The organism is Apibacter sp., assembly GCF_025291155.1.
GTDB lineage: Bacteria > Bacteroidota > Bacteroidia > Flavobacteriales > Weeksellaceae > Apibacter.
In genome coordinates this window covers 1-57671 of sequence record NZ_JAMBJZ010000001.1, presented here as the reverse complement: position 1 = coordinate 57671, position 57671 = coordinate 1, and the positions used below count along the sequence as shown (strand labels likewise).

Annotated in this window: 51 protein-coding genes, 1 pseudogene and 1 riboswitch; of the genes and pseudogenes, 14 read left to right on the top strand and 38 right to left on the bottom strand. The window is 29.5% G+C overall.

What is annotated here, in order from left to right; genetic code table 11:
* Positions 1 to 75: 75 nt before the first annotated feature.
* A riboswitch (cobalamin riboswitch) is annotated at positions 76 to 263 on the bottom strand.
* A 120-nt stretch (positions 264 to 383) separates the two neighbouring features.
* From M3Z80_RS00260 to tpx, 4 genes are all read right to left on the bottom strand, one after another.
* On the bottom strand, positions 384 to 1487 hold the full coding sequence (locus tag M3Z80_RS00260; RefSeq protein ID WP_293916392.1) for an NADH:flavin oxidoreductase: 1104 nt from the start codon (positions 1485 to 1487) through the stop codon (positions 384 to 386).
* A gap of 3 nt (positions 1488 to 1490) precedes the next feature.
* A complete protein-coding gene (locus M3Z80_RS00255; RefSeq protein WP_293916390.1) occupies positions 1491 to 2222 on the bottom strand; it encodes an SIMPL domain-containing protein in 732 nt (243 codons plus the stop codon).
* Between the two features lie 79 nt (positions 2223 to 2301).
* The gene (gene fbaA, locus M3Z80_RS00250; protein WP_293916388.1) at positions 2302 to 3369 is read right to left on the bottom strand and encodes a class II fructose-bisphosphate aldolase; all 1068 of its coding nucleotides are present in this window, start codon (positions 3367 to 3369) and stop codon (positions 2302 to 2304) included.
* A 512-nt stretch (positions 3370 to 3881) separates the two neighbouring features.
* A complete protein-coding gene (tpx, locus tag M3Z80_RS00245; RefSeq protein WP_293916386.1) occupies positions 3882 to 4379 on the bottom strand; it encodes a thiol peroxidase in 498 nt (165 codons plus the stop codon).
* Between the two features lie 232 nt (positions 4380 to 4611).
* Between tpx and M3Z80_RS00240 the strand changes: the two genes are divergently transcribed.
* The 3 genes from M3Z80_RS00240 (at position 4612) to M3Z80_RS00230 (ending at position 8005) form a co-directional block, all read left to right on the top strand.
* On the top strand, positions 4612 to 5127 hold the full coding sequence (locus tag M3Z80_RS00240; RefSeq protein ID WP_293916384.1) for an NUDIX domain-containing protein: 516 nt from the start codon (positions 4612 to 4614) through the stop codon (positions 5125 to 5127).
* A gap of 632 nt (positions 5128 to 5759) precedes the next feature.
* A complete protein-coding gene (locus tag M3Z80_RS00235; protein WP_293916382.1) occupies positions 5760 to 6083 on the top strand; it encodes an MGMT family protein in 324 nt (107 codons plus the stop codon).
* 62 nt (positions 6084 to 6145) lie between these two features.
* A complete protein-coding gene (locus tag M3Z80_RS00230; RefSeq protein WP_293916380.1) occupies positions 6146 to 8005 on the top strand; it encodes an Nramp family divalent metal transporter in 1860 nt (619 codons plus the stop codon).
* A 1006-nt stretch (positions 8006 to 9011) separates the two neighbouring features.
* On the opposite strand, the gene M3Z80_RS00225 is transcribed toward M3Z80_RS00230, so the two are convergent.
* Positions 9012 to 9173, bottom strand: a complete 162-nt coding sequence (locus tag M3Z80_RS00225) for a hypothetical protein (protein ID WP_293916378.1) — start codon at positions 9171 to 9173, stop codon at positions 9012 to 9014.
* A 390-nt stretch (positions 9174 to 9563) separates the two neighbouring features.
* On the opposite strand from M3Z80_RS00225, the gene M3Z80_RS00220 reads away from it, so the two are divergent.
* The gene (locus M3Z80_RS00220; RefSeq protein WP_293916376.1) at positions 9564 to 10106 is read left to right on the top strand and encodes a Pr6Pr family membrane protein; all 543 of its coding nucleotides are present in this window, start codon (positions 9564 to 9566) and stop codon (positions 10104 to 10106) included.
* Between the two features lie 106 nt (positions 10107 to 10212).
* Here the strand turns inward: M3Z80_RS00220 and tsf are convergent, their stop codons facing one another.
* From tsf to rplM, 4 genes and pseudogenes are all read right to left on the bottom strand, one after another.
* Positions 10213 to 11031, bottom strand: coding sequence for a translation elongation factor Ts (tsf, locus tag M3Z80_RS00215; RefSeq protein ID WP_293916374.1), 819 nt, complete (start codon positions 11029 to 11031; stop codon positions 10213 to 10215).
* 28 nt (positions 11032 to 11059) lie between these two features.
* Positions 11060 to 11835: pseudogene (gene rpsB / locus M3Z80_RS00210) on the bottom strand (30S ribosomal protein S2).
* A 177-nt stretch (positions 11836 to 12012) separates the two neighbouring features.
* Positions 12013 to 12399: a 30S ribosomal protein S9 gene (gene rpsI, locus M3Z80_RS00205; protein WP_293916372.1), complete on the bottom strand. Its 387-nt coding sequence runs from the start codon at positions 12397 to 12399 to the stop codon at positions 12013 to 12015.
* 5 nt (positions 12400 to 12404) lie between these two features.
* Positions 12405 to 12860, bottom strand: a complete 456-nt coding sequence (rplM, locus tag M3Z80_RS00200; protein WP_293916370.1) for a 50S ribosomal protein L13 — start codon at positions 12858 to 12860, stop codon at positions 12405 to 12407.
* A 645-nt stretch (positions 12861 to 13505) separates the two neighbouring features.
* Between rplM and porZ the strand changes: the two genes are divergently transcribed.
* Together porZ and recO are read left to right on the top strand one after the other, a co-directional pair.
* Complete coding sequence (gene porZ, locus M3Z80_RS00195) at positions 13506 to 15752, top strand: type IX secretion system anionic LPS delivery protein PorZ (RefSeq protein ID WP_293916368.1); 2247 nt, start codon at positions 13506 to 13508, stop codon at positions 15750 to 15752.
* Between the two features lie 9 nt (positions 15753 to 15761).
* Entirely contained in the window at positions 15762 to 16472 is a 711-nt protein-coding gene (recO, locus tag M3Z80_RS00190) for a DNA repair protein RecO (protein WP_293916366.1), read from the top strand.
* Between the two features lie 12 nt (positions 16473 to 16484).
* Here recO and mnmA read toward each other — a convergent pair whose 3' ends face one another.
* The 10 genes from mnmA to M3Z80_RS00140 form a co-directional block, all read right to left on the bottom strand.
* Positions 16485 to 17669 (bottom strand): tRNA 2-thiouridine(34) synthase MnmA, encoded by a 1185-nt coding sequence (gene mnmA / locus M3Z80_RS00185; RefSeq protein WP_293916364.1) that lies wholly within the window; start codon positions 17667 to 17669, stop codon positions 16485 to 16487.
* A 68-nt stretch (positions 17670 to 17737) separates the two neighbouring features.
* The gene (gene yajC / locus M3Z80_RS00180; RefSeq protein WP_293916362.1) at positions 17738 to 18064 is read right to left on the bottom strand and encodes a preprotein translocase subunit YajC; all 327 of its coding nucleotides are present in this window, start codon (positions 18062 to 18064) and stop codon (positions 17738 to 17740) included.
* A gap of 13 nt (positions 18065 to 18077) precedes the next feature.
* Positions 18078 to 18530 carry a DUF1573 domain-containing protein gene (locus M3Z80_RS00175; RefSeq protein ID WP_293916360.1) on the bottom strand — a complete coding sequence of 151 codons (453 nt, stop codon included), beginning with the start codon at positions 18528 to 18530 and terminating at the stop codon, positions 18078 to 18080.
* A 13-nt stretch (positions 18531 to 18543) separates the two neighbouring features.
* The gene (gene nusB / locus M3Z80_RS00170) at positions 18544 to 19449 is read right to left on the bottom strand and encodes a transcription antitermination factor NusB (protein ID WP_293916358.1); all 906 of its coding nucleotides are present in this window, start codon (positions 19447 to 19449) and stop codon (positions 18544 to 18546) included.
* Between the two features lie 64 nt (positions 19450 to 19513).
* Complete coding sequence (gene secG / locus M3Z80_RS00165; protein WP_293916356.1) at positions 19514 to 19840, bottom strand: preprotein translocase subunit SecG; 327 nt, start codon at positions 19838 to 19840, stop codon at positions 19514 to 19516.
* Between the two features lies 1 nt (position 19841).
* Positions 19842 to 21029 carry a hypothetical protein gene (locus M3Z80_RS00160; RefSeq protein WP_293916354.1) on the bottom strand — a complete coding sequence of 396 codons (1188 nt, stop codon included), beginning with the start codon at positions 21027 to 21029 and terminating at the stop codon, positions 19842 to 19844.
* 3 nt (positions 21030 to 21032) lie between these two features.
* Positions 21033 to 21542 (bottom strand): LptE family protein, encoded by a 510-nt coding sequence (locus M3Z80_RS00155; protein ID WP_293916352.1) that lies wholly within the window; start codon positions 21540 to 21542, stop codon positions 21033 to 21035.
* Positions 21526 to 22803 (bottom strand): sigma-54 interaction domain-containing protein, encoded by a 1278-nt coding sequence (locus M3Z80_RS00150; RefSeq protein WP_293916350.1) that lies wholly within the window; start codon positions 22801 to 22803, stop codon positions 21526 to 21528. Before M3Z80_RS00150 ends, M3Z80_RS00155 begins: the two co-directional genes overlap by 17 nt.
* An 8-nt stretch (positions 22804 to 22811) precedes the next feature.
* Positions 22812 to 24242, bottom strand: coding sequence for a tRNA (N6-isopentenyl adenosine(37)-C2)-methylthiotransferase MiaB (miaB, locus tag M3Z80_RS00145; RefSeq protein ID WP_293916348.1), 1431 nt, complete (start codon positions 24240 to 24242; stop codon positions 22812 to 22814).
* 129 nt (positions 24243 to 24371) lie between these two features.
* On the bottom strand, positions 24372 to 25862 hold the full coding sequence (locus M3Z80_RS00140; RefSeq protein WP_293916346.1) for an SLC13 family permease: 1491 nt from the start codon (positions 25860 to 25862) through the stop codon (positions 24372 to 24374).
* Positions 25863 to 26043: 181 nt separating this feature from the next.
* Here M3Z80_RS00140 and M3Z80_RS00135 point away from each other — a divergent pair, with 181 nt between their 5' ends.
* Positions 26044 to 26514, top strand: a complete 471-nt coding sequence (locus tag M3Z80_RS00135) for a hypothetical protein (protein WP_293916344.1) — start codon at positions 26044 to 26046, stop codon at positions 26512 to 26514.
* A 339-nt stretch (positions 26515 to 26853) separates the two neighbouring features.
* Positions 26854 to 29508 (top strand): reprolysin-like metallopeptidase, encoded by a 2655-nt coding sequence (locus M3Z80_RS00130; protein ID WP_293916342.1) that lies wholly within the window; start codon positions 26854 to 26856, stop codon positions 29506 to 29508.
* 65 nt (positions 29509 to 29573) lie between these two features.
* Here M3Z80_RS00130 and M3Z80_RS00125 read toward each other — a convergent pair whose 3' ends face one another.
* The 6 genes from M3Z80_RS00125 to smpB all read right to left on the bottom strand — a co-directional run bounded on the left by M3Z80_RS00125 (position 29574) and on the right by smpB (position 35891).
* Entirely contained in the window at positions 29574 to 30236 is a 663-nt protein-coding gene (locus M3Z80_RS00125; protein WP_293916340.1) for a LolA-like protein, read from the bottom strand.
* A gap of 145 nt (positions 30237 to 30381) precedes the next feature.
* Positions 30382 to 31455, bottom strand: a complete 1074-nt coding sequence (locus M3Z80_RS00120) for an iron-containing alcohol dehydrogenase family protein (RefSeq protein WP_293916338.1) — start codon at positions 31453 to 31455, stop codon at positions 30382 to 30384.
* A complete protein-coding gene (kdsB, locus tag M3Z80_RS00115; RefSeq protein ID WP_293916336.1) occupies positions 31445 to 32209 on the bottom strand; it encodes a 3-deoxy-manno-octulosonate cytidylyltransferase in 765 nt (254 codons plus the stop codon). Before kdsB ends, M3Z80_RS00120 begins: the two co-directional genes overlap by 11 nt.
* 208 nt (positions 32210 to 32417) lie before the next feature.
* The gene (locus M3Z80_RS00110; protein WP_293916334.1) at positions 32418 to 33845 is read right to left on the bottom strand and encodes an OmpA family protein; all 1428 of its coding nucleotides are present in this window, start codon (positions 33843 to 33845) and stop codon (positions 32418 to 32420) included.
* 105 nt (positions 33846 to 33950) lie between these two features.
* Complete coding sequence (locus tag M3Z80_RS00105) at positions 33951 to 35369, bottom strand: OmpA family protein (RefSeq protein WP_293916332.1); 1419 nt, start codon at positions 35367 to 35369, stop codon at positions 33951 to 33953.
* Between the two features lie 63 nt (positions 35370 to 35432).
* Positions 35433 to 35891: an SsrA-binding protein SmpB gene (smpB, locus tag M3Z80_RS00100; RefSeq protein ID WP_293916330.1), complete on the bottom strand. Its 459-nt coding sequence runs from the start codon at positions 35889 to 35891 to the stop codon at positions 35433 to 35435.
* A gap of 45 nt (positions 35892 to 35936) precedes the next feature.
* On the opposite strand from smpB, the gene M3Z80_RS00095 reads away from it, so the two are divergent.
* Positions 35937 to 37559 carry an ABC-F family ATP-binding cassette domain-containing protein gene (locus tag M3Z80_RS00095; protein ID WP_293916328.1) on the top strand — a complete coding sequence of 541 codons (1623 nt, stop codon included), beginning with the start codon at positions 35937 to 35939 and terminating at the stop codon, positions 37557 to 37559.
* A gap of 126 nt (positions 37560 to 37685) precedes the next feature.
* Here the strand turns inward: M3Z80_RS00095 and M3Z80_RS00090 are convergent, their stop codons facing one another.
* The 5 genes from M3Z80_RS00090 to M3Z80_RS00070 all read right to left on the bottom strand — a co-directional run bounded on the left by M3Z80_RS00090 (position 37686) and on the right by M3Z80_RS00070 (position 41653).
* Positions 37686 to 38330 carry a C40 family peptidase gene (locus M3Z80_RS00090; RefSeq protein ID WP_293916326.1) on the bottom strand — a complete coding sequence of 215 codons (645 nt, stop codon included), beginning with the start codon at positions 38328 to 38330 and terminating at the stop codon, positions 37686 to 37688.
* A gap of 88 nt (positions 38331 to 38418) precedes the next feature.
* The gene (rnhA, locus tag M3Z80_RS00085; RefSeq protein ID WP_293916324.1) at positions 38419 to 38898 is read right to left on the bottom strand and encodes a ribonuclease HI; all 480 of its coding nucleotides are present in this window, start codon (positions 38896 to 38898) and stop codon (positions 38419 to 38421) included.
* Positions 38899 to 38900: 2 nt separating this feature from the next.
* On the bottom strand, positions 38901 to 39608 hold the full coding sequence (locus M3Z80_RS00080; RefSeq protein ID WP_293916322.1) for an HAD family hydrolase: 708 nt from the start codon (positions 39606 to 39608) through the stop codon (positions 38901 to 38903).
* 12 nt (positions 39609 to 39620) lie between these two features.
* Positions 39621 to 40544 (bottom strand): 1,4-dihydroxy-2-naphthoate octaprenyltransferase, encoded by a 924-nt coding sequence (gene menA / locus M3Z80_RS00075; protein WP_293916320.1) that lies wholly within the window; start codon positions 40542 to 40544, stop codon positions 39621 to 39623.
* 110 nt (positions 40545 to 40654) lie between these two features.
* Positions 40655 to 41653, bottom strand: a complete 999-nt coding sequence (locus tag M3Z80_RS00070; protein ID WP_293916318.1) for a lipoate--protein ligase — start codon at positions 41651 to 41653, stop codon at positions 40655 to 40657.
* A gap of 220 nt (positions 41654 to 41873) precedes the next feature.
* Here M3Z80_RS00070 and tyrS point away from each other — a divergent pair, with 220 nt between their 5' ends.
* From tyrS to M3Z80_RS00055, 3 genes are all read left to right on the top strand, one after another.
* Positions 41874 to 43169, top strand: a complete 1296-nt coding sequence (gene tyrS, locus M3Z80_RS00065) for a tyrosine--tRNA ligase (RefSeq protein WP_293916316.1) — start codon at positions 41874 to 41876, stop codon at positions 43167 to 43169.
* Between the two features lie 77 nt (positions 43170 to 43246).
* Positions 43247 to 43741, top strand: a complete 495-nt coding sequence (locus tag M3Z80_RS00060) for a hypothetical protein (RefSeq protein WP_293916314.1) — start codon at positions 43247 to 43249, stop codon at positions 43739 to 43741.
* Between the two features lie 18 nt (positions 43742 to 43759).
* The gene (locus M3Z80_RS00055) at positions 43760 to 44185 is read left to right on the top strand and encodes a DUF6646 family protein (protein ID WP_293916312.1); all 426 of its coding nucleotides are present in this window, start codon (positions 43760 to 43762) and stop codon (positions 44183 to 44185) included.
* Positions 44186 to 44238: 53 nt separating this feature from the next.
* Here M3Z80_RS00055 and M3Z80_RS00050 read toward each other — a convergent pair whose 3' ends face one another.
* From M3Z80_RS00050 to M3Z80_RS00020, 7 genes are all read right to left on the bottom strand, one after another.
* The gene (locus tag M3Z80_RS00050; RefSeq protein ID WP_293916310.1) at positions 44239 to 44829 is read right to left on the bottom strand and encodes an HAD-IB family hydrolase; all 591 of its coding nucleotides are present in this window, start codon (positions 44827 to 44829) and stop codon (positions 44239 to 44241) included.
* Between the two features lie 51 nt (positions 44830 to 44880).
* Positions 44881 to 45609 (bottom strand): SDR family NAD(P)-dependent oxidoreductase, encoded by a 729-nt coding sequence (locus M3Z80_RS00045; protein ID WP_293916308.1) that lies wholly within the window; start codon positions 45607 to 45609, stop codon positions 44881 to 44883.
* A 340-nt stretch (positions 45610 to 45949) separates the two neighbouring features.
* Positions 45950 to 47269, bottom strand: a complete 1320-nt coding sequence (locus tag M3Z80_RS00040) for an FAD-binding oxidoreductase (protein ID WP_293916306.1) — start codon at positions 47267 to 47269, stop codon at positions 45950 to 45952.
* Between the two features lie 5 nt (positions 47270 to 47274).
* Positions 47275 to 48159 (bottom strand): UbiA prenyltransferase family protein, encoded by an 885-nt coding sequence (locus M3Z80_RS00035; RefSeq protein ID WP_293916304.1) that lies wholly within the window; start codon positions 48157 to 48159, stop codon positions 47275 to 47277.
* A 64-nt stretch (positions 48160 to 48223) separates the two neighbouring features.
* Complete coding sequence (locus M3Z80_RS00030; RefSeq protein WP_293916302.1) at positions 48224 to 48820, bottom strand: ribonuclease HII; 597 nt, start codon at positions 48818 to 48820, stop codon at positions 48224 to 48226.
* Positions 48821 to 49591, bottom strand: coding sequence for a C40 family peptidase (locus M3Z80_RS00025; RefSeq protein WP_293916300.1), 771 nt, complete (start codon positions 49589 to 49591; stop codon positions 48821 to 48823).
* A 10-nt stretch (positions 49592 to 49601) separates the two neighbouring features.
* Positions 49602 to 50234, bottom strand: a complete 633-nt coding sequence (locus M3Z80_RS00020; protein ID WP_293916298.1) for an O-methyltransferase — start codon at positions 50232 to 50234, stop codon at positions 49602 to 49604.
* Positions 50235 to 50811: 577 nt separating this feature from the next.
* Between M3Z80_RS00020 and M3Z80_RS00015 the strand changes: the two genes are divergently transcribed.
* Together M3Z80_RS00015 and uvrA are read left to right on the top strand one after the other, a co-directional pair.
* A complete protein-coding gene (locus M3Z80_RS00015; RefSeq protein WP_293916296.1) occupies positions 50812 to 51141 on the top strand; it encodes a YegP family protein in 330 nt (109 codons plus the stop codon).
* A 155-nt stretch (positions 51142 to 51296) separates the two neighbouring features.
* Positions 51297 to 54101, top strand: coding sequence for an excinuclease ABC subunit UvrA (gene uvrA / locus M3Z80_RS00010; protein ID WP_293916294.1), 2805 nt, complete (start codon positions 51297 to 51299; stop codon positions 54099 to 54101).
* A gap of 147 nt (positions 54102 to 54248) precedes the next feature.
* Here uvrA and M3Z80_RS00005 read toward each other — a convergent pair whose 3' ends face one another.
* On the bottom strand, positions 54249 to 56519 hold the full coding sequence (locus M3Z80_RS00005) for an aconitate hydratase (RefSeq protein ID WP_293916292.1): 2271 nt from the start codon (positions 56517 to 56519) through the stop codon (positions 54249 to 54251).
* Positions 56520 to 57671: the final 1152 nt, after the last annotated feature.

Here is a 57671-nt window from a genome sequence, read left to right as displayed (position 1 = left end):
TTCTCTAAAAATAACGAAAGGAGAATTTTATTATCATTCTTTATACTCTGTGATCTTGCTCTTATTCGCGAAAGCATTGTCAATTAAGAATAGGCAGGTCTCCTGGCTTATAACATTTTATCTGCCTTCTCACCTTTTACATGGCAATGGCTTATTTTGATAAAACTATTTTACGTTATTTACAGTTGCGCGTCAGCTCACGATTTACACATGATTCCCTATTAAGCTGTTATTACACAGCACCTTATTCCTTGTTGATAAAGAAATTAAGTAAAGAACTTATTTATACAAAGATAAAAACCTTTTCTTTTATTTCTTTATTTATATAAATAAAATTTTAAACCTATATTCAATTTCTAAATTATAACTAATTTATGTTTTATTTAAAACAATTTTTTTAATCGATCTTTGGAAAAACCTTTAAGCTCTGATAAGTTACCTTTTTTAATTTTTAACACCCATTCAGGGTCTTCTAATAATGCACGTCCCACAGCTATTAAATTAAACTCATCTTGATCCATTCTTCGGTCTAGTTCATCCAGAAAACTACTATTTACATCAAAGCTCTCTCCTCTGAATGCTCCTAAAAAATCTCCGTTTAGTGCAACTGAACCCACACTTATTGATGGCTTACCAGTAATTTTTTTCGCCCATCCTGCAAAATTTAAATTTGAATTTTCAAACTCAGGCTCCCAAAACCTTCTTTGAGAACAATGAAAAATATCTACTCCTGCCTCTGATAATGGCAGTAACCATTCTTTCATTTCTTCCGGAGACTTAGCAATCTTTGCTGAATAATCCTGTTGTTTCCATTGAGATAATCGTAATATTATAGGAAACTCTGCTCCTACTGCACTTCGTACGGCTTTGACGATTTCAATAGCAAAACGGCTTCGTTGGGAAATCGTTGAACCTCCCCATTTATCTTTGCGCCTATTAAGTTTATCCCAAAAGAATTGATCAATAAGATATCCATGTGCCCCATGCAATTCGAGTGAATCAAATCCTATTTTTTTTGCTTGATAGGCAGCGTCTGCAAACGCATCTATCGTTTCTTTTATGTCATCTTCACTCATTTGTTTTCCTCCTTCGGTATCTGGATTTAGCAGACCGGAAGGACCTTCAAAAGGCTTGTGAGGTCTCCAATTTCTTTTGGGCGGGATAATTCCCATATGCCAAATTTGTGGGGCTATTTTTCCATCCTTAGCATGAACTGCATCAACTACTCTTTTCCATCCTTCTAAAGCTTCATCGCCATAAAATTTCGGAATATTCAGATCATTAGAAGAGGAAGATCTATCAACGACTGTCCCTTCTGTTATAATGAGACCGACTTCCGATTGGGCTCTTCTTTCATAATACTCCGCTATTTCTTTAGTGGGAATTCCATTATAAGCAAAAGACCTTGTCATTGGTGCCATCACTATCCTATTTTTCAAGAACAGATTTTTATAGTTAAATGGCTCAAATAATTTATATATTTTCATGGTTTATTCTACTTCGTATACTAAGCGAACCGTAATATTTGCTGTTTTGTACTTAGAGGTTACGTTAAAAGCTCCTCCCCATGAATAATCATCTTCAGAAGAATTTTGTGCAGTAATTTGAAAGACTCCCTGATTTGCACTTTTCACATTCTTCAATTTACATCCGGTACTTAAAGCTATTTCTTCTGCTCTTCTTTTTGCATCCTTGGTTGCATCTGATATCATTTTTATTTTTAAATCAGATAATTTTGTATAGTAATATAATGGGGATCTAGAATATAGCTCAACTCCATTATTAATTAATTCTGTAATCTGACGTGAGAGATCTTCAACTTTTAGAACATCTTTAGATTCAATGGTAATGGTTTGATTTAATTCGTATCCGGTAAAAAATTTTTGAGATTCATTTGCTGTATATTTATAATCATATTGTTTGGAAATATCAACAGCTGAAAAAACCATTTCTTTTTCAGTAAACCCTTTGGAGATAAGATACTCTGTTATCGTTTGCCTATCTGATTCTAATTCTGCATAGGCTTGTTTTAAATCTAAGCTCTTTTTTGAAAAGTCAGCTTTCCACACTATAAAATCCGCAACAAAATCTTTGGTTCCTAAACCCTTAACAGCTATGGTGTTAGATTGATATTTCTTTTTATATGAACTTCCTATAAAAAAAGCAGCTACAACAATTGATACGGACGCAATTAGCGATGAAATGACAATATAATTCTTCATAATATTTTTTTTCAAATATACAAAAAAAGCACCTCAAGATAAGGTGCTCTTTTTTATATATTAAAATTTATATTTTTTGCTATAATGTATTAATATTATTTAAATCCTCAAAAGCTTTTTCTAATCTTTTAGAAAATTCTTCTTCACATTTTCTCACCCATACTCTTGGATCGTAAAATTTCTTATTAGGAGCTTCATCTCCAGTAGGATTTCCAACTTGAGTTCTTAAGTAATCAATATTTTTTTCCACATAATCTCTAGCCCCTTCAGTATAAGCAAATTGTAAATCTGTATCTATATTCATTTTAACAACTCCATAACTTATTGCTTCTCTAATATCTAATAATGAAGATCCTGATCCTCCATGGAAAACAAAATTAATAGGTTTTGATGGTCCTCCTACTTGTTTTTGAACATATTCTTGAGAATTATGTAAAATTTTCGGTTCTAATTTCACATTACCTGGTTTGTAAACTCCGTGTACATTACCAAATGCTGCAGCAATAGTAAAATTTGGACTTATTGCACTTAGTGATTTATATGTTTTATAAACATCTTCCGGTTGGGTATATAGTTTTGAACTTTCTATGTCTGAATTATCTACTCCGTCTTCTTCTCCTCCTGTAATTCCAATTTCAACTTCTAATGTCATTCCTAATTTTGCCATTCTTTCAAAGTATTTTGAAGAAATTGATAAATTTTCATCTAGTGGTTCTTCTGATAGGTCTAACATATGTGAAGAATAAAGAGTTTTTCCTTCCTTTTTATGAAATTCCTCGCATGCATCCAATAAACCATCAACCCATGGCAATAGTTTCTTAGCACAATGGTCTGTGTGTAAAATAACTGTAGCACCATAAGCTTCTGCTAATGTATGGACATGCTTTGCTCCAGCTATAGCCCCTAAAACATCTGCTCTAAGAGATTGGTTTTTAAATCCTTTACCTGCATTAAATTGAGATCCTCCGTTTGAAAATTGAATAATTATAGGTGCATTTACTTTGACCGCTGTTTCTAAAGCCGCATTGATATTGCTTGAACCTATAACATTACATGCCGGTAATGCAAACTGTTTTTCTTTAGCATAATCGAATATCTCTTTAACTAAAGATCCGGTTGCCACACCTGCTGGAAATTTTCTACTCATGATATTATATTTTTTTTTGTTATACTTTTTAATTGTAAATGTAAAAACAATTTATATCGCATAGCGTTATTTTATATTGAAATTTCTCATGTTTTTATTTTTTTTAACAAAAAGTTATGACTTTAGTTATCTCATTATTTTAAATTTTAATCAGCCATTTAAGATTTAACATATGTTATATATATTCTTTCATTTGTCAAACAATTCTCTTACTCTTCTAGATTTTGTAATTATTCTTAATATTAGCTTTACATAATATTAAACAACATTTGTTAATTAAATCAATTATCATACTATTTTTTTTTCAATCTAAATTACTTGAGAAAATGTATCTTTTGATAACTAATTTTTGAGTTTTATACAAATTATTCTTATCCTATTCTAAAATAGGAAAGTTGGAAACTATAAATTTAGCTTAATTTAATGCATTTTAAGATTTCTACATGTACGCGATTAATAAAAAAATAAATGCCTTATATAAAATATAAGGCATTTTTTAATCTGAAGATTTTTTATTTTAAAATTGCGGTAACATTTTCATAATTGGGTTCATGAGTAGTTTCTGTAACTTGTTCATCATATATAACTTCACCTGATTCATTTAGTACTATAACAGATCTACTAAATAATCCCTTTAAAGGACCATCTACAAATTCTAATCTATAGTCTTTACCAAAATCTGATCGAAATGCTGATAAAGGAATCACATTATCCAATCCTTCTGCTGCGCAAAAGCGTTTTTGCGCAAATGGAAGATCTTTTGATATACATAATACTACTGTGTTATTCATTTCTGAAACTTTTTCATTAAATTCCCTTACGGACATAGCACATGTATCTGTATCTACGCTTGGAAATATATTTAAAATAACTCTTTTTCCTTTATAGTCTGATAATTTTTTTTCTGATAAATCCGAATCTACTAATATAAAGTCCGGTGCTTTATTTCCTACTTCAGGAAGATTTCCCAAAGTATGCACTTCATTACCTCTTAATGTAATTGTCGCCATTGTATTAATCTTATTTACTTTTATGTATATTTTTTATAAGACTAAAGTATGAAATAATATTTATCAGATTATTTTTATATATTAATTTATATAATTATTTAATCAATTATTTCTATATAGGATTATATTTATTGTTTAAATATGCTGAAATAGCATTTCATATAAAATATGTATTAATTAGCTATTTTTTTAAAAATACTTGATTAAATTTGGATAATAAAACTTGTGTAAAATGCAACCAATTTTTAAATTCTGCCCAAATTGTAAAGGTGATCATCTTGAATATCCACATGGATCTAAAATTGTATGCCCAGATTGTAAATTTGAATATTATCATAATACAGCCGGAGCCACAGCTGTTATTATTCAAAAAAAAGATGAAATTTTATTTACTATTAGGAATAAAGAACCCCAAAAAGGCTACTTGGATCTTCCGGGTGGTTTTATAGATGCTAATGAGACTGCAGAATATGGTAGTTTTAGAGAATTGCAGGAAGAATTAAATATATCTATTGATAAGTCTAAACTTCAATATATTGATTCATACCCTAATACCTATTTATATAAAGACATTTTATATAATACTATTGATTTATTCTTTTTCTATAAAGATGATAATTTATCTATTATCGATTTTGATCCTGATGAATTAAAGGGGGTTGTTTGGAAAAAATTATCAGAAATTGATTTTGATGAAATTGCTTTTGAAAGCCATAAAAAGACCTTGAAAAAACTAATGAAAATTTAATATTATCTCATTTTTTAATTGTTAATTATGCTGCTTCTTAACCTTCATTAATTACAAAGCATTCCTAGTAATCAAATTCTAAATAATATAGACATTTTTCTATTAAAAAAATAATAAATGATAATAATAAGATCGACATGATAATTAACATATCGACTATTCCTTAGATTAAAATTTAACTATTTAATATTTTAATTATACTCAATTAAGGATAGAGTGTTTAAAAATATATATTGAATAATATCTTTTTTGAATTTTAAATTAAGCATAAAACTCAAAAAGAAATGATTCTAATAAATTAGAATCATTTCTTTATTTTACTTCCAAATTAATAAAAAACAAAAACTATTTCTAGAAAGTAAAAATTAATATTTCTCATTTTTTATGATGTGTTTGAAGCCTAAACTTCCTCTTTTGCTAATGTAATAAAATATATCTTATTTATAAAATAATTTAAAAAAAATAATTTGATTTTTTATTGCAAAAAGAACCTGTAACTCATTATATATTAATAATATCAGATTTACCTAAACATTTTTTTAATCTATTGTTAAAGATGTTAACATTAATTAAATTTTTTAACTTTATACTTTTCTTATAAATAATATTAATTTTATTTACTTTATTTATATATGAAAAATTTGAATTTTTATGAAAAAGTATATCAAATTGTGAGAAAGATTCCTTATGGTAAGGTAACTACCTATGGCCATATTGCAGCACATTTAGGTATAAAAAGCTCATCTAGAATGGTTGGATACGCTATGAATTCATCTCATACATTAGCTGATTTACCTGCTCACAGAGTAGTAAATCGTAAAGGTATATTAACGGGAAAATTTCATTTTCCTACTCCCACATTGATGGAAGAATTATTAGAGAATGAAGGGATCCGAATCAAAAATGATAAGATTATTAATCTTAAAGATTATTTATGGATACCTGAAAATGATTAATATTTTATTTTATCAATGTAAAAATTTTATTTAAATTTGCAAATATTAGAAAAGCCTAACAATTGAGTAAGAAGTCTCTACAAGAAGTTCATGCTACTATAAGCACCGAAAATCCTAAAAAATGGAAAAAAATTCTTTCTTTTTTTGGTCCGGCATATCTCGTTGCCGTAGGTTATCTTGATCCTGGAAATTGGGCTACAGATATAGCAGGTGGGAGCAAGTTTGGATATGCATTAATATGGGTTTTATTAATGAGTAATATTATGGCTCTTCTTCTTCAAGCCCTGAGTGCTCGACTAGGTATTGTAAGAGGTTTAGATTTAGCCCAAACTAATAGGGAATATTATCCTAAATGGATGAACTATATTTTATATAGCTTCGCAGAAATAGCTATTGCAGCTACTGATTTGGCTGAGGTTTTAGGAATGGCAATCGGACTACAGCTTCTATTCGGTCTTGATCTTATTTGGGGAGTTTGGCTTGCTGCATTAGACACGTTAATTTTGCTGGTTTTACAAAGATTTGGCATGAGGAAAATGGAAGCCTTTATTATTTCATTAGTTGCTATTATAGGAGGTTGTTTCCTTATGGAAATGTTTTTAGCTAAGCCTGATTTAATTGAAGTTTCAAAGGGCTTTAAACCTACTCTACCCAATACTGAAGCTTTATATATAGCTATTGGGATTATTGGAGCAACGGTAATGCCACATAACTTATATCTACATTCTGCTTTAGTTCAAACCAGAAAAATTAAACGAGATCATGCATCAATTAAACGAGCTATCAAATATAATTTTTATGATAGCCTTATTGCTTTAAATATGGCATTTTTCGTAAATGCCGCTATATTGGTCCTAGCAGCATCAACTTTTTATAAAGCAGGCTTGCATGATGTTTCAGGCTTGCATGATGCCTACAAAATGCTATCAGATTTGCTCGGACCATTATCTCCATTTCTTTTTGCCGTAGCTTTAATTGCCGCAGGACAAAGTTCAACTGTTACCGGAACACTTGCCGGACAAATTGTAATGGAAGGTTATCTTCATTTTAGAATGAATCCTGCATTACGGAGGTTATTAACACGAATGCTTGCAATAATACCGGCCGTTGTTGTAATAAGCATATTAGGAGAAAATTCTGTTGATGAAATGCTCATTTTTAGTCAAGTTCTCTTAAGTATGCAATTAGGCTTCGCAATAATCCCACTTATTCATTTTGTTAGTGATAAAGAAAAGATGGGTACATTTGCCATTAAATTACCTGTTAAAATTATATCTTGGATCATTTGTATCATCATAATAATATTAAATATAAAATTAATTTATGATGAAGAAATTAATGTATATGCTAATGAAAATGTCTCTTTGGCTGTAAAAATACTCTTAGGCACAGTATCCTTAAGTTTATTATTATTTTTAATTAGCATTGTCTTATATCCATGGATTAAAAAAACTAAAAAATTAAATTTTAATATTCATCATTTACCTCCTCAAAAAAGTATTAAACAAATACATTCTTTCAAAGTTATTGGAATAGCTTTAGATTTTAGTACAGGAGACCAACGGGTTCTTGATTATTTACCAATTTTTGCTGGTACAAATTCATTGATTTTATTGTTTCATGTTACAGAAAGTGCTTCAGCTAATTATAATGGAAAAATGGCGGATGACTTTGAAGTAAAATTCGATCAAAATAAGCTTGATGAATATAAAAATTTTCTTATAAAGGAAGGATATACAAATGTTGAGACAAAATTGGGATTTGGAAATCCTGCAGTTTCACTTCCCCAATTAATTACCGAAAATAAAATTGATGTCTTATTAATGGCTAAACATGAATATAAAGGAATTGCTGATTTTACTTTTGGAGTTATGACAAACAGATTGAGCAACAAAACTAATGTTCCTATTTTGGTTGTATAGCTTACTTTCTAAAAAAGTATTTTTTTTATTTTAGTTCTTATTGTTTAAATACAATTTAATTTTTCTTTATTTATATGATATTTTACGTTTTTTCTAACTATATATAATTTATATAAGCCATTTATATTCCTAAATTTTTAAAAATGTATTAGCATTTTTTTGATTCATATAGATATAATATTACCTCTAAATGCTAATAGTACTCAAATAAAAAAGCAAAAAGAGACTGGAAATATGATATATAAAAGATTGTAAGAAAAAAAATGCTTTTTATAATATAAAACAAAATTAGTATTTGCTTGTATCTAATGGTAATTTTACACCTGATAAATACACCTTTTAAATGATTATCCTTCTCCTATAAACCTACAAAACACGATTAAATAGCTTTACAAACGTCTTTTTATTTAAGAAAACAAGTTTACCTCTGGAATAAAATATCTATTTTTTATCTAACCTTTTAACTAATCCAAAAACATATATTTTGTTATGGACTAACATTTGGAGTAACAAAAAATATGTGAATTTTATTAAACTTATATGTTAACTTTATAAGTATAAGTTTTGTAATAAAAACATAAACTCATATCCCTATTACAAACAAAATAAGTGAAAATTAAGCAAAATATTGATTGTTAATGATTAAGTATTTACTTTTAAAATATTGATGCGTGTGTATCAAATTCTAAAATTTCTTTGTATTTGAATTACATTAAATAATTGAGCAATATCTTCTAGAAATAATTCTTTATCTTCATAATAATGTTTAATGAATGAATTGATATAATTTTACCTTTCCTACATCATGTTTTATAATCTTTTTAACAATTATACCTTCTGTTTTATGAACGATTACATAGTTCCATTTATTAATATGTAATTTATATTTCTAATATTCTTTTTTGACTTCTCTACTTAGTAACAAGTCTCCTTCTTAAAATCTTTCTTAGCTATAATTATTCATACTGTCTATTCCCTTTTACTTTAAACATAACATAATGATCTTTTAATTCTCTATCAATATATTGGCTATGTTGATAGAATCTATATATTTGGAATCATCAAAACCGCCAAGATAACCCACATAAGCATATTGAAAAATAATAGGAACTTCTATAATGTTAGAATTAACCAAAATAGCTTCTTCTTTTCTGTTATTTTTCAACATTTATCCTTTCCTAGTTAATAACCAACCTGTATTTAATTCAGGGCAATGTAATAGCAATTCTCATTATTTTATCGGGTTGAATAGATACTTATATTTATATAATCAAAAGGCACTTCTATCGTAGTTTCAAAACTTCTTATAGATATTTTTTTTAAGTCTTTATTTAACAAACAATTTAATATAAAATAATATTTACTTGCTAAATAATAAAAATATTTTTATTTCTTTTAAACGTTTTGAAAATTACTTTTTTTGTTCCATAATTTAACATATTTTTGATTCCTATTATTTTATATTTATTATTTCATGAGAACTTTTCTTAACTTACTTATTATAATTTTAGTGCTATTTAGTATTTGTTTTGAAACCTATAATTTTGTTTACGTGGATATGCATCCATTTATTTTAAATGAACAATCCCATATCACTCGTTATATATATTATTATAGCTATTTTACTGTACAATCAAATTTGGCAGTAGGAATAAGTTCCTTAATTTTACTTATTAATCCTACTTACTCTAGTAATTGGTTTCGCTTATTACGAATAGATAGCATTATTTGTATTGTTATAACCTGTATAGTATATAATGTAATGCTGCGTGATGATGATCATAATCTTAAGGGAATTGCAATGTTTACAAATGAAGCATTACATGTAATCATTCCTTTTTTAGCAGTACTAAATTGGCTAGTATTTGGTCCTAGAAAAATACCAAACAAGAAAATTATGATTACTGCTATTATTCCTCCCCTTATTTATGTTATCTATATTTTCATAAGAGGTTATATTACAGATTTATATCCTTATCCTTTTCTTGACGCAAGTAAAATAGGGTTAACACAAGCTTTATTAAATACAGGTGTGGTTGTTTTGTTATTTTTATTTTTAGAAATTATCCTACTATATATAGATAAAAAATTAGCTAATTAGTTTATAATATATATTGTAAATAAAATATTCTTTCAATAAGTTTTATGAAAAATAAAAAAGACTGTAATTATACAGTCTTTTTTATTTTATTATAGATTTCTATGAATTATAATCTTATAAATCCAGTAATTTTAACTTCAGAATCAACAGATTTTACATAATCTTCTACTGAGATTTTTTCACCCATAATATAATCCTGCTTTAACAAGGTATTATCTTTAAAAAACTTGTTAAGTTTTCCTTTAGCAATATTTTCTAACATTGCCTCCGGTTTACCTTCTTGACGTAATTGATCTTTAGCTATTTCAAGTTCTTTTTCAATGACACTTGAATCTACTTGAGATTCGTCTAATGCAATTGGATTCATTGCTGCAACTTGCATAGATATATTTTTAGCTACTTCTGCGGCACTATCGAAAGATTTTGATAAACCTACAGCAGAAGCTATTTTATTCCCGGCATGTATATAAGAACCTACAAATGGCGCTTCTAATGTTTTAAATCCGGATATTTCTATTTTTTCTCCTATTACCCCTGTTTGCTCAATAAGTTTTTCGCTTACAGAAATACCATTGAAATCAGCAGCCAATAGCTCTTCTTTTGTATTGAAATTTAATGCTAAATTGGCAAATTCCTTAGCTAATTTAACAAAATCCTCATTTTTCGCTACGAAATCGGTTTCACAGTTTAATTTAATTATTACTGCTTTAGTATTTTCTCCGTTTACTGCTGCAATAACAGCTCCTTCATGATTTTCTCTATCTGCTCTGTTTGCTGCAACTTTTTGTCCTTTTTTTCTTAATAAATCAACCGCTTTATCGAAATCTCCTTCGGCTTCAACTAAAGCTTTTTTTGAGTCCATCATTCCTGCTCCTGTAGCATTTCTTAGTTTTGCTACATCTGCTGCTTTTGGTGAATATGACATCTTTATTTTTTATTTAAGTTTAACTTTATTATGCGTTATTTTCTTCTTTACTATCAGAAGCCTCTGTATCATTAGTATCTTGTACCAAAACATCTTCTTCTTCAGCAACGCCTTCTTCTTTAGCCTTAGCTTTTTCTGCTTTTCTTACACTTAATCCCTCTTTAATAGAATTGGTAACTGTTTCTAATATTAGGTCGATAGATTTTGAAGCATCGTCGTTACCCGGAATAGGAAAATCTACTAATTGAGGATCCGAATTGGTATCGACAATTGCGAAAACAGGTATACCTAATTTTTTTGCTTCCGTTACTGCAATATGTTCTCTTAAAATATCTACTACAAAAAGAGCTGAAGGTAAACGAGTCATATCAGCGATAGATCCTAAGTTTTTTTCTAGTTTTGCTCTTTGACGATCTACTTGTAGCTTTTCTTTTTTAGATAGAGTTTCAAAAGTACCATCTTTTTTCATTCTATCAATAGAATTCATTTTTTTAACGGCTTTTCGGATTGTAACAAAGTTCGTTAGCATTCCTCCTGGCCATCTCTCTGTTATATAAGGCATATTAACAGATTCTGCATGTTTTGCTACAATATCTTTTGCTTGTTTTTTCTTCCTGATGTTGCAATTTTCCCTAAAGCATTTGATGCCTCATCTAATTTTACAGATGTTTTGTGTAAATCAATAATATGGATTCCATTCTTCTCCATAAAAATATACGGAGCCATGTGTGGATTCCATTTTCGGGTAAGATGACCGAAATGCACTCCTGCATTTAAAAGGTCTTTTACGTCTACTTTTGCCATAATTTTTTTAGTTTACGTTCCGCAGTTTTTGCAATCAACTTAAAATAAATTTAGTTTGGATGCTAAGCTAAACGGCAAATTTAAATTATTTATTAAATTGTTATTTTTTTATATAAAATAACCACTAGAAAAAAATAGTGGTTATAAATATTTTAGATAGTTTCTTCAATAGTCGGATTAACGTTTAGAGAATTGGAATCTCTTACGTGCTTTTTTCTGACCGAATTTCTTTCTTTCTACCATTCTAGGATCTCTAGTTAAAAGTCCTTCTGGTTTTAAAACTGCTCTGTTTTCTTCATTTAATGATACTAAAGCTCTTGAAATTGCTAATCTGATGGCTTCAGCCTGTCCAGTTACTCCTCCTCCATATACATTTACTTTAATATCATATTGACCTAAAGTTTCAGTTAATTGAAAAGGTTGAGCTATTTTATATTGTAATACTTCTGTCGGAAAGTAAACTTTATAATCTTTACCATTTATAGTGAACTCTCCTTGTCCTTCAGAAAGATATACTCTTGCAACAGATGTTTTTCTTCTTCCTATTTTATGTGTAACTGCCATTATTTTTAGATGAAAGCGTTAATATCAAATGATTTAGGTTGTTGAGCTACTTGTTCATGCTCTGCCCCTTCATATAAGTATAAATTTTTAAGTACTTTTCTTCCTAATTTATTTTTAGGAAGCATTCCTTTTACTGCATACTCTAACAATCTTCTAGGATCTTTTACCTTAATTTCGGCAACACTTGAAAATTTTTGCCCACCGGGATACCCTGTATGTCTTACATATTCTTTCTGTTCTGTTTTATCCCCTGATAAAACAACTTTTCCAGCATTGATAACAACAATATTATCTCCACAGTCTGCATGTGGGGTGAAATTTGTTTTATGTTTTCCTCGCAAAATTTTAGCTATTTTAGAAGCTAAACGACCTAATTTTTGTCCATCTGCATCAATAAGTAACCACTCTTTATTTGCAGTCTCTTTGTTTGCTGATATGGTTTTGTAACTTAGTGTATTCACTTTTCTTCTTTTACCTTTATTAAAAATCAACCTAAATAGGGTTGCAAATTTAAAAAATATTTTTAATCTAACAAATATCTTACAAACATTTTATAGTTTTCTTTTGTAATTATAATAGAGTATATTTCTCCATTTCAATAGGCTTTAGAAGTTTATTATCTTCCTTATTCTTTAATATGCTAAAAAAGTTCTATTTTTAATTTAATTAGTTTAATTAAATTTGAATTTTATTTATCGCGTTTTGTTCTTTTTTTTGAAATTATTGTTTAATGTTTTATTTATAATAATTTAGTATTACTTTTATATATTATATAAAATTATTTTGATCTTTTAAATATAATAAATTTTCCAAAATAACTAATGAGCTTCCTTTTGAGCTTTTCTTCTATATCTTATATTGTATTTTGTATTTTACAATTCATTCTTCCCCGTCCATTATTCAACATTTTATCATATTTTTTGGTATCGAATTTTTAGTTTTATTAACCTTAACCTTAGTCTTATCTCCCTTATATATTTATTTTTCATAGTATTATGCTAAAGATTAAATAGTATAATCTAAAAACATTTTTTTATAAAATATGCTCTCATTTGTTATTTTTTGCCTTAAATCTATTAAATTTACATGCGATACATATCATTTCTATGAAAAGGCTATTTTTTTTATTTTTACTAATATTTACTATTCTTAGCTATAGTCAGAGTTCAAGATGGAAAGATTATTTTTCCTATTTCAATGTCAAGAACATTCAAAAAGTTGATAATCTCATTTTCTGTGCCACTGAAAATGGTTTATTTTCTTACAATGAATCAAACGGTGAATTAAAAAAAATATCAAAAGCTAACGGTTTACATGAAGTCAGTATTTCAGCCTTTGCATATAACCCAAGTAGTAAATCTATAATTATTGGTTATAGTAATGGTAAATTAGACATTATAATGCAGGATAAAATTCATTTAATTGTTGATATCCCTTTAGATCAAAATTATCAAGGAAGCAAACAAATCAATCATATATACACGGAAGGAGATTATGCCGTACTTTCAATGGATTTTGGAATAGCTTTATTTAATTTAAAAAAACTTGAATTTAAAGAAACTTGCTATTTCAAACAAGGTCTCAATTATTATAAGGTTAATAAAAGTGTAATTTTTAATAATAAAATATATGCTGCTTCTAACTACGGGATATATTCTCATACCATAGATAATTTACTTCCTAATTTTTCAGCTTGGAATCTTTCTAATAAAGGAACAAACTATAATCAAATAGTCAAAAATAATTCCATATTAGTAGCCAGTTCTTATAATACTCTTTATAAAAGTGAAGACGAAGGTTTATCTTGGGAAAATCAAGGAAATTATCCTAATTTAAATGATATTGTTTCCATTGACAATTCCATTTTATTAGTACAAAAGAATAAAATGGTTTTACTAGATAATACTCTTAACGTTTTAAAATTTAAAGAATTTTCAGATAATTTAAATACAGGTTTTTATTCTCATGATATTTTTTATGGAGGAACTCAATCAAAAGGTCTTTATCTAGATTCCACTTATCTAGTACCGGATGGTCCTTTTAATAATCGTTCATATTCTCTGACGATTTTTGATAATCAATTATGGGTTGCCCCCGGTGGAAGAAATCTTGTTAATAATTTTCAGTCTAGCGCTAACACTTATGGCTTTTACCATTTTAATGGACAAAAATGGAATCATATCGATTACGAAAGCCTTAATAAGGAAAGGTATATCATGAAGGTAATCCCAAATAGCAATAATGCTAATGAAGTTTTCATCCTTTCTTATGAAAACGGCTTATTAAAAATGGTAGATAATAAGTTGCAAGCAATATACAATCATACCAATTCTTCAATTAAACAAAATGAACGTCTTGTTGGCGGTGGTTTTGATAGTAATGGTAATTTAATTGTTGTACAAACTTGGTCTGCCGAAACCAATAACGGAGTTAATAATGCTATTAATATAAAAACACCAACTGATGAATTCAAATATTTAAGCCTCTTGCCTAAAAGAATCAACCAAACCGGAGGAGCTATGGATCCTTATATTGATTCTCAAGGATATGTATGGGTACCTTCTCCAAGAAATAATGGGCTTGTAGTATATAATTATAATCGTACTCCGCTAAATACTTATGACGACAAAATTTATTTAATCAATTCGGATAAAAATTCTGGAAGTTTACCTTCCAATAATGTTATGTGTGCGACCTTAGATAAATCGGGTACTGCTTGGATTGGTACCGATAGCGGTCTACGTATATTACGAAACCCTTATCAGGCATTAGAATCCGGGATTTACAATACAGAAAGAATTGTAATTTCTCAAAATGGTTTAGGAGAAGAAGTTCTACGTGAAACCAAAATTAATGTTATTAGAACAGATGGTGCTGATAGAAAATGGATAGGCACTAATAGTTCTGGCGTTTTCTATTTATCGGAAGATGGAACAACTCTTTTAAATAAATTTACGGAAGAAAATTCACCATTACCTTCAAACCTGATAACAGATATACAAATTGATCAATCAGGCGAAGTTTATTTTGTTACTCCTTCCGGCATAGTCTCTTATAGAGGTGATATTATTGATTCTGGCGATGAATTTGGAAATGTGGTTGCCTATCCTAATCCTGTTAGACCTGGTTATACAGGAAATATAACTATTCGAGGATTAGCTCATGACGCTTATGTTAAGATTACTGATGTGTCAGGCAACCTTGTATATGAAACCAGGGCCCCAGGTGGTGTTGCTATTTGGAATGGAAACAATTTTAAAGGTAAACCGGTGGCTTCAGGGGTATATTTAGTTTTAATGAGCAATTCTGAGGGGAAAAAACATGCAACTACTAAAATTGCAATTATCAGATAAGGTCGAATAATGATTGAATCCACTAAAGCAATTGTTTTATCTTTTTTAAAATATGGAGATTCTTCCCTCATTATTAAGTGCTATACTGAAAAATTCGGGTTTAAGAGTTTTATCTTAAAAAATTCTTTTTCGAAGAAATACAAAAAAAGTCATTTTATCTTTTTATTTAATGAAATCGAGCTTGTCTTCTATTCTAAAAAAAATAATTCTTTAGAACTAATTAAAGAAATTCATCAAGGTCATATTTTCAATACTATTCATACAAATATTATTAAATCATCAATCATAACTTTTATTGGAGAAATAGTAAATCAAACTCTTAAAAATGAAGAAACACCAGACTTATCATTATATGGCTTCATAAAGAAAAGTTTAATTGATTTGGATTCTAAAGACAATTATTTTTCTGATTTTCATCTATATTTTTTACTTCATTTTTCTAAATATATTGGCTTTTATCCTTTAGAAAATGATTCTGAATTCCCATATTTTATCATTAAAGAGGGAGTATTCTCTTTAAAAGCTAATCCTGTTACTATGGAAGAAAATGCATACTTATGGAAATTATTGCTTACGTATGAATTTAAATCTTCTAAAAATTGCTTTAATACATCACAACGTAAACAGATGCTTACTGAAATTATAACTTATTTTGAAACACATTTGTCTAATTTTAAAAAACCAATTTCTTTGGATATATTAAAGCTCCTTTTTGATTAATAAACTAACTAATTACGAGATAACCCCACTTCCAATTAGTTCATCATCTGTATACCATGCAGCAAATTGCCCTCTAGTTATTGCCGATTGCAAATTTTCAAATTCTATGAATATTCCTTCTTCGTATTGATAAAGCACTGCATTTTGTAGAGCTTGTCTATATCTTATCCGCACTTTTACTTGCATCTGACCTCCCATTTTCAACTTTAAATCTTCTCTAATCCAATGCACTTCCTTTTGCGAAATGAATAAGGCTTTTCTTAATAATCCAGGATGATTTTTACCTTCTCCTACATAAATCGCATTATTAGACACATCGGTATCGATTACAAAGCAGGGTTCTATATGCCCCCCAATGCCCAATCCTTTTCTTTGTCCAATCGTAAAATAATGTGCTCCGGAATGTTCTCCGATAACTTTACCATCTTCTTCCGTGTATTGTTGAGGAGTAGATAAATAAATTAGTTCCTCTTTTTTAGATGTGAATAATCTTTCTTCCTTTTCATATTTATGACTATCAGAAAATATTTCAACTAATTTACCCTTCTTAGGCTTTAATTTCTGTTGTAAAAAATCCGGCAATCTAATTTTGCCGATAAAGCATAAGCCTTGCGAATCCTTTTTATTTGCAGTTATTAAACCAGCTTTTGAGGCAATTTGTCTTACTTCAGGTTTGGTTAAATTCCCTATGGGAAATAATGCTTTTGACAACTGATATTGATTAAGTTGACATAAAAAATAAGATTGATCTTTATTTTGATCAGTTCCGGCTAATAGCTTATAAATGATCTGGCCTTTTTCCATAAAGGAATTTACCCTGGCATAATGTCCGGTTGCTACTTTATCTGCGCCTAATGATAAAGCTGTTTCAAGAAAAATATCAAACTTAATTTCTCTGTTACATAAAACATCAGGGTTAGGTGTTCGTCCTGATTCGTATTCATGAAACATATAATCGACAATCCTTTCTTTATAAATATCAGAAAGATCTATAACTTGATAAGGGATATTTAGCTTTTGAGCTATTAATAATGCATCATTACTATCTTCTACCCATGGACATTCATCTTCTAACGTAAATTCTGAATCATTCCAATTTTTCATGAAAAGACCAATAACTTCATGGCCTTGTTGCTGTAAAAGATATGCAGCTACGCTTGAATCTACTCCTCCTGAAAGGCCTACTACTACTTTCATATTTATCTAATTAAAAAAGCATATTCTATTGTATATAGAATATGCTTTACAGTATTTAACTATAATTTTTACTTCTTAGCAGGTACATTTTCCGGATATCTAGCCATAGATAATTCACGTGATATTGCAGATTTTTCAATTTTAATTTTTCCGGCCATAGTTTCGATAATTAGCCCGTCATCCATTATTTCCGCTATTTTTCCATGAATACCGGAAGTAGTTACAATTCTTGTGCCTTTAGAAATATCATCTTGGAAATTTTTTTCTTGTTTTTGCCTTTTTGTCTGAGGCCTAATAAAAAAGAAATAAAATACTACAAATAGAAGAACCAGGGGAAGGAAAGCTCCTGCTTGCTCCATAAATCCTCCTTTTGCTTGTAAAATTATTGTCAACATAGTATAATTTATTTTAATTTACTTTTGCTTTAAATTTGATAATCTTAGTTTCAAAATTACCTGATACGGCAACAGTTTTAAATACTTCGTCTTTAAAATTTGAAGAATCAAATGTTACTGTTACTTCTCCTTTTTTACCTGGGTATACAGGTTCCGTGGTATATTTGGGAGTAGTGCATCCACAAGATGGCCTTACTTCTGAAATTAATAGTGGCCGTTTTCCAATATTTGTAAATTTAAAAACATGGGTAACAACTTCTCCTTTTTTAATCTCTTTAAAATCATAGTAATCTTCAGTAAATTGAATTACCGATTCTTCTGTAATTTTGGGAATACTCTGCGCAACTTTTTTATCCGGATGGTCTTGTATATGATTTTCTTCCTGTCTTAAAGGCTTATCTTCTTTTTTGCAACCTATTACACATAATAGACCGACCATAATAAATAATATTACTGATTTTTTCATATAATCGGTTTGTTTAAACTTTATTCATATCTCTTGCATATCTATCTAAAATACCATTAATGAATACATTACTTTTTGCACTTGAATAAACCTTTGCCAATTCAATACATTCATTAATTACCACTTTAGCAGGAACTTGAGGGAAATAATTAAGCTCTGTAAACCCCATCGCTAAAATTATTTTATCTATCTCAGCAATTCTATCTAATTCCCAATTATTTGATCTTTGCTCTATCAGTTTTAAACTTTCCGGATAATGTTTAACAGTAGTTCTAAAAAGATTTTTTGCAAATAAAGACCCTTCATCCGATTTTAAAACTTGTATTAATGTATCGAATGGAGCTCCTTCTTCTATTGATTTTATAGTTTTCAATGTCATATTATTAGCAATATGAACATCATCTGCCCAAGAAAGTTTAAGCTCCTCAAACCATTCATACATTATATCATTATCGGCTATATGCTTCAGAAATAATTTAAGCAATATTCTTTTTTCAGATTCAAAATCTGTCTCATTACTTTGCATATATTCCAGATAACTTCTGGAAGTTTGGAATTTTTTAAAAATGAGAGCCGGATAATTGTTATTTAAATGCCAGGATAATTCTAAATGTTTGTCTGAATACTCTTTTCTTGCTTTATTTTTTTCTAATAAATCGAATATCTTATTATTAACAAACTTAAGATTTGGGTTTTTCTCATCCTCTGTTGCAAAGAGTTTTTGTTTTTTTCTTTCAATTACTTCAAGAGCATAATCTCTCACAGCCAATAACAGATTTAACTGATAAATATATAAATCATAAATCTCATCTATAGACTGAAACATTCTATTTTCAACATATTCTAACTCATTCCCACTTATATTGTACGCATACAGAACCTGTAGAATTTTTTCTCTAATTTGCCTTCTTCCTAACACAACGTTATTTTTTTAAGAACTTTGTTAATTACTATTTTTTAGTGTTAAAATTATTCTAACTATTTTACTTTTCGTTAGTTTTTGGCAAAGCCTGTTCTTGTTGAGTATTTGAAGACTGATTTGAGTTTTTGGTTGGAGATGATGTATATACACTCGGTTTTGCTATCAATACTGATGCAAAAATTGACAATACAACTATAACCCCTCCTAATGTCCAGGTTGCCTTATCCATAAAATCATTTGTTTTTTGAACACCAAACATATGTGTTCCACTACCACCGAATGTCGAGCTTAAACCGCCTCCTTTTGGATTTTGCGACAAAACAACCAATATTAGCAAAACGCACGCGATAATGATAAATATCATTATTATTCCATATACTGCTGTCATATTATTTTGAATTTTTTATCTTTTTTATTTTTTTTATTTCTGAAGCAAAATAACTACTTTTTTCTGGATATTTCAAACTTAATATCTTAAAAGCCGTTATTGCCGTATCATATTTACCTTGTTCAACATATAATTGAGCTAAAGTAATTGTCATTAGATTTGCAATATCCTGTATTTCTTCCTTTTTAAACTCTATGCTTTTACTAGATTTAGAATCTTTCACAATCGGCCTTATCTTGGGATTACTCTCAATAAAATTTGAAATAATCGCATTTTGCCTATCTGTCTCATTACTTACTTTTTCAGATTCAGATTTTAAAGGAATTTTTTGCTTTGAAAGAGAAATCCATTGATTAAAAGTTAATTTATCCAAACCTGAAATAATTTCTTCTTTTTCAATTTCAATAGTTTCTATTTTATCGAACTCATTTTCACTAGTCTCCTCTTTAATTATTTTCTCGATATCTAAATCTCTTGATTTTTCAATTTTTTCTTCAAGGAAATCTTGCTCGGGCAAATAATTATTTTTTTGTTCTAATTTATATTCTTCTTCATTTCCCTCATTATCCTTTTCAAGCTCAACTTGAGAATCTGATTTAAATAGATGTGAAATTCCTAATTTTTCAATATTAGTATATGTACAATCATTAAATAGTATACTATTTTCTTTTTTTAACTCATTATCCTCAGATAAAAGCGGCTTAGTTTCGTAAATGTTCTGCACTGGCTCTAAATCTAATTTATTAAAACTATCACTCAATAATTTTTCCGATATATTCTTTTCGTTAATCGTATCTTCGTACGTTGAATGTGTCTCAATTAATTCCCTAACATTATCTTTCTCTTCCATACATTCTTTAAACTCTATATTCTTAGAAATCATAGCCCCTTCAACTTTCTTTGTCTTATCTTTTTCTTCTTCTCTTTCGTCTATATTTACCTTTTTTACAATATTTTTATTATTTTCTATATATTTTTTTAATATTTCTCTATAAGCTGTATATATAGAAACCTTTTGTATATCATGGTCTAACGGCTCTGATGTAAATATTTGTTTCCAAGTTAAATAAAGCAAATGAAATGATTGAGAAAAGGGATAAGTAGCTATTATATTTTCAATATAATATTTATCGGAAAATTTAAGATTTTCAGGACTTTCTATTAATTGTACGATTCTACTAATATCCATAAATTACCAATCTGCTACTATTGCTAAAAATATTTGATCTATAATTCTTTGATTTATTTTCTGTGCTAAATCATCTTGAACATCAATCAATAATTCTTTACTTGAATAATCTTCATAATCTGAAAAAGTCTTATCAAAGCTCTTTTCCGGTTGTTTTTTATTTTCGTATCTTACAGAGACTGTAATTGTCAATCTATTTTGTGTTGCTTCATCTGAATTACTCTGAATATTTATAGGGCTTGTAGAAAAATTAGTTATTTCTCCTTCTAAAATTATATCAGGGTCTACATTTGTTTCTACGAGCTTCGTTCTTTGATTAAATCTATTTTGTAAAGCAGTAGTAAAGTCAACGCTTAAATTGGGGCTTTGATAGGCTGAATAATTCGGAAATGACTTTATTTCTATAGTTTTTATACTAGGATCTAAAGAAGATCCTGTAAATGAATAACATCCAGACAAAGATATAAAAAAAATCCCTATTATAAGTAATATGGTTTTATTCCTCAATATCATATTGTTTTATTTTTCTATATAAGGTTCTTTCTGAAATGCCAAGCTCTTTTGCTGCCAACTTACGCTTACCATTATATTTTTCTAATGCCTTTTTTATAAGTTCTTCTTCTTTCCTTTGTAAAGATAAAGATTCAGAATCATTAGATATGTCTTCATATTCATAATCATCCAAAACTTCATGATAATCATTAACATTTGAAGGAACGGCTGGTATAACCGATTTATCGTCATAATAGACAAGAGGATCACCAGATTTAGGAATATCGTAATCTTTGTAAACCCTTTGAAAAAGATCTTGATCATTTGGATTCAACCTCAAATCTCCTTTATTTTTGATAAGATCTAATGTCAACGCTTTTAAATCGTTGAGATCTTTTTTCATGTCAAACAAAAACTTATATAATATTTCTCTTTCGCTGGAAAAATCAGAATTATTTTCATTTTGCTTAGAGAAGTTAATCAAAGAGGTTGTTTCAGGGATGTCTTTCAAATACTCTTTAACTTTTTCTAGTGATAAACTTCTATTGGTTTCTATCACCGTAATTTGCTCTGTAAAATTTCTTAACTGACGAATATTCCCCGGCCAATAGTAATTTTGAACATAAGACATAGCTTCATCGGATAAAGTCACAAATGGCATTCTATATTTTTCTGAAAAATCAACTGAAAATTTTCTAAATAGTAAAGGTATATCATCTTTTCTTTCTCGTAAAGCAGGAATATCTATCTGAACCGTATTTAATCTATAATATAAATCTTCTCTAAATCTTCCTTTTTTTATTGCATCCAACAGATTTACATTAGTTGCAGCTACAATTCTCACGTTCGTTTTCTGTATATTGGAAGAGCCTACTTTCATAAACTCGCCACTTTCAAGCACTCTTAATAAGCGAACTTGAGTTTGCAATGGCAATTCTCCAACTTCATCTAAAAAAATTGTTCCTCCATCAGCTACTTCAAAATAACCTTTTCGTATTTTATCCGCACCTGTAAACGCTCCTTTTTCATGACCGAATAATTCGGAATCTATTGTCCCTTCCGGTATTGCCCCGCAGTTTACTGCGATATATTGTTTATGTTTTCTTGGCGATAGATTATGAATAATTTTTGGAATAAATTCTTTTCCAACTCCACTCTCTCCAATTACTAAAACTGAAATGTCTGTAGGAGCAAGCTGCATAGCTTTTTCTAAAGCTCTGTTTAGCCCTACATTATTTCCTATTATTCCAAATCTTTGCTTTATTGCCTGTAATGAATCCATATTTTTTATTATGCGATTTTCCCTATCAATGTAGCGGAAGTACAATCATGTACTGCTACTTTTACAAAATCACCTATTTTCGTACCTTCAGTTTTAGTAAATACCACAACTGCATTTTGGGAAATTCTTCCGTACCACTGATCTTTACTTTTTTTGCTGGTTCCTTCTATCAAAACCTCGTGTACTTTATTTGTATAGGCTTTCATTCTTTCTAACGATAGTCTTTGTTGAAGACTTATAATTTCTTTAAGTCTTCTTGATTTTATTTCCGCGGGTATATCATCTTTCAATTTTTTATGCGCTAAAGTACCAGGACGATCTGAATAGGCAAACATATAACCGAAATCATATTTTACATATTCCATAAGTGATAAAGTCTCCTGATGCTCTTCTTCCGTTTCTCCGCAAAAACCAGTTATTATATCATGAGAAATTGCACATTCGGGTACAATTTCTCTAATTTTGTTAACTAAATATATATATTCTTCACGTGTATGCTGACGATTCATACGCTGTAATACTGATGTGCTTCCACTTTGTACGGGCAGATGTATATATTTACATATATTATCATGTTTAGCCATTACGTAAAGCACTTCTTCATTCATATCTTGAGGATTAGATGTAGAAAAACGGATCCTAATTTCTGGACAGGTTTCTGCTACCATATTCAATAATTGTGCAAAATTTATTGCTGTAGCTTTTTGTAATTCGCTCGCTTTGGAAAAATCTTTTTTAGGTCCTCCTCCATACCATAAGTAACTATCTATATTTTGTCCTAAAAGTGTAATTTCTTTATATCCATTACTCACTAATTCTTTGCATTCATTAAGAATGGAATGAGGGTCTCTGCTCCTTTCTCTCCCTCTTGTAAAAGGAACTACACAAAAAGTACACATGTTATCGCATCCTCTTGTAATAGAAACAAAAGCTGTAACTCCATTACCTCCCAACCGTATAGGGCTTATATCTGCATAGGTTTCTTCTTTAGATAATATTACATTTATAGCATTTCTACCATCATCTGTATTTTTAAGCAAATTAGGTAGATCTCTATATGCATCCGGACCTACTACTAAATCGACTAAATGCTCTTCTTCTAAAAATTTTGTTTTTAATCTTTCTGCCATGCATCCTAAAACGCCTATAACTAAATTGGGTCTTTTCCTTTTTATCGCATTAAATTGGGAAAGCCTTTTTCTTACGGTTTGCTCTGCTTTTTCTCGAATAGAACAGGTATTAAGAAGAATCAAATCTGCTTCTTCCAATTCCGTAGTTGTGTTATATCCTTCTCCATTAAGTATCGAAGCAACAATTTCACTATCTGAGAAATTCATTTGACAACCATAACTTTCTAAGAATAATTTTTTGGTGTTTTTAGATACACTTTCTTGTACTAGTATTTCTCCTTGTCTTTCTTCTAAAATTTCTTTTTCCATACTAAATGTTACCTATCTAAATAGTATAGGCATTATTAAATCAAAATAAAACCGCATGCAAAGATAAAACTTTATATGCCAAGTTGACAGATTATTATTTTAAATATTTCTTAAAATATATATTACTTCTCATTTACCATTTAAAACCATCTCAAAATAGCCTGTAAAATTTTGCAAGAATAAAACCCAAGCCATAATAACTATGGTCCCTACTATAGCAGCATAAAAACCTCCAAAATAAAAATCGGATTGTTTGAGCATTCCTGTGCTGTATACAATAGCATTAGGAGGAGTAGATACCGGAAGGAATAATCCACATGAAGCACAAAGTCCGATTACAAGACCTATGGGTAATATTTGTTCTGGTGGAAGTACTACTGCCGCGATATTAATTACAATTGTTGCCGTTGCGGTACTACTCATTATATTTGAAAATATAACCGTAATGATTGCAAATAACATCATCATAAGATACATGTTGAAAGACGCTCCGCCCAATAATTCGGAATAATAAGGCGCTAACAATTCTTTTATGGCGATACCTAATGACAATCCTCCTGCAACCAGCATTAAGGTATCCCAAGGAAGTTTTCTAATATCTTCTGCTGTTATTATTCCTAACATAGGAAGGAAAACAATAGGTATACCGGAAGTAGCCGCGCTTGGTATTTTTAATTTAGACCCCATCATCCAGAAGAAAACGGTTACAAACAAAATTAACATCACGAAGAACCTTTGTAATCTAATTTTTTTAGGTACAGCTGTAACCTCTTCCAAAAAATTTAAATTAATCTTATCTACTTTTGAAGTATATTTTTGTTTCAGAAGAAGCCAAAAGAATAGTAATAAAGTTAATGCTACAGGAAGTCCTAATATCATCCAGTCAAAGAATGAAACCTCAATTCCTTTGGATTTGAGCACATCCACGACAATTAAATTAGGAGGAGAAGATATTAAACTGCCCATGCCTGCAAAAGTTGCCGATGCCGGAATGCTTATAAGAATAGCCTTTGCCATTGGAGAATCTTTACCCTCTCTTTCCAAGAAAGGCATAACAGCTGCCAATATCATTGCTGAGGTTGCCGTATTTGATATAATTAAAGACAAACACGACGTTGTTAACATAATCCCTAGTAACATATGTGATGGCTTACTACCAAATATCGATATGGTCCCTCTAAACAAGGATAGGTCAATACCTGTTTTTCTCATACTCTCACTGAGGAAAAATCCGCCTAAAAAAATCCATATGACACTATCGGACCATGTGTTTGAAATTGTCTTCGGATCTATTGTCGAACCCTCTATATTTCCCATAGTATATATAAGAAAACCCATGATCAGTATACCGACAGCAAATGGAGGTATAGCCTCGGTAACCCAAAGAAGGATAGAAAACATCAAAATAAACATAGTATATTCCTGAGCTTTCGAAAATTCTGTCGGAGAAAGAAAATAAGTCCCTAAAATTGCGACACCTAATGAAAAAAAGAATAATCCTACTTTAGTTTTTATATTCCATACATCTAACGATTTTTCAATTAGAAGATCACTATATACTCTAATATTGGTATTTATCTTTTTAAAATCTTTATTAATCTTATGAAAATCAAAATCCATATAATTACACCTAAATTTAAATTGTAGTTATGGTTATTTGTTTAAGTTATGGCTATTAACAAATATGTTTCTAATTTACACTTATTTCTTAAATTTTAAATCCAATCAGGAAATTTATTTTTAAATTTGTTGGTGCGATTGCAATATGCGTAATAATATAAATTTTTTACTAAAATAAATGATGAATAATTTTTGTAGACTTTGGATTTTTCAATCCAATAGATTTCTTAACAATGAAGAAAAACAAAATATTTCTGATATCATTTCTAAGTTTTTAGCCTCATGGGTGGCACATGGAGCTGATTTAAAATCTGAATTGAGAATTATAAAAGATAAATTTATTGTTATCATGGTTGATGAAGATCAAACAAGGGCTACCGGCTGCTCTCTTGATAAGTTAAATCAGTGTATGAGAGAGATCGATCATATATATCATCTTGAGCTTTTAAACAGATTATGGGTAAGTTTTGAAGATACGAATGGTAATATTAATACTATTCCTATATCATCCTTTAAAGAAAAAATTAAATCCGAAGAAATCACTCCTGATACTTATGTATACAATCTTTCAGTTAATACCCCTAAAGAGTTTGAAGAAAAATTCAAGCAGCCCTTAAAAAATAGTTGGGCAAAAATCTATATGAAATTATAAAAATTAATTTTAAGATATAAAATTTTCACAATATTTACTTTATTCGCTTATTCGCTTTTTTTCTTATGTATGATTAAATCAAATTAGTAATCATCATTTAATTATATTTTGATTTTTTATCTCAAATATTTAGTATTATTTTACAAATCAATATTTTTAGGTTTTTATTTAAGAATTTTGAATATTCCCTCTATATTATATTAATTTAAAATTATTTAAAAAAAAGAAAAAATACCATATTATTTATAATTATTAATCATAAATTAAACAAGCATTATTGAGCTTTAATTTATATTTTATATTTTTGTTGTTACAACAATATATAAATATATAATACAAATGCAAAAATTTTTTTTATTTTCTATTATTTTCTTGATAACCATATCTGTTTCTGCACAGAATTATTGGAAAAGAACCAGCTTATCTGGAAAACAAATAAAAAGCAAGAGCATTAATTTAGTTGTAGATGATTTATATACCCTTGATTTTTATTCTTTAAAAAAACAATTAAAATCTTCGTCCCTAAGAGGAACAAATAGTCTTCCAATTATTGTATATATTCCTACTACAAGCGGCAAAGTTGAAAAATTTTCTATTTATCATGCTCCTATTATGGAAAAAGAAATGGAAGATGAATATGGATTGTATTCTTATGCTGGTATCGGTTTGGATGATAAAAGCAAATTTATTCGCTTTAGTATTTCTCCTACTCAATTTAACTCTATGATCATTGATAACTCTGGTAAAATACAACTAATTGATCCTTATACAATTGATGGCTCCGTATATTCTGTTAGAGAACGATCATATTTAAATTTAAATAATTTTAACTGTACTACGATTGATGAATCTCTTTCCGAAAAATCAATTTCTAACAAATCGATTGTTAGTGATCAAAAATTTCGCACTTATCGATTAGCTCTATCTGTAACTGGGGAGTATACGCAATATTTTGGTGGGGTTAATGAAGCTTTACAACAAATCAATACTACATTAACTCGTGTAAATGGTATTTTTGAAAAAGATCTTGCTGTAAATCTAAAAATGATTAACAATATTTCTCTAATTTATACAGATCCTAGTACAGACCCCTATTCAAATTCCAGAAATATGGATAACTGGAATATGGAGCTTCAAAAAACGCTTACTTCTGTAGTGGGTGAAAATAATTATGATATAGGCCATCTGTTTGGTGCAAAAGGCGGCGGTGGTAATGCCGGTTGTATAGGCTGTATCTGTGTTAGTCCAAAATTAAATCAAAACGGCATACCCACCGATGTAGGAAAAGGAAGTGGTTATACATCTCCAGCAAACGATATTCCTTCAGGGGATGATTTTGATATAGATTTTGTTGCTCATGAAATAGGACATCAACTAGGCGCTAACCATACTTTTTCACACTATCTTGAAAATACCGATGTAAATAAAGAACCTGGAAGCGGAAGTACAATCATGGGATATGCCGGTATAACTGATTATAATGTACAATCACATTCAGACTCCTATTTTCACTCTACAAGCATTCAACAGATATCTTCAAATCTTCAAAAAAAAAATTGCGGTACCCTTAATCAAATTCCTAATCATCCTCCTAATATAAAAGTGGGTGCTCCAAGTAATACCATACCAATAGGTACACGATTTTATTTAGATGCAGAAGGAACAACCGATCCTGATGGGGATGAACTTTCTTTTTGTTGGGAACAGAATGATAACGCTATGTTTAGTGTTACCAAAGTAAATTCACTACAAACTTCCGGTCCTATATTCAGATCGTTTTCACCAACATCTTCAACCAGAAGGTATTTTCCTGCTTTAGCTAGTAACATTCACTCACCAGAAACCTGGGAAACTGTTTCAGACGTCAGCAGATTACTTAATTTTACAGTTACTGTTCGCGACAATAACCCTAATAGGCCTCAAACTAGTATTGAAAATAAGCAAGTCATTGTTTCCAATATTGGTGGTCCTTTTATAGCAACATTTCCTATAGCGAATTACTTAGCTAGAAAGGGTGATTCAATAAATGTCACTTGGAATGTAGCCAATACTACTGCCTATCCAATTAATACACAGAATGTAAAAATTTCTTTACTTACAGATGAAAATAAAACTATAACTCCTCTCATCGATAACACTCCGAATTCTGGAAAAGCCACTGTGTATTTACCTTCTAATATAACCGCAACAAAAGCGAAAATAATGATTGAGGCAATTGATAATATATTTTTTGCAACTACTGAATATTTTTCAATAGGTTATGATACTATTTGTAAAAATTATGCACATTTAGGACCTCCTCTTCCAATCCCAATAAATACAGATATGGTAACAACGATGGATATAGATATTCCTAAGAATAAAATTAATGGTGAATTTAGTATAAGAGCGAATGTTGATATTGATTATCCAAATATTGGTGGACTCGAAATTAATTTAGAAAATTATGATTCTAATTCTAACAATTATAAATCAACTAATTTATGGAAGCAAAGTTGTTCTAATTTTTCCAAATTAAAAGTTGCTTTTGACGATGCAGGAAACAATCTAGATTGTACTTCACCTATTTCAGGACGTATTAAACCTCATCATCCTATCAGTTCATTATATAGAAAGAATTATAGTGAAAAATGGAGATTAAATGTTCATCCTACTTATCAATTAGCCGGTGGTACATTAAATTCTTTCTCTTTAGATGTTTGCGAGTTTACAGAGCAGAAACTTGGAACAGAAGATATAATATCAAAGGACATAACCTTTACCGTTTATCCTAATCCTTCTCCCGATATTTTCAATATTGATTTGGGGAAAAATAGTAAAAAGGGGAATAATGTTCATGTAAAAGTTTATGATATGTCCGGAACCTTAATATTCCAAAAAGTTGAAAAAAATCAACTGTTTTCTATAGATTTAACAGATTACCGGCCAGGGGTATATATTATAAATATTTCAGGAAAAGGAAATCCTATATCCAGAAGTATTATTAAAAAGTAATACTTTTTATAAAAACTAAAAAAAGCACTCTTTTTTAAAGTTATGAAGAGTGCTTTTTTTATATACTAGAACTTAAATTCTTTTTCCGGAATTACCTTATTAATATCAATAGATGTAAATATAAGAACAAAATATTCATTCTCAACCTTATTTTTCACCTCAATATGACAGGGTAGAGTCAATCCAGAAAATAAATTAAAATCTGAATATGATTTACTTTCAAGCTTATTATCTTCTCGAATAAGTTGAAATGTACTTTTATCAAAATAATAAATGTCGTATTCAGAATTTTTAATTAATTTTATTTTATAACAATTTTTATTTTCAATATTTTCTGTTCCTAAAAGCATCGCATGAAATCCTTTAGCCGAATAATCCACTAAATCTGATTCAAATGCTTCAGTAATATAATTATCATTTTCTTCGACTTGGTTGGTTTGGAAATTATACCGTACAGCATTCTTACCGTTATAACCATTCAAAATATTTTTTTTCCCTTGTATTTGTAAAACTGTCTTATTCAAATCCGGCCTTTGTTGATAAATCTCTATAGGATAGGATTCATATAAGTCCAAAATTATCTCACCTTTGATTATTATTGAATTCAATTTTTTCCAATTTTGAACACCTCCGGTTACTTCTAAATGATTAGCAATTATTTGGTCAGCCGTTTGTGAATATCCTATTAAATATACAAATAGGAATATAGCAAATAATAGTTTCTTCATGTTTGATTTTAAAGATATTTGAAATTAAAAAATTCCAAGTAACATTTGCGTTAACTTGGAATTTTTTAGTGAATAATTTATTTTTAATAAATTTCCCCCTTACTTATTTTTTGAAATTGTTACCTTTAACTAGATATTGTTATGGCTACATTTCTTCATAAAGGGCCCTTAATTTTTCTTTAGTCATTATTTTTTGCCAATCTTTTCCTAATGCATTTTCCCATAAGGGAACCATTCCGTAAGAAACATTAATCATAATATTAAATTGTTCATCGGTTAAACCTTTGCAAACGCCCTGTGGAATTTCTATTTTATTTTTCTCAACCATATATTTAAATTCCTTAACTCCTTCCGGATAATATTCTTCCAACCTGTCAAAAACAATACAATTGCCTACTCCGTGATGGGTTCCCAATAAATAGGAAAGACCATAACTAACCGCATGAGCTATCCCTACCTGAGAATATGCAATACTCATTCCACCATGCCAAGATGCCATCATTAAATCTTCATCTGATTCATCATCCCATTCAGTTTTGTGAACATATACCTTCTGACAAAGTTCTAGAGCTTTTTCTCCGTAACTTTTACTGAAAGCATTAAGATAAGTTCCTGTTAAAGATTCGATACAATGAATATAACAGTCCATTCCAGTAAAAAATGCTTGATTTTTTTCAACTCCTTTTACTAAGGCCGGATCAAGGATTACCTGATCGAAAGGAGTAAAGTCTGAATTAATACCTAATTTTCTTTCCGGACCTGTCAATATACAAGTTCGTGAAACCTCCGCACCTGTACCGCTAATGGTTGGTATCCCTACATGATAAACAGCCGGATTTTTCACTAAATCCCATCCTTGATATTGAGAAGACGAACCTTCACTATTCATCATGATTGCCACCGCTTTTGAAGAATCCATCACACTTCCCCCTCCAATTCCTATAACGCCTGAAACCGTACCATATTCTTCTTTTAATGAATCTCTGATTGCATCAATACCTTTAGTCTTGGGCTCATCTGTAGTATCTATAAATATAATTTTATCTTTTCCTTTTAACGGAATTCTTTTTTCGAGCTCTTTTCCTTCAAATACTTTATCTACTAAAAAAATAAACGGATAGTCTTTATTTCTTTTTTCTTCAATAATTTCTGAAGTTTGATCAAAGCTTCCACGTCCATAAATAACTCGCGGAACCATTGGGAAATTTCTAAATTTCATTTTTATATTTTTTCTCGTTAATCTGTTTTTGTAATATCTCATTTGCTTTTTCCAAATCTTCAGGAGTATCTATTTCAACTCCTACAAAATCAGTTTCAATTACCTTTATTTTCATTCCATATTCTAAATATCGTATACATTCAATCTTTTCTGCTTGTTCATTGGGTAACATAGGTAATTTTGCAAAATCTAATAACGCTTTTTTACGGAAAGCATACACACCTACGTGCTCATAATAGTCTGCTTGAAATGATTTTTCTCTTGGATGGGGAATGACAGAGCGTGAGAAATATAAGGCATGATCATTACGGTCTTTGACTACTTTTACATAATTGGGATCTTCAATTAGACTCCAATCATTCATTTTCCGAATTAATGTAGCTACATCTATTTCTTTATTATAATCTTTCTTAAATACTTCGATTAATTGCTCCAAAGGCTTCCTTTTTACGAAAGGTTCGTCCCCTTGTATATTTATTATGATATCGCATTCTATATTTTCAACAGCTTCAGCAATTCTATCACTGCCAGTTTCATGCGATTTGATACTCATAATAGCTTTACCTCCATTCCTTGAAATTTCGTTATGAATTATTTCAGAATCTGTTGCTACAAATACATCTGAAAAAAGTTGGGTTTTTATAGCATTTTCATAAGTTGAGCGAATGACTGTTTTTTCTCCTAACATCCCCATGAGTTTTGCAGGGAAACGAGAAGCTGCATATCTTGCAGGAATAACTGCTATAATTTTCACGTTATTTATTATTTGAATACAAAGTTAACTAAAATAGCATATGTTATCTGTTATCATGATCAAAAAAATAGAGGAAATATCTATAATTTTTTAAACCTTTTCTTAGTAATTATCTTTAACAGAAAAAATTTTTAATATAAAATACGTATTAATAAAAAAGTCATCCAAAATTTGGATGACTTTTTTATTTTAAACTGAGTTTATTAAATTATTTTCTCTTATTGTTAGAAGATTTTACTTTAATTTCTTCAGTAATTGAAACTTTAGAACCGGTTTGATCTAAGATCACAACTCTTCTGTTTTCTCTATCACAAGTTTCTTGATCAGGATAAAGTATATTTCCTTTATCATCTTTCTTAGTATTGATATCTGCTTGTTTACATAACAATTCTGATTTACCAAATCCTCTAGCTATCAATCTATCTTTACTTACATCATTTTTTACTAATTCATTAACTACAGATTGAGCTCTTTGTTTGGATATTCTATTGTTTACTGCTACTGATCCAACTTTATCGGTGTGTCCGTCTACAAAGAATTTTTTACCTTCAAAGCTATCATCGTTCAACATTTTAGCTGCATCTTTAACTAATGGTAAAGATTCTGCTGTCAATTTAGAACTGTTAAATTCAAAGTTTATATTTTTTAATTTGAATGTAACGTCTTTTGTTTCCCAAGGGCAACCGTTATTATCGATCGGTCCTTTTACTGTTGGACAAGCATCATCTATATCAGGAATACCATCACCGTCTGTATCAGGACATCCTTGGAATTGTGCTGGCCCTGCTGCATTTGGACATCTGTCTTCACCATCTGGAATACCGTCACCGTCTGTATCAGGACATCCTTGGAATTGTGGTAATCCCGGAGTATCAGGACATCTGTCTTCATCATCTGGAATACCGTCTCCATCTCTATCGCTAGGTGCTTCCGGTGGTGGTGGTGGTGGTAATTGTTCTTCTTTCTTAGCTCCGAATTTAAATATTAATGATGCGGAATGTTGGAAGAAGTCAGAATAATTTTTTGATTGATTGGCTACCCAGTTATATTGAGACTCAATGTTTAAACCAAAATTTCTAGTAAACCAAAAGTTAATACCTACTCCTCCATTTACTACAAACATATCATCTTTACCAGTAAATTTCCCACCTAATTTGTAATTTTTATCAGGGTTATAGTCATCATCGTACGCATCTAAATGAGTAGATGGATCATCTTCAACAATTTTTATTCCTTTATAAGAATATTTATGGTAGTTTGCACCTACTCTTACATATGGATCTAGCCACCTTAATGATTTAGATTCACTAAGTGGTGTAAATCTAAGACCTAAACCTGCTAAAACAAAAAATTCATCTTTTATTTTTAGTCTTTTATTATCCATATCGCTTATAGAAGCTTGTAAATCAACTGCAAAGTTTTTAGCGATGCTTCTGGCTACCGTTATTTTTGATAATGGAAAAGAAAAACTATAATCATCGGTATCAAAATACCCGTCAAAGATACCCTGCACTGACGTATGGTCAGTAGCATGCATCCCAATCCCCACATACCACTTTTCCGTAGTATTCTGAGCTTTTGTTACAAAGGCCATTATAACAGCTCCTATTGTAATCAATAATTTAATTTTTTTCATACTTAATCTAACTACTATGATTTATTTTATTCTACTAAACAAATTCTATTCCAATATATAAAAAAACCATCCCCATTAAGGATGGTTTTTTTATTTACTAATTTATTATTTTCTAATTTTTACTTCTTTAGTAACTGACACATTATCCCCTGATTGATCTAAGACAACTACTCTTCTATTAGATCTATCACAAGATTCTTGGTCTGGATAAAGAATATTTCCTTCTTCATCTTTCTTAGTTTTTATATCAGCTTGTTTACATAACAATTCTGATTTACCAAATCCTCTTGCTACCAATCTATCTTTTCCTACACCTTCATTGATCAATTCATTAACTACAGATTGAGCTCTTTGTTTAGATATTCTATTATTAGCTGCTACAGATCCTACTCTATCGGTATGTCCGTCTACAAAGAATTTTTTACCTTCAAAGCTATCATCATTTAATAATTTAGCTGCGTCTTTAACTAATGGTAAAGATTCTGCGGTTAATTTGGAACTATTAAATTCAAAGTTGATATTTTTCAATCTGAAAGTAACGTCTTTAGTTTCCCAAGGACAACCTTTATTTTCAATCGGTCCTTTTACTGTTGGACAAGCATCATCTATATCAGGAATACCATCACCGTCTGTATCAGGACATCCTTGGAATTGTGCTGGCCCTGCTGCATTTGGACATCTGTCTTCACCATCAGGAATACCGTCACCGTCTGTATCAGGACATCCTTGGAATTGTGGTAATCCCGGAGTATCAGGACATCTGTCTTCATCATCTGGAATACCGTCTCCATCTCTATCACTTGGTACTGGCTCTTCTTCTTCAACCGGTGGTGGCGGTAATGGTTCTTCTTTCTTAGCTCCGAATTTAAAAATTATGGAAGCGGAATGTTGGAAGAAGTTTATATAATCTTTAGAATATGCTGTTGCCCAGTTATATTGAGATTCTATATTTAAACCGACGTTTTTAGTAACCCAAAAGTTAATACCTACTCCTCCATTTAATATAAAATTATTGTCATGTCCGGTAAATTTTCCACCTAATTTGTAATTTTTCTTAGGGTTATAATCGTTATCATATGCATCTAAATGAGTAGATGGATCATCTTCAACAATTTTTATTCCTTTATAAGAATATTTATGGTAGTTTGCACCTACTCTTACATATGGATCTAGCCATTTTAATGACTTAGATTCACTAAGTGGTGTAAATCTAATACCTAAACCTGCTAAAACAAAAAATTCGTCTTTAATCTTTAATCTTTTATTGTCTATTTCTCCAATTGAAGCTTGCAAGTCAACTGCAAAATTTTTAGCAATGCTTCTGGCAACTGTTAACTTAGACAACGGTGGTACAATACTATAATCATCGGTATCAAAATATCCGTCAAAGATACCACGAACAGAAGTATGGTCTACTGCATGTGCTCCAATTCCGATATACCACTTATCCGAAATGTTTTGAGCAAATACAGTAGTTGCTAACGTTGTAGCCAATCCTGTAAGTAACAAATTGAACTTTTTCATATATAAAAATCTAATTTTTAGGTTGCAAAGTAACATTTTTATTATCTAACTCCCAAGAAAAAATTAATATTTATTTATCATTCTATTAATATTTCTTTTGGTTTCTCTTTCTTTTATCGCTTGTCTTTTATCAAATAATTTCTTACCTCTCGCCAAGTAAACTTGGACTTTTGCCCATCCTTTATCATTGATATACAATTTCGTAGGAACAATGGTAAGGCCTGTTTCTTTAGTTTTCCTTAACAATTTGTTTATTTCTTTTTTATGTAATAACAGTTTTCTTTCCCTTTTTATTGTATGGTTATATCTGGTTCCGAAATGATATTCATCAATTGTCATGTTTATTACATATAATTCGCCATTTATGAATTGACAAAAGCTTTCTGCTATGCTAGCTTTACCTAATCTTATAGATTTTATTTCCGTTCCATGTAAAATTAATCCGGCCTCATATTTATCTAACAATTCATAGTTAAATCGTGCCTTCCTATTTAATACGTTTACTTTATTTTCAAATTTCATAATCAAACTTTTTCTTAGTACTTTTGTACAAATTTATTAAAGTATATGCTTACAGTATCAAATTTATCTTTACAATTTGGAAAAAGAGTACTCTTTGATGAGGTTAATGTAAAATTTACGAAAGGAAACTGTTACGGAATTATCGGAGCTAATGGAGCAGGAAAATCAACATTTTTAAAAATTCTTTCCGGAGATGTAGAACCAACTACGGGGAGTGTTAGCCTTGAAACAGATAAAAGAATGTCCGTATTGGAACAAAATCACTTTGCTTATGACGCTTATCCTGTTTTAGAAACAGTTATAAAAGGGAATCAAAAACTTTTCCATATAAAAGAAGAAATGGATGCTTTATATGCGAAACCAGATTTTTCTGATGAAGATGGTGTAAAGGCTGGAGAACTAGGTGTAATTTATGAAGAAATGGGAGGTTGGAATGCTGAATCTGATGCAGGAACATTACTATCAAATCTAGGGATAAAAGATGACGCTCATTATAAAATGATGTCTGAATTGGAAAATGCTGATAAAGTAAGGGTTTTATTGGCTCAAGCACTATTTGGAAATCCAGATGTTCTTATTTTAGATGAGCCTACCAATGATTTGGATATTGAAACTATATCTTGGTTGGAAGACTTTCTTGCGGGATATGAAAATACGGTAATTGTTGTTTCTCACGACAGACACTTTTTGGACGCGGTATGTACTCATACCTGCGATCTTGATTTCGGAAAATTGAATTTATATACCGGAAACTACTCTTTTTGGTATGAGGCAAGCCAATTAGCAGCACGTCAAAGGGCTCAACAAAACAAAAAGGCTGAAGAAAAAAAGAAAGAACTTCAGGAATTTATTTCCAGATTTAGTTCTAATGTTGCTAAAGCGAAACAGGCCACTGCTCGTAAAAAAATGATCGAAAAATTAAATATTGAGGATATAAAACCTTCTTCTAGAAGATATCCGGCAATTATTTTTGAACAAGAGAGGGAAGCCGGAGATCAAATATTAGAGGTAAAGGAGCTGGAGAAAACTAAGGATGGAGAGTTATTGTTTAGCAATATAGATCTTAATCTTAAAAAAGGTGATAAAATTGCGGTCTTATCTAAAAACTCTTTAGCTATTACTGAATTCTTTCAAATACTATCGGGAGATTCTAAACCTGATAAAGGAAGCTATTCTTGGGGGATTACAACAAAGCAAAGCTATCTACCTTTAGATAATACCAAATACTTTCAATCTGACGATAATCTTGTTGACTGGCTTAGACAATATGTAAACACAGATGAGGAAAGACATGAAGAATATATCCGTGGATTTTTAGGGAAAATGCTTTTCAGTGGTGATGAGGCTTTAAAATCTTGTAAAGTTCTGTCAGGGGGTGAGAAAATGCGCTGTATGTTTTCAAGAATGATGTTATTTAAAGCTAATGTTTTACTTCTTGATGAGCCTACTAATCATCTAGATTTGGAAAGTATAACAGCTTTGAATAATTCATTAACCAATTTTAAAGGTACTATTTTACTTTCTTCTCATGACCATGAATTATTGTCAACTGTTTGTAACAGGATCATTGAACTAACACCTAAAGGAATTATTGACAGATACATGAATTATGATGAATATTTATCGGACGCAAAAGTAAAAGAACTTAAAGCTCAATATTATAGCTAAGATAGTTGCCTATTGATTAAAAATTAAAATATATAAATGATGAGAACCTTTTAGTCTAAAATAAGATTAAAAGGTTTTTTTATAACTATAGCTTTTTAATAGGAAATGAATTTTTGTTAGTTTTAATTATAATATTCGCTGAGCTTTTTTAAATTTACTTTTCCAATAAGATTCCCCTAAAGAACTTATAATTACTCCTTTTGAAGTAGAAGCGTGTATAAATGAAATTTTTCCCGAACTAGAAATGTTGTAGACGATCCCTACATGATTGATAGAACTGCCTCCCGTAATAAAAAACAACAAATCACCTTCTTTTATATTAGATATACTAACATTTTTTCCCGTATTAGACATATCAATTGAACGTCTTGGTAATTTTATATTAATTTTTTTATATGCATTACAAACTAAACCAGAACAATCAATTCCACTAAAGGAATTTCCTCCATATTTATAAGGAGTTCCTTTATATTTTTCAGCCTCTTTAAGAACTAAATTTACATCCGTTGTTTTTCTTGGTTTGTTTACTTCATTTTTTTTGGATTCGTGATGAGGTTCTTTCTTCACCGGTTTATTACCATGGGTAGTAGTGGTACTATGTGGAGGTTTTGAATTGGTTGTATGATGTCTTGTTTTATTTGTATTATAGGTATATCTATTGGAATTAGCATGCTTTGATTTATTTGATGCAGTGGCCTCATATGATACACAAGATGTTAATAATGTAAGAAACAATATTATTGAGCAATAGATTATAACCTCTTTTTTCATACAATTTATTTTATTAGATTCCTCGCGCTAAATTATAAACTTTTTTTAACAAATAATTGCTGATTTATTAACATATAATTTTTGTCAATTAAATATATCTTTTTTTATCCGACATAAGCTTTTCGTATACAATATCAATGGAAAGTTTATCTCCTTTAGCTGCATTAGTTGCTAATTTATCTGCTTTTTCATTGTTAGAATGTCCGAAATGCCCTTTAATCCAGTGAAATGTCACTTTATGTTTTCTATAAATCTTTAAAAATCGAATCCATAAATCCGAATTTTTTACTTTATCAAATTTTTTTTTCTCCCAACCATAAATCCAATTTTTAGTTATGGCATCTACCACATATTTAGAATCTGAGTATATTTCTACTTCTTGATTGGATTTATTTATTTTTTCTAAAGCAGTGATGACAGCCAGTAACTCCATTCTATTGTTAGTAGTCAAACGAAATCCTTCCGAAAAGTTTTTTTCATAGGAAGTTCCTTTAAGAATCATTACAATTCCATATCCCCCTTTTCCGGGATTTCCCGAAGAAGCTCCGTCTGTATAAATTTCTATCATATCTAGTTAAAGATATTTTTTAATTCTAATAAATCTTTGATTATAGGAAATTCAGTAGTTTTATTATAATTCTCTTTTTTATAGTTAAAATATATGGGAAACATCCCTGTTTTTAGAGCCCCCATGACATCAGCTTCCCAATCGTCTCCTATAAAAGCGGAATCATTTACTGAAGCATTGGCTTTTTTAATTCCCAACTCAAATACTTCTTTAGCCGGCTTTCTTTTATTTATTTCCTCCCCACTGGTTACTGTGGTAATATAATCTTTAATAATAGTATCTTGAATTTTTTGATTAGTTTGTTCTATAAAACCGTTGGAAACTATATGCAATATATACCCCTTTGTTACTAAATAATCTAATATTTCTTCTGCATTTTCTATTAAATTATTATTTTCCATAATTTTAGTGAGAAAATAATCGTCAAAATTTTTCCATAAATTTTCATCATTTATATGGAATTCAAGAAACGTATCTTTAAATCTTTTTTCCAATATATCCTGTTTACTTACCTTATTTTGTCTATATAAGGCCCAAAGATTTTCGTTTCTAATGTAATAGCTTGAAAAAAAATCTGAAAATTCCAGTTTATGATTCTCCTTTATTTTCAAGTTCTCATATATACTTTTAAGGGTTAACATTGAATTTTTATCTGTATCCCAAAGTGTATTATCCAGGTCAAAAAATATATGTTTTATTTTTCTTTCCATTTATTTTATGTTTTAAAGGCTTAATCCCATTCCAAAAAAAACTGCAAAAAATAAAGCCAATAGAGCGGTAGGCTTCATATAGAGATCCAGGTCTTTAGGATTTTTCGTATATAAAATTTTTCTACGCAATATAGTATTAGGAATAAATAATATAAAAAATAAAAAGGGTTTCAAAGAGGACCAACTTTCAAGCTTAACAATAAATTCATTCTGATGTATAAGTAAGAATATAAGGCATAGTATGAAAGGAAGATTCATCAATACCATTTGATAGTATTTAGCATTTTGATATCCTAAACGCAATGCTAAAGTTTTTTTATTACTGATTTTATCCGAATTAATATCTCTCATATTATTTAGATTTAATACGGCAACGCTAAATAATCCAACGGCAGAGGCAGGAAGTAAATTGTCCCATGTAAAAGTTTTGGAATATAAAAAATCGCTTCCGAGGACGGAAACCCATCCAAAAAAGATGAATACGAATACATCTCCTAACCCCATATATCCATACGGTTTCTTCCCCATGGTATAAAATATAGCTGCTAAAACACATGCTATTCCTAATCCTATAAAAATAAAAAACTCTTTTTTATAGGTTGGAATAAAAGCATACCATAATAGAGCTACAGAGGAAAATAAAGAAAGAATTATAGTAATAACAATTCCCTGAAACATGGCTGATTGAGATATGGCTCCGGACTGAATAGCACGAGCTGGACCTACTCTTAGTTCATTATCTGTTCCTTTGGTTCCATCTCCATAATCATTAGCAAAATTTGATAGAATTTGGAACAATATAGTAGTAAGGCAAGAGAGCCCAAAAATAATTCCATCAAAATCTCCTTTCCATTTGGCGAGTAATCCTCCTAAAATAATCCCACTGAGAGAAAGCGGTAAAGTTCTTAATCTAGCTGCTTCGATCCAATTTTTCATCTATTTGTCTCAAATTTTCATATTAATTACAAAAATACATTATTTAATATTATTATTGATTTGAATTAAACAAAGAGCTATCAGTTACATTTTTATCGGTTCTTCAAGTGTTAATATATTAGAGTAAGAAATTCTTCTAACGTTATTTTACCGAAATATAAGGAAAGATCCAGTCCTCTTAATGATTCGGCAACGGATTGTTTGGTGTATTTCTTGCCGATGAGTTTATTCTCAATATCTTCTAAATTGCCTACTCCGAAAAAATCTCCATAAATCTTTATCGCAGTAATTATTCCATCTTGAACATTTAATTTTAAGTCAATAGAGCCAATAGGAAACCTTTGAGTTCGTTCCATATAAAATTTAGGCGAACGCCCAAAGTTCCATTCCCAATTTGCATATCTTTCTTGTGATATTTTTCTAATTTGACTCCAATCTGACTCTGTCAATTCATACTTAGTGATGTCCTTAATAGAATCAACATTAAAAATAGATAATAAAAGCTTATCTCTAAATTCTTCTATGGTTAATTCCGTTGTAATATAATCTGTAATATTGGCTACCCTGCTCCTAATGGATTTAATTCCTTTAGATTCGATTTTATCTTTTCTAACTTTTAAGGATGTACTCACTTCATCCATGTTGCTATTGAACAACAAAGTTCCGTGGGTAAACATTCTTTTATTGGTTGCAAATTGAGCATTTCCACTTATTTTTTTATCTCCTACCAAAATATCATTTCTTCCTTTTATTTCTGCATTTACCCCCATCTGTTGTAATGCTTTAATGACCGGATTTAAATATCTTTGGTAATTGGAAAAGCTGTTTCCATCGTTTTTAGTAATAAAACTAAAATTAAGATTTCCTCTATCATGATACACTGCTCCTCCTCCCGATAGTCTTCTTACTACTTTTATATTTTTTTTGTCTACATATTCTGTATTTATTTCTTCGATGGTATTTTGGTGCTTACCAATAATTATGGAAGGATCATTTATATAGAAAAGTAAATATGAATTTTCTTCTATTGGCAGATTCATTACTAGATATTGTTCAATGGCAAGATTTATTTCAGGATCGTAATTGTTTTTATTATCTACAAATAACATTCTAATTTTTTTGATCAAAAATACAATAAATACGCTTATACTCTTTTTTAGAATTTATAAAGGGGCTTATATTACTCAATAATAAATTAAAGTTACTTATAAATATTATAGTATATATTTAAATTTATTTAGTTAAAACGGCAAAAAACTATATTTTACGCCTATAAATAGATCATATTAAGCGAAAAATTATAAATTTGCCTGTTGAAAAATCTATCATATGAATTCTTTTATTGAGGAGTTAACTTGGAGGGGATTGATTCATAATTTAATCCCGGGGACAGAAGAACAATTAAATAAGGAACTAACGTTGGGATATATCGGTTTTGATCCAACCGCTGATTCTCTACATGTGGGTAGCCTAGTACCTATATTACTTTTAGTTCATTTTCAAAGACATGGGCATAAGCCTGTTGCCTTAGTTGGAGGTTCGACAGGTATGATTGGGGATCCATCCGGAAAAAGTTCAGAACGTAATTTACAGGATCATGAAACTTTACAAAAACATCTCTTAGGGATAAAATCTCAACTTGAAAGATTTTTAGATTTTGACAGTAACAAGCCAAATTCTGCTATCATGGTAAATAATTATGATTGGATGAAGGATATTACATTTTTAGATTTTGCAAGAGATATCGGTAAGCACATTACCGTTAATTATATGATGGCAAAAGACTCCGTTAAAAAAAGATTAAATGGAGAATACCAAGAAGGCATGTCTTTTACAGAATTTACCTATCAGCTTTTACAAGGATTTGATTTTTATCATATGTATAAAGAAATGGGCGTAAAGCTTCAAATGGGCGGTTCCGATCAATGGGGTAATTTGACAACAGGGACAGAACTTATTAGAAAAAAAATCGGAGAAGAAGCCTTCGCCTTAACTTGTCCTTTAACTACTAAAGCAAATGGCACCAAATTCGGTAAAAGTGAGGGAGGAGAAAACATATGGTTAGATGAAAACAAAACTTCTGTCTTTAAATTTTATCAATTTTGGCTTAATATAACGGATATTGATGCGGAAAAATACATAAAGATTTATACATTCCTATCAAAAGACGAAATTGAATCATTAATAAAAATTCACCAAGATAATCCATCTCTAAGAATCTTACAAAAAAAACTAGCCGAAGAAGTCACCATTTGGGTACATGGAAAAGAGGAAACAGAAAAGGCAATCAAAGCTTCATCTATCCTATTTGGTAAATCTACAAAAGAAGATTTTTTATCTTTAGATGAAAATACATTTTTATCATTATTTGAAGGAGTTCCTCAAAAAGAAGTTTTTTTAGAAGAACTAAATAAAGGAATTTCAATTCTTGATGCTTTGTCTGAGGTGAGTGGTTTTCTATCATCAAAAAATGAAGCGAAGAGGGCCTTAAAGGAAAATTCAATTTCTGTGAATCAAGAAAAAGTAAAAGAAGATTTTATTATCAATAGCAAAGACTTAATTCAAGGAAAATACGTTTTACTTCAAAGAGGAAAAAAATCATATTTTATTTTAAAAGGTCTTTAATAAAAAAAGTTCATATTTTAAATTAAAATCTAAAAAAACACAATATATATTTTTGTAATACGTAATATAACAATCAGATGAAAGGTCTTATTAAGTTTTATCACCCTGATGAAACCTTAGTGTATCACATCAGGAAATGTTTTTGTAAGGTTGTTTTTCTTAATAAGAAGAACACCTTAGTCGTTGAGGTAGAATCAGACGATGATTTGGATCACGTTGAGGAAGATTCATTTCAAAATGAATATCCGCAGGTATCTTTTTCTATAGAAGATTTTGAAATTCCAGTAAAGACTATTCAACAACTATGTGGAAAATCATTTCAGATACCTTCTTATGAAGAAAAAGAAAATGAAAATGGGGAGGTAGAAGAGTTGTATTATACTAATCTGAATTTAAATGATGAAGAAGATTTGGAAACTGATAACAATGAATTAAAATTCGGAAAAGATGAACAAGGTAATTTAAAACTAATATGGCAAGGCTATTGTGAAGATTTTATCACTCAAGATGAACCGATACGTTTTAAGGTATCATGCTCTTTTATAAATGATATCTTAGAAATAGATGATTAATTTGAATTATTTAAATAAATGAAAAAAATAATAGCTCTCTTTTATATTTTGGGAATGATATCATTTACCCATGCACAAAGTTTTAGTGGTATACACGACCAAAAAATGCAGTTAGGAATTAACGCCTTCGGGTACGGAACTGGAATTACCGCTTCCTATGATTATGGAGTAATGGATTGGCTTTCTTTAGGAGCTGGAGCAGACCTTTACTGGAGTGACGATGATGATAATTTTTTTATTTTCGGGCGTGCTAATTTTCACTTAAATGATCTTTTAGACCTTCCTAAAAATATGGATCTATATCCCGGTATAAATATAGGAGGAAGAAATGAAGGCTTTGGTATAGATGCTCATATTGGTTATCGATATTTCTTCGATGATAGGTTTGGTGCATTTGCAGAACTAGGTAGCCACGGCTCACTTGGGATTATCATAAATTTATAAAATTAAAAAAATATATTAGGAAAGTAATCTTAATTTATATAAGATTACTTTTTTTATTCAAAGTATCGAAAATGGGGATTTGTAGCTAATTCCAGCATATATTTATCTCCTTTACTGTCTCCAAAGGCATATATTTTTAAAAATCTGGCTAATTGAATTTCTCCTACAATTCTAACCACTTTCTGCTGACAATTACAATTAGGTGTTACAAATTTACCAGTAAAAATACCCTCTATGAATTCTGCTTTTGTTGAAATTAGACGAAGTCCTAAATATTTTGCAAATGGTTTAACCCATATATCAAGAGAGGCCGTAACAATATATTTATTCGCTTCATTTGACAAATCTTTTATATATCTCCATGCTTTAGGTCTTATCAAATCGTTTTTTCTTAATTCAAAATATTGTTGCGCTAACTCTTCAATTTCTATATAAGTTTTACCTTTTAAAAATTGTGAAATAAATTGTTGTTTAATTTTTCCGGCATTCAACAATTTAAATCTTACTAGTATAAATAACGGAATAAACTTTATAAAAACATTTTTATAGCTGTAAGGAAATGAAACTTGTAAAAAATCAAACAAAGTATCTTTAGTAGTTATTGTTCCATCGAAATCAAAGAGATATAATCTATTTTCTTCCATTAAAATTGATTCTTTCTTTTTTGTTGAGAGTTTAAATTTTTCCTATGAATATTACATTTTCAATTTTTTAAAAATAAATTCTGGAACATTTTTTACTATTGTCATTATATACCACCAAATACCTGTAACATATATTTTATTTTTTTTCTTCTTATATGCCCTATAAATTATCTCTGCGGCTTTTTGTGGTGTAGCAGTTAAAGCTTTAGGCAATGTCAATCCTATCGTCATTTTTGTATCCATAAAACCAGGAAGAACCGTCATAACATGAACATTTTTATGATAAAGATAATTTCGTAAACCATCTAAATAAATCATAAATCCAGCTTTTGAACTTCCGTATATAAAATTACTTTGCCTACCACGAAGTCCGGCAACAGAAGATAATCCAATAATAGTTCCTGATCCTTTAAGTTCAAATTTTTTAGCAAAATAACTTACTAAGGGAACTAGTTTAGAATAATTTATTTTAATTATTCTTTGTGTATTTATCTCATCGTATAAACCTTCATCCGTATTTTTACCTAAAAATCCTGTTGCACAAAACAATAGGTCAGATTCTATAGTATCAAAAACAGAATAATCCGAATCTTGTATTAAATCAAATTTGATGATTTCTGAATCTTGTTTATGCTTAACTAATAGATGCTTTGAAATTCTTTCTGTTTCACCAGGATTTGATGTTATTAAATATATTTTAGAATACTTTTTATTACCTACTGTGAGAAATTTGTCAACAAATGCTTGAGAAATATCTGAAGTTGCTCCTAGTATTATCATTTCATCTTTAAATTATATAAAATTAAACTTTTACTATTAATTAAATTACCTTTTTGGATCATTTTAAAAATCAGGGTTTATTGATCTGACTATATTTGCATCTATGCGACTTAGTTGTAAATAGGTACAAAACATTCAATTTATTTTTATTTTTTAGATGTATTTTATTATTCAAACAACCAATTGCAATAATCTCTCTAGAATTTCTATTTATTTTAAAATACGAAACTGAATCCCAAATAATTTCCTTATGTAGAATTAAACAATGGAATTATGAGGAAGCTAAGAGTTGAAATGATAACAAATCTATATATTATTCATTATAATCTTTCATATAAGATTAATAATTTTCTATCCTTTTTCTTTGCAACGAATCAAATTTATTAGTTTGAGGAACTTTTACATAATCTATTAAAGATTTTTTGGACATGGAATCTTTTGCCAAATAAATTCTTCCTCCATAATATTCAACAATTTCATCCAATTCCCTTACTAATAAAGGTAATTTTTTATTTATTTTGAAATCTAAAGCCAAGCTATAACCATCAATAGGAAAAGAATTATGAGCTTTTAGATTTCCTTTTTTATATAATTTTAATACTGCAAGAAAAGATCCTTGACCACTTTTAGCTATTGCTTTTAAAATTTTTGTCATTCCTTCTTTTCCAACTTTTTTAGGAATAATAAATTGATATTGAATAAATCCATTTTTACCATATATCCTATTCCAATTATTTATAGCATCCAGGGGATAGAAGAAAGTATCATAATCGACAATATTACTAATGATTTTCTTTCTTTGTTTGAAATAATATAAATAATTAAATGCTTTAACACTCCATGTATTTAAAATGAAGGAAGGGAAATCAAAAGGTACATTCAATTTGAATTTTTTCTTAGGCTTTAAAGGATTTCTCCCCCATTTAGTAGGTAATTCAGATAATTTAGCATGTTCCCCTACCATTAATATAGATCTACCCATTTTTGCTCCCTTTTGTAAACAATCAATCCATGCTACACTATAGGTCCAGTCTTCCGATTCATCAAAAAATTTAAATATTTCCTCTAAATTATCGGCCTTTAATACTTTTTGATTAATATAAGCAGTTTGTATTCTCTTTAAACTGAATCGAGCCGAAATAATGACTCCTGTTAATCCCATGCCTCCAATGGTATTCCAAAATAAATCGGAATTTTCTGTGGGGGAACACTTTCTTAGCTCTCCATCCTGAGTTATAATTTTAAAATCAATAAGATAATCTCCAAAACATCCTTCTGAATGATTATTTTTTCCATGTACATCAGATCCTATAGCCCCTCCAACCGTTATTAATTTCGTACCTGGTGTAACAGGTAAGAAATATCCTTCAGGAACAATAACATCAAGAATATCAGACAATATAACTCCTGATTCACATTCGAAAATACCATTTTCCCTATCAAAAAATATAAATTTATTCAAATGCAAGGTTGATAATATATTATCATTATTTAATGAATTATCACCATAGGATCTCCCGTTGCCTCTAGCAATTATAGAGTTACTTTTTGTAATTATTTTTTTTATCTTTAGTATGTCAGATGTAACATGAAAATTAGTTTTAACTTTAGGATATTTTCCCCAGTTAGTTACATTTTGTTTATTTTCTGCATTACTCATAAAAATTAATTTAAATATTTAAGAATAAAAACCATTATCAACCATAAGATTAAATCTATTTGAAGGAACAAATCTTTATATACTACTTTAGTAGGTGATTCTGTTTTATTATATACAAAGGTTAATTGTAAATATCTAAGAATTCCTATAACTACAAATAACGTTGTATAAATAATGTATTCATGAAAATTTTTTTTAATCACCGGATCTAAGGTATACATAATATAGCATACGACAAAACAGGTAGAAACAACCGTAATAGCTACATCTATAAATTGAAGATTATATCCATTTAAGGCTTTTCTTGTTTGGCCGGTTATTTGTACATTTATTAATTCTCCTCTTCTTTTAGCAATGGCCATAACTAATGCTAAGAAAAAGGTAACTAAAATTGCCCAAACAGATATAGGTAGACTGACTGAAAAACCTCCTACATAAATTCTTAACAAAAAACCTATAGCTATTATAATTACATCAATAATTGCAATTTGCTTTAATTTATAACTATAAGCCAAATTCATAAGAAAATAAATAGTTATTAGGAAGGCTACCTCCCAAGATTGGATAATGAAGCACATAAAATAGGCGCTAAAAAATAATAGTGAGAAAACTATAAATGCTTGATTTATTTTTATTTTCCCAGATGCTAAAGGTCTATTTTTTTTCACCGGATGCATCTTGTCATATTCAATATCCTTATAATCATTAATTATATATATAGAACTTGAAATAAATGAAAAAGAAAAAAAAGCTACTACTGAAATTAATACCATATGTAAATCCAATAATTTACCGGCAAAAAAAATAGGAAGAAAAATAAAAATATTCTTAAACCATTGATGAATTCTAATTAACCTTAAATACCTCACTAATAATCTAAAATAATACATTATGTAAATATATTAATTTTAGAAAAAAATAAAAAAGACTATTTTAAATTAATAAACATTCATCTTAAAAATTAAGTGATAATTGTTCAGGAAATAGCTTAAATGTCTTCCTATGTAGAGATGTAATTCCATATTTTAGAATTGCTTTTCTATGGGCAATTGTAGGATAACCCTTATTACTTTTCCAACTATATACCGGGTAATCTTCATGAAAATTTTCCATTAAAATATCTCTGTAATTTTTAGCAAGAATCGATGCCGCTGCAATATTCATAAAATTAGCATCTCCCTTAATTGCGCAACAGTGTGGTATATTTTTATATTCTAAAAATTTATTACCATCGATTAATAAAAATTCAGGAGTAATTTTTAATTGTTCCAGTGCCAAATGCATTGCCAAAAAACTAGCGTTTAAAATGTTAATTTCATCAATTTTTTGTGGTGATACTTCTGCAATTGCATAATCAATTGCATTTTGTCTAATAATACTATCTAGCTCCTTCCTTTTCTTTTCACTTAATTGTTTAGAATCGTTTATCTCTTCGTTAAAAAAATCTTCAGGAAGTATTACAGCTGCAGCTACTACTGGACCAGCCAAACAACCTCTTCCCACTTCATCTAAAGCTGCCTCAAACTTATATTGTGAATATTTTTTTTTCATTTAAAAAATTCTTCTGATAAATCTCAATTGATGAGTATATTTATTTAGATCATAATTAAAAATTCCTGTATAATCCAAACTATCAATACGCACTTTTCCATGAGCATGAAGAATTTTTTGATCAGGAAGTATAAAACCTACATGTACGATCTTACCTTCTTCATTTTCAAAAAAAGCTAAATCTCCAGGTTCTGCTTCTTCTATAAAGCTTAAAACTTGCCCTTCTAATGCTTGCTGATTTGCATCTCTTGGCAATTTATATCCAGCTAATTTATATACCATTTGAACTAGTCCGCTACAATCTATTCCATACGTTGTTTTTCCACCCCATAAATAAGGGGTATTAATATACCTAAATGCTAAATCTAAAATTTGCTCTTTTTTTTGTTTGCCCTTTAATAAAACTTCATCAATTAAGAAATGTTTATCTGGAGCTAATTCAAAAATATTTCCTTTAATAAATCCGCGCAATTCTGCCCCTATAGTAACCGGAAATGGCTGATTATTAAGAACCAAAAGACTAAATGGTTCCGAAACGTATGAACTTTCCTGAGAAAAATTTGCAAATTCTATTTCACTAAGAATGTATATCTGTTTAAAATCTACCCAACCTTCGTATCCATCAAAAATAATTTTAACTTTCACCCATTGTTGTTTAACATCTATTATTTCACTAAGTTCTCCAAACAACAATTGAGTTACCATTTCTGAGGTATCAGAAGGTTCTTTTCGTACTGGAGCAACACTTACTTGACAAATGGATTTACTCATAACTGCAAATTTATTTCTTTCTTATAATACTTATACCATCTCTTATAGGTAAAATTACTACTTCTAAAGACGAATCTAACCTTACATAGGTGTTAAATTCCTTTATAAATTCAGTTTTTTTGTCTTTAAAATTCTCAACAACTTTTCCTTTCCACAAAATATTATCTGCTATAATTATTCCGCCTGAGCGCAACTTAGGTTTAAGCAACTCTACATAAGTTACATAATTTTTTTTATCTGCATCTAAAAATACAACATCAATATTTTGTTCAATCTGCGGAATCACTTGCAAAGCATCATTCAAAACAAAATCAATTTTTTTAGAAAATTCAGATTTTTGAAAATATTTTTTCGGTATATAAGCCGTTTCATAATTACTATCAATTGTAATTATTTTACCCGATTCTGAAAGACCTTCTGCCAGACATAAAGTAGCATATCCGGTAAAGGTACCTATTTCTACAATTAAATAAGGAGATATTAACTTGGAAATCATACTCAATATTCTTCCTTGTAAAATACCGGATAACATATGGGGTTGTGTTGTTTTTAAAAAGGTTTCTCTTCTTAACTCTTTTAATAATACCGGCTCTTCTGTACTATTTTTCTCAATATAATCTTCTAATAAAGGGGTTAACTCCATTTTTATATTATTCTTTACAAATATAATTTGTTTAAAAAAAATATTAATATTAAATAGCATTTTATCCAAAATAATCGCTCTAATATTTATAATAGTTTATAAAAATAATTAATGCCTATTAAAATTTACTTTTATAAAAATTTAAAAACAGAAAATATCAAAAAACCTACTCTTACTTTAATAAATAATATAAAAATTAAAATTATAACTAGATTATAATATAAATAAAAAAATAATTATTTTTAATATTAAGGTTAAATAAATTAAAGAAGTATAAGATGCTAAAATATATATGCAAGATAAATAAAATATTATAAAATAATATCAAACAAATGAAAAATGTAAAAATGTCAGTCTATATTTTCAAATGAACAGTAGTGGAATCTGTTCTAAAAAGTGTTAAAATTTTTAATTAAAAATTTATCAGAAATCAGCTATAACCCTTTATTTTAGCCTACCACACGATATTATCAAGTTTTTTATTTATTGTTAAAAAATATAGAAGATTTTTGTTTATAAAATAATGGCATGATTTTTTCCTACCTTATGCCATATTAACACTAAATAGTATAACAATATGTTTGAAATTTTCAAAGACAAAGAAGGAGCTTTTTTCTTTAGATTAAAAGAAAAAAATGGTCAAATTATTCTTGAAAGTGATGGGTATACACAAAAAACAAATTGTCAAAAAGGAATTAGTTCTGTAAAAAGAAATTCCAAAAATGAAGACCGTTTTGAAGTGAAACAAGCATCTAACAAAAAATGGATGTTTAGTTTAAAATCCGGTAACGGACAATTAGTAGGGACCAGTTCTTATTTTGATTCTGAAACCGATGCTAAGAATGGTATTAGAACAGTTATGAAAACTGCACCCGTATCCGAAACAGTTGACTTATCAAAAAAATAGATTCCATAAATTGTTATCTAAAATGAAAAAACCATCTTATAAGATGGTTTTTTCATTTATAACAGTAAAAAATTTTTTATTTTCCTATCTTTGTATATCTTCTATAGGTAAGAAAAATATATTTTCAATAGATAAGCAAATTCAAATACAAACTTTTGAAAACCAATAATAAAATAAAAACCCATTCGGATCAAGATGTGGTTTTAATAAAAAATGCACATCTTCATAACCTTAAAAATATAGATGTTTTAATTCCTAAAAATAAATTAACCGTAATTACCGGTGTATCTGGAAGTGGCAAATCTACATTAGCTTTTAACACTTTATATGCTGAAGGGCAAAGACGTTATGTTGAAAGTCTGAGCTCCTATGCTCGTCAATTTTTAGGAAAATTAGAAAAACCTCAAGTAGATGATATTAAAGGACTTGCTCCTGCTATAGCTATTCAGCAAAAAGTTATTTCCGGAAATCCAAGATCAACAGTCGGTACTTCCACTGAAATATATGATTATTTAAGACTATTATTTTCAAGAGTAGGTAAAACATACTCTCCCATATCAGGGCAAGAAGTAAAAAAAGATGAAGTATCTGATGTAGTAGATTACATACAATCTATACCTGAAGGAGGAAAATTTTTATTATTAGCTCCAATAAGTACTATAGATAAAGACTTTAAAACTTTTTTAAATACATTAAAAAGTCAAGGATACGTGAGGCTTGAGGTAGGAGGTAATATTGTCACTATAGAAGATTTGGAGAGTTTCGGATTTGTTCCTGAGGCAAACACCAAAATAAACTTGGTTATTGAAAGATTTTCAGTAGAACATAATGATGAGTTTCTACAAAGATTTGCCGATAGTGTACAAATTGCTTTTTATGAAGGAAAAGGATCTTGTTTCATAAAAAATGTAGATACCCAAGAAACTAAATCTTTTTCCAATGCTTTTGAACTCGATGGCATTAAATTTAACGATCCTACCATACATTTTTTCAGCTTTAATAATCCTTATGGAGCTTGCTCTACTTGTGAAGGATATGGAAAAATTTTAGGCATAGATGAAGATCTTGTAGTTTCCAACAAAAATCTATCTGTATATGAAGATGCTATTGTCGCATGGAGAGGAGAAAAAATGAGCGAATGGAAAGATGAATTTATTAAAAAAGCATCTAAATTGAACTTTCCTATACATAAACCTTATTATGAGTTAGATGATAAACAAAAAGAAATTTTATGGAGAGGTACAGGAGATCAGCAATTTCCTTGTCTTAACAATTTCTTTAAAATGGTAGAAGAAAATACCTATAAAATACAATACCGAGTAATGCTTTCCAGATACAGAGGTAAGACAATTTGCCCTGTATGTAAAGGAAGTCGTTTACGTCCTGAAACCAATTATGTAAAAATAAACGGGTATTCCATTAATGACTGGACAGAATTACCTATGGATCAATTACATGGTATAATAAAAAATTTAGAACTTAATGAGTATCAGAAAAAGATTGCTAAACGCTTACTCTTTGAAATAAACAGTAGAATAGAATTTCTTTTAGATGTCGGTTTAGGATATTTAACTTTAAATCGAGCTTCTAATACTCTATCCGGAGGTGAATCCCAGCGTATTAATTTGGCAACTTCTTTAGGGAGTAGCTTAGTAGGCTCTATTTATATTTTAGATGAGCCAAGTATTGGACTGCATGGAAGAGATACCTATCGCTTAATATCAGTATTACAAAAATTACGAGATTTAGGCAATACCGTTGTTGTAGTCGAACACGATGAAGATATTATGAAAGCAGCCGACTATTTGGTTGATATTGGTCCGAAAGCAGGTAACCTAGGGGGGAATGTTGTATTTTCCGGAACTTATTCCCAAATGATTAAAACGCATACTTTAACGGCTGAGTATTTAAATGGTGAAAAAAAGATTGAAATACCTAAAACCAGAAGAAAAACAAAAGAATTTATTGAAATTACTGCGGCTAGACAAAATAATTTAAAGGGTATTGATGTAAAATTGCCATTACATTGTTTAACGGTAATAACAGGTGTAAGCGGTTCCGGAAAAAGTACCTTAATGAAAAACATTGTTACGCCTGCATTACAAAGAAAATTAGGAATAAATGGAGATAAGCCAGGCAACTTTTCCGAATTAAAAGGAAATTGGAGTGAAATTAAACACCTTGAGCTGATTGATCAAAACCCTATTGGCAAATCCTCACGCTCTAATCCGGCTACTTATGTTAAAGCCTTTGATGATATCCGCGACCTATTTTCCAAGCAAAAGCTTAGTAAACTTAATGATTTTAAACCGAAACATTTCTCTTTCAACGTTGAAGGTGGTCGTTGTGAAACCTGTTTAGGAGAAGGCGTTATAACCGTTGAAATGCAGTTCATGGCTGATATCGAATTAGAATGTGAAACTTGTCATGGAAAAAAATTTAAGCAAGATATTTTAGAAGTAATGTATGAAGGAAAAAATATAGCAGATGTATTAGAAATGACTATAGATGAAGCTATAACTTTTTTCAAAACACATAATCAAGATAAAATTTCAACTAAACTTCAACCTTTGCAAGATGTCGGCTTAGGTTATTTACAATTAGGGCAATCTTCAGGAACATTATCGGGAGGTGAGGCACAACGAATAAAATTAGCTTCATTTCTAGTAAAAGGTAATTCTTCAGAAAATACTCTATTCATTTTCGATGAACCTAGTACTGGTTTACATTTTGATGATATAAATAAATTGCTTAAGTCATTCAATGCTTTAATTGAAAATGGCCATAGTATTATGGTTATTGAGCATCATCCGGACATTATTAAATGTGCTGATTATTTAGTTGATATAGGTCCTGAAGCCGGAATTAATGGAGGGAATGTCGTTTTTCACGGAACACCTGAGGAGATTATTAAATGTAAACAATCTTATACGGGACAATTTTTAAAAGACAAGCTATAAATGTAAAATTTATATAAGTTTCTTTAATAATTTATACGTTTAAATACAATATGAAGATAACAAAATTTTAGAATTAAATAATTTGGTTTCATAAAATAAAAAAACACCGGAAATATCCGGTGTTTTTTAATACAAAATTTTTAATAATTAGCCTTTAGCTTCATTCATCTTGATTAGATTTAGAGCTGAACCAGCTTTGAACCATTCAATTTGTCCTTTATTATAGGTATGATTGGCTTCAATATTTTCTTTATTACCGTCGGAATGCACTAATTCTATAGTAAGTGATTTTCCTGGAGCAAACTTATCTAAATCTAAAAAATTAATTATATCATCTTCCTGAACTTTATTATAATCGTCTGGATTAGCAAATGTTAATGCTAACATGCCTTGCTTTTTAAGGTTTGTTTCATGGATTCTTGCAAAAGATTTCACTAATACAGCTCTAACTCCTAAATGTCGAGGCTGCATTGCGGCATGCTCTCTTGATGAACCTTCACCATAATTGTAGTCACCTACTACTAGGGTCGGCACTCCATCTGCTTTATATTTTCTGGCAGAATCAGGAACAGCCATATATTCTCCAGTATCTTCATTTTTAACTTTATTGGTTTCCATGTTAAAGGCATTCACAGCACCAATCAAAGTATTGTTAGATATATTATCTAAATGTCCTCTAAATTTCAACCATGGGCCAGCCATTGAGATATGGTCTGTAGTGCATTTTCCGTATGCTTTAATCAACAGTCTGATTCCAGTAATATTTTTACCGTCCCAAGCCGGAAAGCTTTCTAGTAATTGTAACCTTTCCGAGGTAGGAGAAACCTCCACGTTTATAGCTGAACCATCTTCAGCCGGTTTTTGATATCCCGGATCATCAACCTCAAAACCTCTAGGGGGAAGCTCAAAACCTTTGGGTTCATCTAACATTACCTTTTCGCCTTCATCATTAGTGAGTTTATCTTTACGAGGATCAAATCCTAAATCCCCGGCAATTGCCAATGCTGTTACTAATTCAGGGGAAGCCACAAAGGCATAGGTATTTGGGTTTCCATCAGCTCTTTTGGCAAAATTTCTATTAAAAGAATGTACAATTGTATTTTTCTCTTGTTTATCTGCGCCTTCTCTTGCCCACTGACCTATACAAGGTCCGCAAGCATTAGCAAATACCTTTCCTCCTATCTGATCAAAAATACTTAAATATCCATCTCTTTCTACTGTGTAACGCACTAATTCTGATCCAGGTGTAATGGTATAATCAGCCTTGGGGCTAATTTTTTTATCTGCTGCTTGTTTAGCTATTGATGCTGCTCTTGAAATATCTTCATAAGAAGAATTCGTACATGACCCTATTAATCCAACTTCCACTTTTAAGGGCCACCCGTTTTTTTCAGCAACTTCTTTTATACGTGAAATAGGGGTTGCAATATCTGGCGAAAAGGGTCCGTTAAGATGAGGTTCTAAGCTACTCAAATCTATTTCAATCAACTGATCGTAATATTTTTCAGGATTTTCATAAACCTCTTTATCAGAACGAAGTTCATTTTTTATTTTATCCGCCATTTCAGCAACTTCAGTACGACCGGTAACTTTTAAATATTTCGACATATTTTCGTCATAAGCAAATATAGAGGTAGTTGCTCCTACTTCTGCCCCCATATTACAAATAGTCCCTTTTCCAGTAGCTGATAAAGACTCAGCACCTTCTCCAAAATACTCTATGATACATCCTGTGCCGCCTTTAACAGTTAGAAGACCGGTAACTTCTAATATTATGTCTTTAGGTGAAGCCCATCCATTCAGTTTTCCTTTTAAGTGGATACCTATTAATTTTGGAAATTTTAGTTCCCAGGACATCCCTGCCATAACATCTACTGCATCTGCTCCTCCTACTCCGATTGCTATCATTCCCAAGCCTCCTGCATTAGGTGTATGAGAATCTGTCCCTATCATCATTCCACCAGGAAATGCATAATTTTCAAGAATGACCTGATGTATAATTCCTGCTCCGGGTTTCCAGAATCCTATTCCATATTTATTAGAAACAGAAGACAAAAAATTATAAACTTCATTATTTTTATTAATTGCTTCCTGTAAGTCTTTATCCGCCCCAACTCTTGCTTGAATTAAATGATCAGCATGAACTGTAGAAGGCACAGCTACTTTCTTTTTTCCCGCTTGCATAAATTGAAGTAAGGCCATTTGAGCGGTTGCATCTTGCATTGCGACTCTATCCGGAGCAAAATCAACATAAGATTCACCTCTAATAAATGCTTCAGACGGATTTTTTTCAAACAAATGTGAATATAATATTTTCTCAGAATAGGTTAAAGGCCTGCCCACTAATTCTCGAACGGCATTAACCTTCGACTGATAACGGCTGTACACCGTTTTAATCATATCTAAATCAAAAATCATATAGTAATTTTATTTTATGCTTTCTTTATTGTGCTTTAACAAATTAACTTAACTTACCTAATGCCTAATTATAAGCTTTGGTCTAAGGTAGTGTTAAGCCATGATATTTTTCATATGCCTTTAAATATACAATTTTAAAATTAATATGTGCATTTTTTAATTTATTTGACAAATATTTATATACATTCTAAATAATTGATTATTATTTTTACTTTTAAACTGTTAAAAAGAAATAATTCATATAATTTTTTTCAATACATGAATAAAAATTATTTATTTAATATTTTAATTTTTATTAATATCAATTTAATGTTCAATTGAAATATATTAAAATTTAAAATTATCTTTTTTATTATCATTTTATTAAAAAATACTCATTAATTTGAAACAACATATATTTATTGACAAAACATATATTTAAAGGATTAAACAAGTTGTTTAATCCTTTAAATTAAATAATTAAATTGATAATAAAAATGGCTCTCTTTTAAAAAAGAGAGCCTCAACTACACTAATTAGTTGCTAAATCATAACAATAGGTGCTTAATAATTCTAAAATTTGTACATGACAAATATATTCTATTATTATTAATCTAAATTGAGGAATCCCGTAATGGTATTTTTTTTTATAAAATATTTTAAAAAAAAGAAAAGTCCTAAAAATAATATTCCCCTTAAAAACACTTATATAATAACAAATTGATTCAAAATAAATTAATTTTATAAATATAAATACTCAGATAAATAATATTGAAATATGAAATATATCATATTAAAAAAATAAAATCAAAAATATAAAGATATATAATCAATATATTTTTATGATTAAATTTTCACTATTTTCTTATCTATAAATATTGAATATCTACCTAAATAATAAAATTACAACATTAAGATAATTTAAATCATAAAAAAACAACAAACACATATAATTCAAATACAAATAAAAAAATAACATAATATATATATTATTATTTAGCATATATCAATTTAATAGACCAAACATTTTTTTATTTAAACGATTAAGCATAATCTGTATTTTATTATTTAAAAATTTTATTCTTAATTATTTTTCTATTAATCATTAATCCTTTTATTTTTTAATTTTATTTTTAAAGTTATTCCGTCGTCATATCTCCCGTATCTAAGCTT

Bases quoted from the DNA above. Each gene is read 5' to 3' on its own strand.
- M3Z80_RS00150 (WP_293916350.1), bottom strand. From the start codon at position 22,803: ATGGATTCATTACAGGCAATAAAGCAAAGATTTGGAATAATAGGAAAT.
- M3Z80_RS00040 (WP_293916306.1), bottom strand. From the start codon at position 47,269: ATGAGTAATGCAGAAAATAAACAAAATGTAACTAACTGGGGAAAATAT.
- tpx (WP_293916386.1), bottom strand. From the start codon at position 4,379: ATGGCGACAATTACATTAAGAGGTAATGAAGTGCATACTTTGGGAAAT.
- M3Z80_RS00220 (WP_293916376.1), top strand. From the start codon at position 9,564: ATGCATCCATTTATTTTAAATGAACAATCCCATATCACTCGTTATATA.
- M3Z80_RS00125 (WP_293916340.1), bottom strand. From the start codon at position 30,236: ATGAAGAAACTATTATTTGCTATATTCCTATTTGTATATTTAATAGGA.
- M3Z80_RS00055 (WP_293916312.1), top strand. From the start codon at position 43,760: ATGAAAAAAATAATAGCTCTCTTTTATATTTTGGGAATGATATCATTT.
- M3Z80_RS00005 (WP_293916292.1), bottom strand. From the start codon at position 56,519: ATGATTTTTGATTTAGATATGATTAAAACGGTGTACAGCCGTTATCAG.
- M3Z80_RS00030 (WP_293916302.1), bottom strand. From the start codon at position 48,820: ATGAAAAAAAAATATTCACAATATAAGTTTGAGGCAGCTTTAGATGAA.
- M3Z80_RS00080 (WP_293916322.1), bottom strand. From the start codon at position 39,608: ATGGAAAGAAAAATAAAACATATATTTTTTGACCTGGATAATACACTT.
- recO (WP_293916366.1), top strand. From the start codon at position 15,762: ATGATTGAATCCACTAAAGCAATTGTTTTATCTTTTTTAAAATATGGA.
- M3Z80_RS00160 (WP_293916354.1), bottom strand. From the start codon at position 21,029: ATGGATATTAGTAGAATCGTACAATTAATAGAAAGTCCTGAAAATCTT.
- menA (WP_293916320.1), bottom strand. From the start codon at position 40,544: ATGAAAAATTGGATCGAAGCAGCTAGATTAAGAACTTTACCGCTTTCT.
- M3Z80_RS00130 (WP_293916342.1), top strand. From the start codon at position 26,854: ATGCAAAAATTTTTTTTATTTTCTATTATTTTCTTGATAACCATATCT.
- porZ (WP_293916368.1), top strand. From the start codon at position 13,506: ATGAAAAGGCTATTTTTTTTATTTTTACTAATATTTACTATTCTTAGC.
- M3Z80_RS00240 (WP_293916384.1), top strand. From the start codon at position 4,612: ATGCAACCAATTTTTAAATTCTGCCCAAATTGTAAAGGTGATCATCTT.
- M3Z80_RS00045 (WP_293916308.1), bottom strand. From the start codon at position 45,609: ATGATAATACTAGGAGCAACTTCAGATATTTCTCAAGCATTTGTTGAC.
- mnmA (WP_293916364.1), bottom strand. From the start codon at position 17,669: ATGAAAGTAGTAGTAGGCCTTTCAGGAGGAGTAGATTCAAGCGTAGCT.
- rnhA (WP_293916324.1), bottom strand. From the start codon at position 38,898: ATGATAGAAATTTATACAGACGGAGCTTCTTCGGGAAATCCCGGAAAA.
- M3Z80_RS00235 (WP_293916382.1), top strand. From the start codon at position 5,760: ATGAAAAATTTGAATTTTTATGAAAAAGTATATCAAATTGTGAGAAAG.
- M3Z80_RS00105 (WP_293916332.1), bottom strand. From the start codon at position 35,369: ATGAAAAAGTTCAATTTGTTACTTACAGGATTGGCTACAACGTTAGCA.
- M3Z80_RS00015 (WP_293916296.1), top strand. From the start codon at position 50,812: ATGTTTGAAATTTTCAAAGACAAAGAAGGAGCTTTTTTCTTTAGATTA.
- M3Z80_RS00120 (WP_293916338.1), bottom strand. From the start codon at position 31,455: ATGAAATTTAGAAATTTCCCAATGGTTCCGCGAGTTATTTATGGACGT.
- M3Z80_RS00260 (WP_293916392.1), bottom strand. From the start codon at position 1,487: ATGAAAATATATAAATTATTTGAGCCATTTAACTATAAAAATCTGTTC.
- yajC (WP_293916362.1), bottom strand. From the start codon at position 18,064: ATGTTGACAATAATTTTACAAGCAAAAGGAGGATTTATGGAGCAAGCA.
- M3Z80_RS00140 (WP_293916346.1), bottom strand. From the start codon at position 25,862: ATGGATTTTGATTTTCATAAGATTAATAAAGATTTTAAAAAGATAAAT.
- fbaA (WP_293916388.1), bottom strand. From the start codon at position 3,369: ATGAGTAGAAAATTTCCAGCAGGTGTGGCAACCGGATCTTTAGTTAAA.
- M3Z80_RS00090 (WP_293916326.1), bottom strand. From the start codon at position 38,330: ATGAAAAAAGAGGTTATAATCTATTGCTCAATAATATTGTTTCTTACA.
- M3Z80_RS00225 (WP_293916378.1), bottom strand. From the start codon at position 9,173: ATGTTGAAAAATAACAGAAAAGAAGAAGCTATTTTGGTTAATTCTAAC.
- tyrS (WP_293916316.1), top strand. From the start codon at position 41,874: ATGAATTCTTTTATTGAGGAGTTAACTTGGAGGGGATTGATTCATAAT.
- M3Z80_RS00135 (WP_293916344.1), top strand. From the start codon at position 26,044: ATGAATAATTTTTGTAGACTTTGGATTTTTCAATCCAATAGATTTCTT.
- rpsI (WP_293916372.1), bottom strand. From the start codon at position 12,399: ATGGCAGTTACACATAAAATAGGAAGAAGAAAAACATCTGTTGCAAGA.
- miaB (WP_293916348.1), bottom strand. From the start codon at position 24,242: ATGGAAAAAGAAATTTTAGAAGAAAGACAAGGAGAAATACTAGTACAA.
- M3Z80_RS00070 (WP_293916318.1), bottom strand. From the start codon at position 41,653: ATGTTATTTGTAGATAATAAAAACAATTACGATCCTGAAATAAATCTT.
- M3Z80_RS00155 (WP_293916352.1), bottom strand. From the start codon at position 21,542: ATGATATTGAGGAATAAAACCATATTACTTATAATAGGGATTTTTTTT.
- tsf (WP_293916374.1), bottom strand. From the start codon at position 11,031: ATGTCATATTCACCAAAAGCAGCAGATGTAGCAAAACTAAGAAATGCT.
- M3Z80_RS00255 (WP_293916390.1), bottom strand. From the start codon at position 2,222: ATGAAGAATTATATTGTCATTTCATCGCTAATTGCGTCCGTATCAATT.
- M3Z80_RS00175 (WP_293916360.1), bottom strand. From the start codon at position 18,530: ATGAAAAAATCAGTAATATTATTTATTATGGTCGGTCTATTATGTGTA.
- M3Z80_RS00110 (WP_293916334.1), bottom strand. From the start codon at position 33,845: ATGAAAAAAATTAAATTATTGATTACAATAGGAGCTGTTATAATGGCC.
- M3Z80_RS00050 (WP_293916310.1), bottom strand. From the start codon at position 44,829: ATGGAAGAAAATAGATTATATCTCTTTGATTTCGATGGAACAATAACT.
- smpB (WP_293916330.1), bottom strand. From the start codon at position 35,891: ATGAAATTTGAAAATAAAGTAAACGTATTAAATAGGAAGGCACGATTT.
- M3Z80_RS00020 (WP_293916298.1), bottom strand. From the start codon at position 50,234: ATGGAGTTAACCCCTTTATTAGAAGATTATATTGAGAAAAATAGTACA.
- M3Z80_RS00025 (WP_293916300.1), bottom strand. From the start codon at position 49,591: ATGAGTAAATCCATTTGTCAAGTAAGTGTTGCTCCAGTACGAAAAGAA.
- secG (WP_293916356.1), bottom strand. From the start codon at position 19,840: ATGACAGCAGTATATGGAATAATAATGATATTTATCATTATCGCGTGC.
- M3Z80_RS00095 (WP_293916328.1), top strand. From the start codon at position 35,937: ATGCTTACAGTATCAAATTTATCTTTACAATTTGGAAAAAGAGTACTC.
- M3Z80_RS00060 (WP_293916314.1), top strand. From the start codon at position 43,247: ATGAAAGGTCTTATTAAGTTTTATCACCCTGATGAAACCTTAGTGTAT.
- M3Z80_RS00035 (WP_293916304.1), bottom strand. From the start codon at position 48,159: ATGTATTATTTTAGATTATTAGTGAGGTATTTAAGGTTAATTAGAATT.